The sequence below is a fragment of the Desertibaculum subflavum genome, assembly GCA_003576705.1.
In the GTDB taxonomy this organism is placed as follows: Bacteria; Pseudomonadota; Alphaproteobacteria; order Ferrovibrionales; family Ferrovibrionaceae; genus Desertibaculum; species Desertibaculum subflavum.
The window spans coordinates 1-55625 of sequence record QOZS01000027.1 but is presented as its reverse complement, the minus strand read 5'-3'; the positions used below and the strand labels follow the sequence as shown (position 1 = coordinate 55625).

The 55625-nt window shown below is 69.2% G+C and carries 55 protein-coding genes and 1 pseudogene (1 of these 56 running past the window's edge); 25 read left to right on the top strand and 31 right to left on the bottom strand.

Annotated elements, in window-relative coordinates; translation table 11 throughout:
* Positions 1-98, top strand: partial view of an isocitrate lyase/PEP mutase family protein gene (locus DT074_RS15465; protein WP_119420759.1) — the end only. The gene continues 766 nt to the left of window position 1, outside the view; the window shows 98 of its 864 coding nt (coding positions 767-864); its start codon lies beyond the left edge, outside the window; the stop codon is at positions 96-98.
* On the opposite strand, the gene DT074_RS15460 is transcribed toward DT074_RS15465, so the two are convergent.
* From DT074_RS15460 to DT074_RS15435, 6 genes are all read right to left on the bottom strand, one after another.
* On the bottom strand, positions 95-1081 hold the full coding sequence (locus tag DT074_RS15460; RefSeq protein ID WP_119420758.1) for a DUF697 domain-containing protein: 987 nt from the start codon (positions 1079-1081) through the stop codon (positions 95-97). The genes DT074_RS15465 and DT074_RS15460 overlap by 4 nt on opposite strands.
* Positions 1078-2508 (bottom strand): YcjX family protein, encoded by a 1431-nt coding sequence (locus tag DT074_RS15455; RefSeq protein ID WP_119420757.1) that lies wholly within the window; start codon positions 2506-2508, stop codon positions 1078-1080. Before DT074_RS15455 ends, DT074_RS15460 begins: the two co-directional genes overlap by 4 nt.
* Before the next feature lie 33 nt (positions 2509-2541).
* Entirely contained in the window at positions 2542-3498 is a 957-nt protein-coding gene (locus DT074_RS15450) for a prephenate/arogenate dehydrogenase family protein (RefSeq protein ID WP_119420756.1), read from the bottom strand.
* Entirely contained in the window at positions 3495-4631 is a 1137-nt protein-coding gene (hisC, locus tag DT074_RS15445) for a histidinol-phosphate transaminase (RefSeq protein ID WP_368744693.1), read from the bottom strand. The genes DT074_RS15450 and hisC overlap by 4 nt, the downstream gene beginning before the upstream one ends.
* Entirely contained in the window at positions 4609-5430 is an 822-nt protein-coding gene (locus tag DT074_RS15440) for a chorismate mutase (protein WP_162914931.1), read from the bottom strand. The genes hisC and DT074_RS15440 overlap by 23 nt, the downstream gene beginning before the upstream one ends.
* 144 nt (positions 5431-5574) lie before the next feature.
* Positions 5575-10203 carry a PAS domain S-box protein gene (locus DT074_RS15435; protein WP_162914930.1) on the bottom strand — a complete coding sequence of 1543 codons (4629 nt, stop codon included), beginning with the start codon at positions 10201-10203 and terminating at the stop codon, positions 5575-5577.
* A 199-nt stretch (positions 10204-10402) separates the two neighbouring features.
* On the opposite strand from DT074_RS15435, the gene DT074_RS15430 reads away from it, so the two are divergent.
* Positions 10403-11908, top strand: a complete 1506-nt coding sequence (locus DT074_RS15430; RefSeq protein WP_119420752.1) for a diguanylate cyclase domain-containing protein — start codon at positions 10403-10405, stop codon at positions 11906-11908.
* Positions 11909-11918: 10 nt separating this feature from the next.
* Here the strand turns inward: DT074_RS15430 and DT074_RS15425 are convergent, their stop codons facing one another.
* Genes DT074_RS15425 through gloB form a run of 3 tightly spaced genes read right to left on the bottom strand, consistent with a single transcriptional unit; the run spans position 11919 to position 13730 of the window.
* Complete coding sequence (locus tag DT074_RS15425) at positions 11919-12353, bottom strand: cupin domain-containing protein (protein WP_368744692.1); 435 nt, start codon at positions 12351-12353, stop codon at positions 11919-11921.
* Positions 12350-12940, bottom strand: a complete 591-nt coding sequence (locus tag DT074_RS15420; RefSeq protein ID WP_119420750.1) for a glutathione S-transferase family protein — start codon at positions 12938-12940, stop codon at positions 12350-12352. The genes DT074_RS15425 and DT074_RS15420 overlap by 4 nt, the downstream gene beginning before the upstream one ends.
* A 22-nt stretch (positions 12941-12962) precedes the next feature.
* On the bottom strand, positions 12963-13730 hold the full coding sequence (gene gloB, locus DT074_RS15415; RefSeq protein WP_119420749.1) for a hydroxyacylglutathione hydrolase: 768 nt from the start codon (positions 13728-13730) through the stop codon (positions 12963-12965).
* 107 nt (positions 13731-13837) lie between these two features.
* On the opposite strand from gloB, the gene DT074_RS15410 reads away from it, so the two are divergent.
* Positions 13838-14356, top strand: a complete 519-nt coding sequence (locus tag DT074_RS15410; RefSeq protein ID WP_119420748.1) for a nucleoside 2-deoxyribosyltransferase — start codon at positions 13838-13840, stop codon at positions 14354-14356.
* On the opposite strand, the gene purU is transcribed toward DT074_RS15410, so the two are convergent.
* Both purU and DT074_RS15400 read right to left on the bottom strand, forming a co-directional pair.
* Entirely contained in the window at positions 14349-15197 is an 849-nt protein-coding gene (gene purU, locus DT074_RS15405; RefSeq protein ID WP_119420747.1) for a formyltetrahydrofolate deformylase, read from the bottom strand. The two genes, DT074_RS15410 and purU, sit on opposite strands and share 8 nt — an antisense overlap.
* Positions 15194-16384, bottom strand: a complete 1191-nt coding sequence (locus tag DT074_RS15400; protein ID WP_119420746.1) for an NAD(P)/FAD-dependent oxidoreductase — start codon at positions 16382-16384, stop codon at positions 15194-15196. Before DT074_RS15400 ends, purU begins: the two co-directional genes overlap by 4 nt.
* A 63-nt stretch (positions 16385-16447) precedes the next feature.
* Between DT074_RS15400 and DT074_RS15395 the strand changes: the two genes are divergently transcribed.
* From DT074_RS15395 to DT074_RS15380, 4 genes are read left to right on the top strand one after another with little or no spacing between them, the layout of a single operon-like run.
* Complete coding sequence (locus tag DT074_RS15395) at positions 16448-16783, top strand: (2Fe-2S)-binding protein (RefSeq protein WP_119420745.1); 336 nt, start codon at positions 16448-16450, stop codon at positions 16781-16783.
* Positions 16776-18176: an FAD/NAD(P)-dependent oxidoreductase gene (locus DT074_RS15390; RefSeq protein WP_162914929.1), complete on the top strand. Its 1401-nt coding sequence runs from the start codon at positions 16776-16778 to the stop codon at positions 18174-18176. Before DT074_RS15395 ends, DT074_RS15390 begins: the two co-directional genes overlap by 8 nt.
* A complete protein-coding gene (locus DT074_RS15385) occupies positions 18173-18931 on the top strand; it encodes an aspartate/glutamate racemase family protein (protein WP_368744691.1) in 759 nt (252 codons plus the stop codon). The genes DT074_RS15390 and DT074_RS15385 overlap by 4 nt, the downstream gene beginning before the upstream one ends.
* Positions 18928-19683 (top strand): SDR family NAD(P)-dependent oxidoreductase, encoded by a 756-nt coding sequence (locus DT074_RS15380; RefSeq protein WP_438503683.1) that lies wholly within the window; start codon positions 18928-18930, stop codon positions 19681-19683. The genes DT074_RS15385 and DT074_RS15380 overlap by 4 nt, the downstream gene beginning before the upstream one ends.
* 9 nt (positions 19684-19692) lie before the next feature.
* On the opposite strand, the gene DT074_RS15375 is transcribed toward DT074_RS15380, so the two are convergent.
* Positions 19693-20550 (bottom strand): LysR family transcriptional regulator, encoded by an 858-nt coding sequence (locus DT074_RS15375; protein ID WP_119420742.1) that lies wholly within the window; start codon positions 20548-20550, stop codon positions 19693-19695.
* Positions 20551-20635: 85 nt separating this feature from the next.
* Here DT074_RS15375 and DT074_RS15370 point away from each other — a divergent pair, with 85 nt between their 5' ends.
* Positions 20636-21616: a bile acid:sodium symporter family protein gene (locus DT074_RS15370; RefSeq protein WP_119420741.1), complete on the top strand. Its 981-nt coding sequence runs from the start codon at positions 20636-20638 to the stop codon at positions 21614-21616.
* Positions 21617-21619: 3 nt separating this feature from the next.
* On the opposite strand, the gene DT074_RS15365 is transcribed toward DT074_RS15370, so the two are convergent.
* Entirely contained in the window at positions 21620-22423 is an 804-nt protein-coding gene (locus DT074_RS15365) for a helix-turn-helix domain-containing protein (protein ID WP_119420740.1), read from the bottom strand.
* Positions 22424-22541: 118 nt separating this feature from the next.
* Between DT074_RS15365 and DT074_RS15360 the strand changes: the two genes are divergently transcribed.
* Complete coding sequence (locus tag DT074_RS15360) at positions 22542-22988, top strand: hypothetical protein (protein WP_162914928.1); 447 nt, start codon at positions 22542-22544, stop codon at positions 22986-22988.
* 52 nt (positions 22989-23040) lie between these two features.
* On the opposite strand, the gene DT074_RS15355 is transcribed toward DT074_RS15360, so the two are convergent.
* On the bottom strand, positions 23041-23442 hold the full coding sequence (locus DT074_RS15355) for a translational machinery protein (RefSeq protein WP_119420738.1): 402 nt from the start codon (positions 23440-23442) through the stop codon (positions 23041-23043).
* Between the two features lie 145 nt (positions 23443-23587).
* Between DT074_RS15355 and DT074_RS15350 the strand changes: the two genes are divergently transcribed.
* Entirely contained in the window at positions 23588-23932 is a 345-nt protein-coding gene (locus DT074_RS15350; RefSeq protein ID WP_119420737.1) for a hypothetical protein, read from the top strand.
* Between the two features lie 89 nt (positions 23933-24021).
* Here the strand turns inward: DT074_RS15350 and DT074_RS15345 are convergent, their stop codons facing one another.
* Both DT074_RS15345 and DT074_RS15340 read right to left on the bottom strand, forming a co-directional pair.
* Positions 24022-24666: a PEP-CTERM sorting domain-containing protein gene (locus DT074_RS15345; RefSeq protein ID WP_119420736.1), complete on the bottom strand. Its 645-nt coding sequence runs from the start codon at positions 24664-24666 to the stop codon at positions 24022-24024.
* A 167-nt stretch (positions 24667-24833) separates the two neighbouring features.
* Complete coding sequence (locus tag DT074_RS15340) at positions 24834-25493, bottom strand: hypothetical protein (RefSeq protein WP_162914927.1); 660 nt, start codon at positions 25491-25493, stop codon at positions 24834-24836.
* A gap of 182 nt (positions 25494-25675) precedes the next feature.
* Here DT074_RS15340 and DT074_RS15335 point away from each other — a divergent pair, with 182 nt between their 5' ends.
* The 4 genes from DT074_RS15335 to DT074_RS15320 are packed head-to-tail and all read left to right on the top strand — an operon-like array spanning position 25676 to position 29626.
* On the top strand, positions 25676-26323 hold the full coding sequence (locus DT074_RS15335; RefSeq protein WP_119420734.1) for a tetratricopeptide repeat protein: 648 nt from the start codon (positions 25676-25678) through the stop codon (positions 26321-26323).
* A complete protein-coding gene (locus DT074_RS15330) occupies positions 26320-27654 on the top strand; it encodes a PQQ-like beta-propeller repeat protein (RefSeq protein ID WP_119420733.1) in 1335 nt (444 codons plus the stop codon). The genes DT074_RS15335 and DT074_RS15330 overlap by 4 nt, the downstream gene beginning before the upstream one ends.
* Positions 27651-29000, top strand: a complete 1350-nt coding sequence (der, locus tag DT074_RS15325) for a ribosome biogenesis GTPase Der (RefSeq protein ID WP_119420732.1) — start codon at positions 27651-27653, stop codon at positions 28998-29000. Before DT074_RS15330 ends, der begins: the two co-directional genes overlap by 4 nt.
* Complete coding sequence (locus DT074_RS15320) at positions 28997-29626, top strand: NUDIX hydrolase (RefSeq protein ID WP_119420731.1); 630 nt, start codon at positions 28997-28999, stop codon at positions 29624-29626. The genes der and DT074_RS15320 overlap by 4 nt, the downstream gene beginning before the upstream one ends.
* Before the next feature lie 4 nt (positions 29627-29630).
* On the opposite strand, the gene selD is transcribed toward DT074_RS15320, so the two are convergent.
* The 4 genes and pseudogenes from selD to DT074_RS15305 all read right to left on the bottom strand — a co-directional run bounded on the left by selD (position 29631) and on the right by DT074_RS15305 (position 33135).
* Positions 29631-30677, bottom strand: coding sequence for a selenide, water dikinase SelD (gene selD / locus DT074_RS28705; RefSeq protein WP_438503684.1), 1047 nt, complete (start codon positions 30675-30677; stop codon positions 29631-29633).
* A gap of 51 nt (positions 30678-30728) precedes the next feature.
* Positions 30729-31808: pseudogene (locus DT074_RS28700) on the bottom strand (FAD-dependent oxidoreductase); the annotation flags it as partial.
* A gap of 92 nt (positions 31809-31900) precedes the next feature.
* Positions 31901-32464 (bottom strand): TadE/TadG family type IV pilus assembly protein, encoded by a 564-nt coding sequence (locus tag DT074_RS15310; protein ID WP_119420729.1) that lies wholly within the window; start codon positions 32462-32464, stop codon positions 31901-31903.
* Complete coding sequence (locus DT074_RS15305) at positions 32461-33135, bottom strand: TadE/TadG family type IV pilus assembly protein (protein ID WP_119420728.1); 675 nt, start codon at positions 33133-33135, stop codon at positions 32461-32463. Before DT074_RS15305 ends, DT074_RS15310 begins: the two co-directional genes overlap by 4 nt.
* A 41-nt stretch (positions 33136-33176) precedes the next feature.
* On the opposite strand from DT074_RS15305, the gene DT074_RS15300 reads away from it, so the two are divergent.
* On the top strand, positions 33177-34022 hold the full coding sequence (locus DT074_RS15300) for a tetratricopeptide repeat protein (RefSeq protein WP_162914926.1): 846 nt from the start codon (positions 33177-33179) through the stop codon (positions 34020-34022).
* Positions 34023-34108: 86 nt separating this feature from the next.
* Here DT074_RS15300 and DT074_RS15295 read toward each other — a convergent pair whose 3' ends face one another.
* The 10 genes from DT074_RS15295 to pyrE all read right to left on the bottom strand — a co-directional run bounded on the left by DT074_RS15295 (position 34109) and on the right by pyrE (position 43820).
* Positions 34109-35083: a type II secretion system F family protein gene (locus tag DT074_RS15295; RefSeq protein ID WP_119420726.1), complete on the bottom strand. Its 975-nt coding sequence runs from the start codon at positions 35081-35083 to the stop codon at positions 34109-34111.
* Positions 35084-35086: 3 nt separating this feature from the next.
* Entirely contained in the window at positions 35087-36079 is a 993-nt protein-coding gene (locus DT074_RS15290; RefSeq protein ID WP_119420725.1) for a type II secretion system F family protein, read from the bottom strand.
* Positions 36079-37725, bottom strand: a complete 1647-nt coding sequence (locus tag DT074_RS15285; RefSeq protein ID WP_119420724.1) for a TadA family conjugal transfer-associated ATPase — start codon at positions 37723-37725, stop codon at positions 36079-36081. The genes DT074_RS15290 and DT074_RS15285 overlap by 1 nt, the downstream gene beginning before the upstream one ends.
* A 7-nt stretch (positions 37726-37732) precedes the next feature.
* Positions 37733-38944 (bottom strand): CpaE/TadZ family protein, encoded by a 1212-nt coding sequence (locus DT074_RS15280; protein WP_119420723.1) that lies wholly within the window; start codon positions 38942-38944, stop codon positions 37733-37735.
* 8 nt (positions 38945-38952) lie between these two features.
* Complete coding sequence (locus DT074_RS15275; protein WP_119420722.1) at positions 38953-39603, bottom strand: CpaD family pilus assembly lipoprotein; 651 nt, start codon at positions 39601-39603, stop codon at positions 38953-38955.
* Between the two features lie 9 nt (positions 39604-39612).
* Complete coding sequence (locus tag DT074_RS15270; RefSeq protein ID WP_119420721.1) at positions 39613-41055, bottom strand: type II and III secretion system protein family protein; 1443 nt, start codon at positions 41053-41055, stop codon at positions 39613-39615.
* Complete coding sequence (gene cpaB, locus DT074_RS15265) at positions 41055-42044, bottom strand: Flp pilus assembly protein CpaB (RefSeq protein WP_119420720.1); 990 nt, start codon at positions 42042-42044, stop codon at positions 41055-41057. The genes DT074_RS15270 and cpaB overlap by 1 nt, the downstream gene beginning before the upstream one ends.
* 10 nt (positions 42045-42054) lie before the next feature.
* A complete protein-coding gene (locus DT074_RS15260) occupies positions 42055-42549 on the bottom strand; it encodes an A24 family peptidase (RefSeq protein WP_119420719.1) in 495 nt (164 codons plus the stop codon).
* Positions 42550-42844: 295 nt separating this feature from the next.
* Positions 42845-43048, bottom strand: a complete 204-nt coding sequence (locus DT074_RS15255; protein WP_119420718.1) for a Flp family type IVb pilin — start codon at positions 43046-43048, stop codon at positions 42845-42847.
* A gap of 208 nt (positions 43049-43256) precedes the next feature.
* Positions 43257-43820: an orotate phosphoribosyltransferase gene (pyrE, locus tag DT074_RS15250; protein WP_119420717.1), complete on the bottom strand. Its 564-nt coding sequence runs from the start codon at positions 43818-43820 to the stop codon at positions 43257-43259.
* A gap of 219 nt (positions 43821-44039) precedes the next feature.
* On the opposite strand from pyrE, the gene DT074_RS15245 reads away from it, so the two are divergent.
* The 8 genes from DT074_RS15245 (at position 44040) to lpdA (ending at position 52587) form a co-directional block, all read left to right on the top strand.
* On the top strand, positions 44040-44888 hold the full coding sequence (locus tag DT074_RS15245; RefSeq protein ID WP_368744690.1) for a branched-chain amino acid ABC transporter permease: 849 nt from the start codon (positions 44040-44042) through the stop codon (positions 44886-44888).
* 10 nt (positions 44889-44898) lie between these two features.
* Positions 44899-45987, top strand: coding sequence for a branched-chain amino acid ABC transporter permease (locus tag DT074_RS15240; RefSeq protein ID WP_119420715.1), 1089 nt, complete (start codon positions 44899-44901; stop codon positions 45985-45987).
* Positions 45984-46742, top strand: a complete 759-nt coding sequence (locus DT074_RS15235; RefSeq protein WP_119420714.1) for an ABC transporter ATP-binding protein — start codon at positions 45984-45986, stop codon at positions 46740-46742. The genes DT074_RS15240 and DT074_RS15235 overlap by 4 nt, the downstream gene beginning before the upstream one ends.
* A gap of 58 nt (positions 46743-46800) precedes the next feature.
* Complete coding sequence (locus DT074_RS15230; RefSeq protein ID WP_119420774.1) at positions 46801-47520, top strand: ABC transporter ATP-binding protein; 720 nt, start codon at positions 46801-46803, stop codon at positions 47518-47520.
* 155 nt (positions 47521-47675) lie between these two features.
* Positions 47676-48908, top strand: a complete 1233-nt coding sequence (locus tag DT074_RS15225) for a 3-methyl-2-oxobutanoate dehydrogenase (2-methylpropanoyl-transferring) subunit alpha (protein ID WP_119420713.1) — start codon at positions 47676-47678, stop codon at positions 48906-48908.
* Positions 48909-48910: 2 nt separating this feature from the next.
* Positions 48911-49924 carry an alpha-ketoacid dehydrogenase subunit beta gene (locus DT074_RS15220; protein WP_119420712.1) on the top strand — a complete coding sequence of 338 codons (1014 nt, stop codon included), beginning with the start codon at positions 48911-48913 and terminating at the stop codon, positions 49922-49924.
* Between the two features lies 1 nt (position 49925).
* Positions 49926-51191, top strand: a complete 1266-nt coding sequence (locus DT074_RS15215) for a dihydrolipoamide acetyltransferase family protein (protein WP_119420711.1) — start codon at positions 49926-49928, stop codon at positions 51189-51191.
* Between the two features lies 1 nt (position 51192).
* Positions 51193-52587 carry a dihydrolipoyl dehydrogenase gene (lpdA, locus tag DT074_RS15210; RefSeq protein WP_119420710.1) on the top strand — a complete coding sequence of 465 codons (1395 nt, stop codon included), beginning with the start codon at positions 51193-51195 and terminating at the stop codon, positions 52585-52587.
* A gap of 60 nt (positions 52588-52647) precedes the next feature.
* Here lpdA and DT074_RS15205 read toward each other — a convergent pair whose 3' ends face one another.
* On the bottom strand, positions 52648-54081 hold the full coding sequence (locus DT074_RS15205; protein WP_119420709.1) for an NAD-dependent succinate-semialdehyde dehydrogenase: 1434 nt from the start codon (positions 54079-54081) through the stop codon (positions 52648-52650).
* Between the two features lie 290 nt (positions 54082-54371).
* Here DT074_RS15205 and DT074_RS15200 point away from each other — a divergent pair, with 290 nt between their 5' ends.
* Both DT074_RS15200 and DT074_RS15195 read left to right on the top strand, forming a co-directional pair.
* On the top strand, positions 54372-55046 hold the full coding sequence (locus DT074_RS15200) for a hypothetical protein (RefSeq protein ID WP_162914925.1): 675 nt from the start codon (positions 54372-54374) through the stop codon (positions 55044-55046).
* 123 nt (positions 55047-55169) lie between these two features.
* A partial coding sequence (locus tag DT074_RS15195) for a peptidoglycan-binding domain-containing protein (protein WP_162914924.1) occupies positions 55170-55625 on the top strand: 456 nt, incomplete at its 3' end.

Genomic DNA, 55625 nt, shown 5'->3' with positions numbered 1-55625 from the left:
CGTCCAAGCTTGCCGGCATCGCCCCGCCCGAGCTGATGAAGCAGGTCACTCGCGATGCCGACCACGCGCGCTGGCTCAAGGATTTCCTCGGCGGCTAACCTTTGACCAGGTCGCTCATCTTCGGCCGGCGATGCTCGGGCAGCGGCAGGGGGCGGGCCGATTCCATGGCGAGCAGGCCGAACCGGGCCATGCGCCAGGCGGCGACGGCGCCTTCCGAGGCGGCGGCCGAGACCTTCTCCAGCACGCTGCCGCCGAGCAGCGCGGCGGTCGCGTCGGCGGCGACGTCGGTCGCGGTGATCAGCCCGATATCGGCGAGGATGCGCCGCGCGAGGACGACGGTGGAGGCGCGCGACGGGCGATAGCCATAGGCCTCGCCGATCTCGCGCACCAGCTTCAGGCCGCGCCACACGAAGACCGCGATATCGACCGCGGCGCGCGGGCTGACCGTGACGATGCCGAACGTGTCGCGCGCGGCGCGGCGGATGGCGGCGATGGCGACCTTGTCGGCTTCGGCCAGCACCATTGCCTCGAAGGTGCGCAGCGCATCTTCCGGCGGCAGGTCGGCGCCGGCGCGGGCGCGCCAGCGGGCGATGCCGGGCGCGAGCGTCGGCGCATCGGCGAGCTCGCTTGCCAGCTCGACCAGCTGCGCGCGCTGCCGCGCGCGGTCGGTGGTGCGCTCGAACCGCTCGCGCAGGTGCTTCACCTCGCGCAGTCGCCCGATGGCGCGGGCCTCGTGCAGTGCCAGGTAGCCAGCGCCGCCCATGGTCAGGGCGAGGAAGCCGGTGCCGACCAGGCCGAGCCCGAAGCTCTGCTCGAACAGCGCCACCGCCCACCACAGCGCCGAGACGCCGGCCATGCCGGCAAGGCCGATGCCGGCGATGGCGAGCGCCTTGAGGCCGCGGCCGCTCGGCGGCGGGATGCGCTTCACCGGCACCAGCTCGCCCGACGACATGGCGATCGGGCCGATCTCGATCGGCCGCGTGTCGTCGGTCTCGATCACGCGGGGATGGATCAGCGGCTCGTCCGGCTCGGGCGGCCCGGGCTCCAGGATCACCCGCGGGCGGTCGCGCGGATCGCTCATCGGAGCAGGTCCCCGATCAGGAATTCCAGGGCGGCGTCCATGTTGATATGCGGAATACCATGCCCGGGCCGGGCATTGAAATGCGGCGGCCGGAACACCGGATAGCGCACCGTGCGGCCGTCCCAGAAGGCGCGCGGCGGCGGCTCCTTCGGGATGGTGCCGGCATAGACCTTGACCCGCCTGTCGCCCTCGACCGGCACGCCGACCACGACCTCCACCTCGCCGATCTCGATGGTCAGCTTCTCGTCGCGGGTGCAGCGCGCGGCGGCCAGCGCCATGGCGCGGGCATCGGCGCCGGCCATGCGGGCGGCGTTCTGCTCCGGCGCCACCATCGATTGCAGCAGCTGGCCGAGCCGGTCGCGCTGCGCCTCCGGAACGAAATCCGCCTTGGTGGCGGCGAACAGCACCTTGTCGAAGCGGCGCGGGAAGATCAGGCCGAGCGGGCCTTCGCGGCGACGGAGCAGCGCCTCCGCCACGGCATCCAGCGCCACCGCCGTGTCCTCGAAGGCATCGGGCCCGGCGTTCAGCGCGGCGATCAGGTCGATCAGCACGACCTGCCGGTTGGTCGCGTCGAAGGTCGTCTCGAAGAACGGTCGCACGATGTCGCGGAGATAGGAATCGTAGCGGCTGGCCAGCAGCTCGTGGTTCGAGCCGGGCGGCGGCGGCGCGTCGCTGCGCAGGTCGAGCGGCACGAATTGCAGCGCCGGCCGGTCACCCTTCTCGTCCGGCACGACGTGGCGGCCCGGTTGCAGGAAGGCGAGGCCGTGCTTGTCGCGGAGCGTCAGCAGCAGCTCGCGGTAGAGCCGGAGCGCGGCGCCGAGCTTCTCGGGATCGGCGCGCCCGGCGGCGTCGATGGATTCGACACAGTCGAGAAAATCGCGGGCGGCGGCACGCCGCGGCATGTTGCGCAGTCGCTCGATGGTCGTCGCCGACCACACGGCATAGCTCTGCGCCAGCATCGGCACGTCGAGCAGCCACTCGCCGGGATAGTCGACGATGCCGAGCGTCAGGGTGCCTTCGGTGCGCAGCCCCGCCCAGGCGAGCAGCCCTTGCGCGCGATAGCGGATCACCATTTCGGTGCGCGAAACCAGCCGCGTCGGTGCCGGCCAGTCGGGATGCTCGCCGGCCATCTGGGCGAGATAGTCCCGGGTCGGAAACACCGGCTGGCCGCGGCCGAGCGGCGGGTGCTCCTCCGCCGCGATGAGGCGGCCTTCCAACGCGGCATGCAGCGCAGGGAGCACCGCGGCATCCTGGGCGGCCGAGGTCAGGTTGTGGATCAGCGAGGTGATGAAGACGCTCTTGCCGGCGCGCCGGAGCCCGGTCACGGCGATGTCGGCGCGCAAATCGAGCCGCTGCGCCAGCAGGTCGAAGCCCTTCTCGGCCTCGCGCCTGAGCCGCCCGAACAGATCCCCGTCATCGCTCTGCATCGCCTGGAAGCCTAGCGATGTGAGCCGGGGCGTCTACTTCTTCCCAGGCTCGTTCGCCTTGCCGTTCTTGGGGGTCGCCTGGCGGCCGAAATCGGGCGCCGCGATGTCCTGGCCCTCGTCGATGATGGCGCGGCGGATCGCCCGGGTGCGGGTGAACAGGTTGAACAGCGTCTCGCCGTCGCCCCATCGGATGGCGCGCTGCAGCAAAGCCAGGTCTTCCGAGAAGCGGCCGAGCATCTCCAGCACCGCCTCGCGGTTGTTGAGGAAGATGTCGCGCCACATCGTCGGGTCGGAAGCGGCGATGCGGGTGAAGTCGCGGAAGCCGCCGGCCGAGTAATGGATCACCTCGCCCTTGGTGACGGTGGCGAGGTCGTCGGCGGTGCCGACGATGTTGTAGGCGATCAGATGCGGCAGGTGCGAGGTGATGGCCAGCACCAGATCGTGATGCCGCGCCTCCATCACCTCGACTTTGGACCCCGCCTTGGTCCAGAAGCGGATCAGCCGGTCGAGCGGCGCCTGCTCGCCGCCGGGGATCGGCGTCAGGATGCACCAGCGGCCCTTGAACAGCTCGGCGAAGCCGGCCTCCGGCCCGGAATGCTCGGTGCCGGCGACCGGATGGCCGGGGATGAAATGCACGTCCTCCGGCACCAGCGGGCCGACATCGCGCACCACGCAGGCCTTGACCGAGCCGACATCGGAGAGGATCGCCCCGGCCTGAAGATGCGGCGCGACCCGCTGCATCACTTCGGCATAGGCGCCGAGCGGCGTGCACAGGATCACGCAATCGGCGCCCTTCACCGCCTCGGCCGGATCGAGATGCGCTTCCGAGACGATGCCGAGCTGCAGCGCTTTCGTCCGTGTCTCTTCGCGCCGGGCCGCGCAGACGATGGTCTCGGCCAGCCCTTCGCGCGCGGCGATGCGCGCGATCGACGAGCCGATCAGGCCGATGCCGATCAGCGCCAGCCGGCGGAACGGGGTGAACTCGGTCACGCGGCGACGAAGTCCTTCAGCGCGGCGAGGAAGCGCAGGTTCTCTTCCTCCGTGCCGATGGTCAGCCGCAGCGAATCGCCGAGGCCGTAGGCCGTCATGCCGCGCAGGATCAGGCCGCGGCTGCGCAGGAAGGCATCGGCCGCCGCCGCATCCTTCGGCGCCTTGCCGAAGCGGACCAGGACGAAATTGCCGACGCTCTGCGTCGCGCCGAGGCCGAGCGCCCGCACGCCTTCGATCAGCTTGGGCAGCCAGATGTCGTTGTGGGTGCGCGCGGCATCGACATGCGCGACATCGGCCAGCGCCGCGATGGCAGCGACATGCGCCGCCGCGTTGACGTTGAATGGGCCGCGGGTGCGGTTGACGATGTCGACGATGTTGGCGGGTGCGTACAGCCAGCCGATGCGCAGCGCCGCCAGCCCGTAGATCTTGGAGAAGGTGCGCGTCATCACCGTGTTGTCGCTCGCCTCGACCAGCTCGACCCCGGCGGAATAGTCGTTGCGCGTCACGTATTCGGCATAGGCCGCGTCGATCACCAGCAGCACATGCGCCGGCAGCCCGGCGCGCAGCCGCTTCACCTCGGCGGTCGGCAGATAGGTGCCGGTCGGGTTGTTCGGATTGGCCAGGAACACGATCTTCGTCTTCGGCGTCACCGCGGCGAGCAGGGCGTCGACATCCGCCGTCAGTTCCTTCTCCGCCGCCACCACCGGCTTGGCGCCATGCGTCATGGCGGCGATCGGGTACATCAGGAAGCCGTGACGGCTGTACACGACCTCGTCACCCGGGCCGGCGAAGGCGGCGGTGAGCAGGCCGATCAGCTCGTCGGAGCCGTTGCCGCAGATGATGCGCTCCGGGTCCAGGCCATGATGCTTGCCGATCGCCTGGCGCAGCGCTTCGCTGGCGCCGTCCGGATAGCGGTGCAGCTCCTTGGCCAGCGCGGCATAGGCGGCGGCGGCCTTCGGGCTCGGCCCGAGCGGGCTCTCGTTGGAGGACAGCTTGCGCACATCGGCGACGCCGGGGACGGCGCCTTCGCCGCCCTTGTAGGGCGTGATGCCCAGAATGCCGGGTTGTGGTTGCGGCGCCGTCACGTGGATCCTCCGAAGATCAGGCAGGTCATTCGCCGATCGGCACGGCATAGGCGCCGAGCACGATCAGGCGTTCGATCAGATCCTCGCTCTCGGCCCTGAGGCGCTCCAGGCGCGGATCGCCGGGCTCGATGAAGCCTTCGATCTCGAGCAGCCGGTCCTCTGCCTCGCGCGGTTCTTCCGGGCGATGGGCGGCCAGGGTCTGCGCGGTGAGGCCGACGGCCGTGAGAAGGTCGTTCAGCCGGCCGCGGCTGGTCTCGATCTTGAGCGAGACGGCGATCAGGGTGCGGTCGCGGCCGGACGCCTCCGGCGGCACCCGGCTGATCACGAGGCCCTCCACCGGCTCCGATGTCCCCTCCGGCCGGGCCAGGAAAGGCAGCCGGGCGATGACCTGCGGCCGGTCGTCGGCACCGGTCGCCAGCACCGGCCACCAGGGCTCGCGCTCGCCCTCGGCCGGCAGCGGCAGGATGCCGATGGTGCCGTCATTGGCACTGGCGGCCCGGATCACCGCGTGCATGTTGCGGTGGAGCGAGACCGGCGAGACCGAGCCGTAATGCGACCGGGCCAGATCCCAATAGCTGGCCGAGCGCTCGCGGGCATAGAGCGCGATGCGGAGCGGCCCCTGCTGGCGGGTCACGGCGGAGATGATTTCCCGCCAGATGCGAGCAATCACCGAAGGCGGCAGGCTGCCCTGATGCCGCGTCAGGATCCGGCGCAGGATCATGGCCTCGCGACCGGGCCGCATCGCCGGGCCGCCATTCTTGGCCGTGCGCACGCGTTCGACCAGCGCCGCTCGCCGCATCAGGGCGTCGTGGATCTGGTCGTCGATGGCGTCGATTTCGCGACGCACCGCGTCGAGGGATTCTCCAGGCGCATCCATTGGATTTTTGGGGATCGGCCGCGGTCCGGGGGCCGGTATCTAGCGGTAAACGCCAGGGCAGCGCAACGGTCACGCAGGGATGGCGGGCATGCGGCGCGAGGCCGAACCCGTCCGCTATCCGGACCGGTCCGCAGCGCCGCCGAACGCCGCCTTCAGCGCCGCTGCCATGTCGGCGCGCTGGAACGGCTTGGGCAGATGCGGTCCGGACCAAGGCCGCTCGCCGGCTTCGGGTTCGGTCGGATCGGCATGGCCGCTCATGGTGATGATCTTGAGGCCGGGCCGGCGCGCCAGAGCAAGGCGGGCGAGCTTCCAGCCGTCGATCTCGCCCGGCAGGCCGATATCGGTGATCAGCCCATCGAACTGCTCCGGCCCGTCGAGCACGGCGAGCGCGGCCTCCGCATCGGCGGTGGCGACGACCTCGCAATCGAGCAGGCGCAGCATGGCCGCCAGGCTGCGGCGCAGGTCGTCGTAATCTTCGACCAGAAGGATCCGACGGTGCGGAGCCTCCGGCGCTTCTGCCGGGCCGGGCGCTTGCGCCCGAGGGGGCGCCGTGCTGCGTCGGAACAGCAGGCGGATCGTGGTGCCGGTCCCGGGCGGCTCGGTGCCGGTCTCGATCTGCAGCCAGCCGCCGGATTGCCGCACGAAGCCGTAGACCATGCTGAGCCCGAGGCCGGTGCCCTGGCCGGCGGGCTTGGTGGTGAAGAACGGATCCAGCACGCGATAGAGAATGTCCGGCGCAATGCCTTCGCCGGTGTCCTGGACGGAGATGACGGCATAGTCGCCGGCCGGTACCGGGTCGGGCCAATCGATCTCGTGCTCCTGGACGCAGGTCGCGGCGAGCGAGATGGTGAGGCGCCCCCCTTTCGACATCGCATCGCGTGCATTGAGCGCGAGGTTCAACAGCGCATTCTGCAACTGTGCCCCGTCGAGCTCGGCGGCGATCGGCTCTCCGCCGGCCCGGATCAGCACGGAGATCTGTTCCGGCATGATGCGCTGCAGCAGCCGCCCGAGCTCGTGCAGCTCCCCGCCCAGATCCAGTGGCCGCGGCATCAGCGGCTGGCGCCGCGCGATGGCGAGCAGCCGGCTGGTCAGCTCCGCGCCGCGCCCGGCCGCCTGCAGCGACAGCTCGATCATCTCCTTCAGCAGGCGATCGCTGGCGGCACGCGGCGCCGCGCTTTCCAGGTTGAGCGTGATGACCGCCAGCAGGTTGTTGAAATCGTGCGCGATGCCGCCGGTGAGCTGGCCCAGCGCCTGCAGCTTCTGTGCCTCGCGCAACTGCATGTCCAGCTGCTTGCGTTGCGTGATGTCGCGTACCGTTCCGATGAAGCGGCCGGTCCCGACCTCGCGCGGCAGTTCCGCCACCGCGAGATCGAGGTCGAACTCGCTGCCGTCCTTGCGCAGACCCTTCACCTCGCGGCCGGTGCCGATCACCTTGGCCTGCCGCGTGCGCAGATAGTCGACGAGATAGCGGTCGTGCTCAGAGCGATAGGGATCCGGCATCAGCACGTTGACGTTGCGGCCCACCAGCTCCGTCTCGGCGTAGCCGAACATATGCTCCGCCGACTTGTTGACCGTGACGATGGTTCCGTCCGCGCCGATCATGACGATGCCATCGACCGTTGCGTCCATCGCCGCCTTGAGTCGTGCCTCCGACGCGGCGAGTCGTTCCTCGGCAACAAGGCGATCGGTGACGTCGAACCTGAGCAGGATGCACCCGCCATCGCTCATGCGCCGCTCGTGCACCTCCATGGCGCGGCCGTTCGAGAGCCTGAGCACGAGGGGTGGCCCGGGATTTCTGTGCACGGCCATCCGCCAGGCGATCCAGCGCTCCGGCTCCGCGACCGCATCGACGAAAGCGCCGCGCGCCACCTGGCCACGCAGGGCCTCTTCGAACGACCGGCCCAGCAAGGGCTGCGCATCCTTCGCTTCGGGCATCTGGATCGCGGTGTTGCTGTTGGCCATCACGACCCGCTCATCGCGGTCAAATACGACGACGCCGGCCGGAATGCTCTCGATGGCTTCGAGAAGGCGGGCCTGCGCCACCTTGATGTCGCTGATATCGCGACCAACGCCGCGATAGCCGAGGAAGCCGTCGTCGCCCTCGAAATACGGCACGCCGCTGACCCGCAGCCAGCGCAGCCCCATCGGGCCATCGATCGGGAACTCGAAATCCTTGAACGGCAGGCGTGCTTCGATCAACCGCAGGAAGCCGGTTTCGGCTTCGGTCGCCTTCTGGCCGGGCCGCAATCCGATCCCACGCAGATCGCCGAATTCGCCCGACGCCTGGCCGAGTGTCTCCTCGAAATTGGACGAGGTCCAGGTGAAACGGAGCGAACCGTCGGTTTCCCACAGCCAGTCGGCGGAGGCGCTCATGAAATCCTGCAGGCGGCGCTCCGCCGCTGCCCGCGCGCTCACATCGCGTACCTGCGACATGACGCATTCGCGCCCGTCGATGGTGAGCAGGTCGTGACTGGTCTCGACCTCGAAGGTAGATCCGTCGCGACGGCGATGCCGCCAGCGCCCCTCTCGGGCCGGCTCGCCGCCCCAACCCTGATGCGCCGCGAGCAGCGCCGGTACCTCCTCGGGCGGCCGGATGTCCTTCAACGTCAGATGCCGGAACTCTTCGCGCGAGAAGCCGTAGGTCCTGACCGCCGCCTCGTTCACCTCCAGAAATGCCAGGGTCACGCGATCGAACACCCAGATGGGATCCGGGTTGCGCTGGAACAGCAGGCGATAGCGCGCCTCGGATTCGGCAAGGCGTCGTTCTGCCTCCAGCCGCGCCGTGATGTCGAAACGCAGCACGATGTAGCCGCCGTCGCGCAGGCGCCGCTCGTGTATCTCGAGCGTATGGCCGTCGGCATAGGTGATCGGGATCGGGTCCCCCGGATGGCGATGCGCTGCCAGCCGCTCGGCAATCCAGCGCTCCGGATCCTGGCGCGCGGCGGGGATCTCGCCGCGCTCGACCAGCGCCCGCAGGATATCCTCGAAGTGGCCGCGGGATTCGATGCCGGCATCGGCACGCGGCAGCATGGCGCGGTTGCGCGCGTTCTCCAGGACCACCCGATCTTCGGCATCGAGTATGCGGACGCCGGCCGGAATGCTCTCGAGGGCGTCGATCAGCCGCCCCTGGATCGTCTTCAGGTCGGTGATGTCCTGGCCGACGCCGCGATAGCCGAGGAAGATTCTGTCGGCATCGAAATACGGCACGCCGCTGGTGCGCACCCAGCGCGGGCCGGAAGGGGTTTCGCGCAGGTACTCGAAATCCTTGAAGGGCCGGCGCGCGGCAATCTCCGCCTGGTGCACCGCCAAGCCGGCCGGATTGGTGCCGGGGACGACGAAGTCCTCGCGCCGCTTGCCGTAATGCGAGGCGGGCGATACGCCGAGGATCTGCTCGACATTGGGGGACAGCCAGATCATGCGAAGGTCTGCATCCGTCTCCCACATCCAGTCCGCCGAGGCGGCGACGAAATCGGCCAGCCGGCGCTCGGCGGCGATGCGCGCACTGACATCGCGCGCCAGTGCCAGGCCGACGATGCGGCCGTCGAGATCGAACGAGTCGTGGCTGACCTCGACATCGAGGACCGAGCCGTCCTTCCGGCGATGCTGCCGCGCACCGCCGTCGCCGCCGGTCTGCGCACCGGCATCGCGCAGATCCGCCATGCTCATGCGGAGAAACTCGTCCCGGGCATAGCCATAGGCCGCGACTGCCGCGGCGTTGACGTCGAGGATGGCGCCGGAGCCCTGGTCGAACATCCACATCGGGTCCGGATTGCGCTCGAACAGCAGTCGGTAGCGGCCGGCATCGGCCTCGAGGCGTGTCTCGACGCTCTCACGGCGCCGCACGGCGCGGTATGCGACGCCGCCGAGCAGCCCCAGGAACACGATCAGGACGCCGACGCCGATCGCGCCCGTACGCATCGATTGCTGCCAGGACGCGGTAATGAAGGCCTCCGGCAGGGAGACCGCGACATAGAGCGGCTGGCCCGGCACCCGCCAGACCGCGGTAACTCTTTGCAGCCCATCCAGACGGCTGACATGCCGAACCACGCCGTCGCGCTCGACGATCAAGGTGGCGCGCGTTGCCGGGCCGTCGGCGACCGAGCTACCGACGGCGCCCGGCACCGCCGGCACGCGCAGCAGCACCACGGCATCGTCGCGTAGCAGCGTAATGGCGCCGCCCTCGCCCAGGCGAAGCGAACCGAACAGGCGGATGAAGTGGTCGGGATCGAGATCGCCCCCCGCCATGCCGGTCAGGCTGCCGTCCGCCGCGCGCAATGCGCGGACGATGCGCAGCGGCCGGTTATGCTCGGTGCCGAGCTGGGGCGGCCGGTCGAACACGAATTGCCCGCCGGCGCTGCGCCGCACCGCCTGCAGCGTGTCGGAAGCGGCGATCATGGCATCGGGCCGCGGCGCATGCGGCGCGGCGTGCAGGATCCGTCCTTCGGTATCGCCGAGGGCGAGGCTGAGGAGCATCGGCATGGTCGCCCGGATCTGCTCCAGCCGCTGCGGAATGCCGATGCCGGACGCCCTGGCATACTCGTCCAGGTGGTCGTCAAGTTGTGCGCCGAGCGTGACGTCGAGCGTCTGCATGGCTTGCGATGTCTGCACCGCAAGGGCGTGCGCCAGGTTGCCCATGTTGCGCTCGGCGTCGGCGAAGGCCTGCTCGCGCAGCAGGCGCGCCATGCCGAAGCCCATGGCGCTCACCGCGAGAACCGCCGCGGCGCCGAGCGCAAGGGCAAACAAACTGGCCCGTCCCGGCGCCGGAAGGCGTCTGGATCCCGCCGGCATCCGCCGGTTGCCGTCTGCCCTGGCGTGCATCGCCATCCCCGTTCGACCCGCGATACTAGGCCGCCGCCGCGGAATCGCCAGACGTCGCCGTCATCGGGGATTTACCAAATGTTGCGAATCCGCGCGCTAATACGCGCCTGAATCCGGGGACGGCATGCGCTCGACGACGCGACCGACATCGAAGAAGAAGCCCTTGCTGACGCGAGGCTTTCTTGCCCCGCTCCTCGCGGCGGCGGTGGCCCTGTCTGGCCTGGCGGTGTTTCTCCGGCTGCTCCGTCCCGATCTCGCCCTGCTGAACGATCCGATCGTGGTCGGCGGCGCCGCAACGGCGCTGCTGCTCGCCGCCGCGGCGGCCTTCGTGCTGGCGCGGCCCGCGCCGGGGGACCGGCAGGCACTGGACGACGCGCTCGCGCGCGCCGAGACGAGCGAGGCGGCGCTGGCGCATGCCGCCGACCTCGTGACTCACGTGCTCGATGCGGTGGAGGCGCCCGTCTTCATCAAGGATCGCGACCGCCGCTTCGTGCTGGTGAACAAGGCCTTCTGCGATTATGTCGGCCGCCCGCGCGAGGAGTTGCGCGGCCAGCGCCGTGACGACCTGTTCCTGGCCGACGGCGCAGCGCCCGGGCAGGAGATCGTCACCGGCCGCGACGGCACGCAGCATGCCGTGCTGGCCGAGAATGCGATCTTCGCCGGCGATGACGTGGTGGTCGGCCTGGTCACCGACATCACCGACCGCCGGCGCGGCGAAGACGCGCTGCAGCTCGCCGCCTCCGTGTTCGAGCACAGCGCGGAAGGCATCATGGTCACCGATGCGGCCAACCGCATCGTGCGGGTCAACCGCGCCTTCTGCGAGATCAGCGGCTATACGGCGGAAGAGCTGATCGGCCGCGGCCCGTCGATGCTGGCATCGGGCCAGCACGGGCCCGACTTCTATGGCGCCCTGTGGCGCCGGCTGGCGGAGGAGGGCCACTGGGAAGGCGAGGTGATCAATCGCCGCAAGGGCGGTGCCGCCGCCGCCGAGTGGCTGAGCATATCGGCGGTGGGCGACGACCGGGGCCGCGCCCATCGCTATGTCGCCATCTATGGCGAGATCACCGAGCGCAAGGCCGGCGAGGTGCGCACGCGCTATCTGGCCCAGCACGATGTTCTGACCGGCCTCGTCAACCGCAACCTGCTCGGCGACCGCCTGAACGGCGCCGTTCTGCAGGCACAGCGCGGCGGCCGGCGGGTCGCGCTGCTGACCATCGATCTCGACCGCTTCCGGCCGATCAACGACCGGCTCGGCCATCTCGCCGGCGATCACCTGCTGCGCGCGGTGGGGCGGCGTCTCGTCGGCGCGGTGCGCCGCATCGACACTGTCGCCCGCCTTGGCGGCGACCGCTTCGGCATCGTCCTGCTCGGCATCCATGGCGCCGCCGATGCGGCGCTGGTGGCCGACCGGCTGATCGGGCGCCTGGAGGCACCGTTCGAGCTGGACGGCCAGGCGGTGCAGCTCAGTGCCAGCGTCGGCATCACCCTGGATGACGAGAGCGGCAACGATGTCGAGGCGCTGCTGGCGGCTTCCGAAGCCGCCATGCGACGCGCCAAGCAGGCCGGCGGGATGGTCTATGCCTTCTCGGCCGCGAAATCCCCGGCCCTGGCGGAAGCGCCGGCCGCCTGAACCTTGCGTCTCACCGCGGCGACCAGCCGGGCGGCGCCATCTCGAAACGGTCGAACTCGAATCCCGGCGCCACCGTGCAGCCGACCAGCGCCCATTCGCCGATCGGCTCGGCCGCCTGCCAGGCGCCGGCCGGCACGACCGCCTGCGGCCGCTCGCCGGCGGCAAGGTCGGGGCCGAGCATCAGGGTGGCGACCGGCCGCTCCGGTTCGGCCACGTAAAGCGCCAGCGCGCCGCCGGCATAGTGATGCCACACCTCGGCCGCATCGACGCGGTGCCAGTGCGAGCGCTCGCCCCGGTGCAGCAGGTAGTAGATCGCCGTCGAATGCGCCCGGCGGCCGCGGCCGGCGGCATCGCGGAACGTCTCGCGGTAATGGCCGCCTTCGGGATGCGGCTCGAGCTGCAGCAGGCGGATGACGTCGCCGGGCGTAAGGCCTGGCGGGCTCACGCCGGGATGGTCGACTGATAGGACGGCCGCCTGGCGAATTCCTCGTGCCACTTGGCGAGCTTCGGCCGGCCCTGACGCCATTCGTCGCCGGGGAAACGGAAGTCGAGATAGCCGAGCGCCACGGCGGTGGCGATGGTGCCGATATTGACGCCGGCAAGCTGATCCGCCGTGCTCTCCCAGGCATCGCAGATCTGGCGGATCATCCGTTCGCGGCTGGCGAGGAATTCCTTCGACTGCCGCTCCGGCGCGCGCAAGGTCTCCTGGCGGCGCGGCACGGCGGCGTCGCACAGGCCGTCGGCCAGCGCCTGCAGCTTGAGCACGCGGAAGCGGGCCAGGCCCGAGGCGGGGAACAGCTTGTTGCCGCCGATCGAGTCCAGGTATTCGCAGATCACCCGGCTGTCGAACAGCACCAGGCCGTCATCCAGCTCCAGCGCCGGGATGCGGTGAATCGGATTGACCTTGCCATAGGCCTCCTCGGTCTGCGGCGAGGTGAGCCGGAGCTCGATCTTCGGCAGCAGGCCGAGCTCGTTGGCGCAGATGACGACCTTGCGGGCATAAGGCGATGCCGGCGACTGGTAGAGCTTCAACGTATCCTCCCCGATGCGATGTTCAGAACTTGTCCTTGCGCCGCCGCGTCTCGCCGAACACGGCCACGAGGTCGTTGGCGGGCAGGCCGAGCGTCTTCTGCAGCAGCGGCGAATCCGGCCGGAGGAACGGATTGGTCGCCTTCTCCTCGCCCAAGGTCGAGGGCACGGTCGGCTCGCCGCGGGCGCGCATCTCGTTGATCTTCGCCGCGCGGGCCGCCAGCGCCGCATTGTCCGGCTCCACCGTCACGGCGAAGCGCGCGTTCGACTGCGTGTATTCATGCGCGCAATAGACGCGCGTCGCATCGGGCAGGCGTCGCAGCTTGGCGAGCGAGGACCACATCTGCTCCATCGTGCCCTCGAACACCCGGCCGCAGCCGAGCGCGAACAAGGTGTCGCCGCAGAACAGCGCGTTGTCGTCGGCGAACCAGTAGGCGATATGACCGCTGGTGTGGCCCGGCACGTCGAAGACCTGTGCCTTGGCCTCGCCGAACATGTAGCTGTCGCCGTCGCCGACCTCGATCTCGATGCCGGGGATGCGGGCGCGATCGGCGCGCGGGCCGACGATCACGCAGCCGGTCGCCTGCTTGATCGTCAGGTTGCCGCCGACATGGTCGGCGTGGTGATGCGTGTTCAGGATATGGGTGATTTTCCAGCCGCGCGCCTTCGCCGCCTCCAGCGGCGCATCCGCCACCGCCGGATCGACCACCGCGACCGCGCCGCTCGCGCTCTCGCGCACGAGCCAGACGTAGTTGTCCTGCAGGACAGGAAGCCGAACGATTTCGAGTGCCATGAAGGAAGAATAGCAGCCGGCCGATCCGGTTGCAGCCTTCGATCACATGAGAGTGTTGGCTAGATTCCTGCATCGATTCGGCAAGCGACACGGATAGGGCGGTCACGATGCGCAAGATCTACCTGGCGGGGCCCGACATCTTCCTGCCCAACGGGCGGGAGATCGGCGATCTGAAGATCCGGCTCTGCGCCGAGTTCGGCTTCGAGGGGCTGTATCCGCTCGACAACGGCGCCGATCTGACCGACGCGCTCGACATCTTCAAGGGCGATGTCGCCCTGATGCGCTGGGCCGATATCGGCCTGTTCAACCTGACGCCGTTCCGCGGGCCGAGCGCCGATGCCGGCACCGTGTTCGAGCTCGGCTTCATGTACGCGCTGGGCAAGCAGGTCGCCGGCTATTCCGCCGTGCCGGGCCCGTATCACCTGCGGGTCGAAAGCCCGGATGGCGGCAGGCACGACCGCGACGGGCTGGAGATCGAGGATTTCGGCCGCTTCGACAACCTGATGATCGCCGACGCGATCGCGTCGACCGGCGGCGCCTTCATTGCCGACGACGAGCAGGGCAGGGCGACGCTCGCCGCGCTCGGTGCCTTCCGCCGCGCTTTGCAGTCGCTCGCCGCTATTTGAATACGACGGTCTTGCGGCCGTTGATGAAAATGCGGCGCTCCACATGCCAGGTGACGGCGCGGGCCAGCACCACGCTTTCGATATCGCGCCCGGCCGCGGCGAGCGCCTCCGGCCCCATGGTGTGATCGACGCGGGCGGTCTCCTGCTCGATGATCGGGCCTTCGTCCAGGTCGCCGGTGACGTAATGCGCCGTCGCGCCGATCAGCTTGACGCCGCGCTTATGCGCCTGCTGGTACGGCAGCGCGCCCTTGAAGCTCGGCAGGAAGGAATGGTGGATATTGATCGCCCGTCCGGTCAGGCCGCGCGCGAGCTCGGGCGACAGGATCTGCATGTAGCGGGCGAGCACCACGAGGTCGATCCGTTCGCTCTCGATCAGGGCGGTGAGCCTGGCTTCCGCCGCCCCTTTGGTCGCGGCGCTCACCGGGATGTGGTGATAGGGGATGCCCTGCGCCTCGGCGCGCTTCGCCCAGTCGGGGTGATTGGCGACGATGGCCGGGATCTCGATTCGTAGCGCGCCGGTATCCCACCGGTACAGCAGGTCGTTCAGGCAGTGGCCGAACTTCGACACCATGACGAGGACGCGCGGCCGCTCGGCCAGATCATGCATCTGCCATTCCATGGCGAAACGCGCCGCGACGCTTGCGAAGTCGCGCCGCACCGTGCCGACTTCGCGGCCGCCGCGCACATCCTCGAAGGCAACGCGCATGAAGAAGAGACCCGTCTCCGCGTCGCCGAACTGCGCCGATTCCCGAATGTTGAAACCGTTATCGGCCAGGAAAGTCGCTACGCCGGCGACGATGCCGGGGCGGTCCTTGCAGGCCAGCGTGAGGACCAGGCTCATGCCGCGCTCGCCAGCGCCGCGCCGAAGCGATCCGGCGTCAGCTCGTCGATCGCGACGGCCGGCGCGCGGGCTTGCACGAGATCGGCGACCAGCTCGCCGGTGACGACAGAGAGGCAGATGCCGTCGCCTTCGTGCCCGGTGGCCACGATCAGGTTCGGCACCCGCGCCGACCGGCCGATCACCGGCTTCTTGTCCGGCATATAGGGGCGCAGGCCGGCGAAAGTGCGCAGCACCGGCACCTTGGCGAGGGCCGGCAGGCGCCGGACCGCCTCGGTCACGATGGCGCGGATGCCCTCCGCCGTCACGCGCCGGTCGAACCCGGCGAAGCTGCGCGTCGAGCCCAGGATGTATTGGCCGAGCGCGTTCGGCTCCAGGCAGAAGCCGTGGCCCAGCCGCATCAACGGATCGTCGGAGCTTTCGGCGGCTTCGGGATTGGCCTTGGCGACGATATAGGTCGCCGACATCAGGTAATGCCGCGCCAGGCCCGGCGCGCGCGCCGTCACCACCAACTCGCCGCGCCGCGGCACGATCGGGATCTCGAGGCCGAGCCTGGCGGCGACCTCGCCGCTCCACACCCCGCCCGCCAGCACGAACTGTTCCGCGACGACGCGGCATTTCGCCGTCTCGACCGCGCGGAGGCGGTCGCCATCGCGCTCGAACCCCGTCACCGGCGCGTCCCACAGCGCGACGGCGCCGCGCTCGATCGCGCGCTCCACCATGCCGATGGTCATCAGATAGGGGTTGACGATCGCCTCGGCCGGGCAGTGAAAGGCGCCGTGCAGCGCCGGCGACAGGCGCGGCTCGCGCGCCAGCATCGCCGCGCGGTCGAGAAAGCGCATGTCGAAGCCGAAATCGCGCACGCCGGCGGCGCGCGCCTCGAGCTCGGGCAAGGTCGCGGGATCCTCCACCAGCAACAGGCCGCCGGCCGTGCGGTACTCGACGTCGCGGGCGAGATCGGCGACCACTTCCGGATAGAGCCGCTTGGAGCGCGCCGCCAGCGCCATCACCACGCCCGGCTTCTTCGACGAGATCGAGACATAGCCGTCGCAGGCGCCGGAGGTGCCGGCCGCCGGCTGGCGCGCGTCGACCACCGCGACCTTCAGGCCACGGCGCGTCAACCACCAGGCGCAGGCGGCCCCGATGATGCCGCCGCCGATGATGGCGATATCGACCCTCGTCTCCTGCATTGCCCCGTTCTCCACGGCGCTTAGGATCGGTGCCGCAGCGGCAGGGGTCAAGCAGAGCCGGGGATGAACAGCCAGATGGAGCAGGGCCCGCGCTTTCGCCACTTCGTATCGCCGGGCCCATCGGTGTCGGTGACGCTCGATGGGCAGGCGTTGGAGCTGCCGTTCGGCGTCATGCTGGCCGCCGCACTGCTCGACCGCGGCATTGCCACTTTCGGCGTCTCGGTGACGAAAGGGGAGCCGCGCGGTCCTCTCTGCCTGATGGGGACCTGCCTGCAATGCAACGTGCTGGTGGATGGCATACCGATGCGGGCCTGCCGCGTCGCCGTGCGCGACGGCCTCGTCATCGAGCGCCGGCTCGATCCGCTGCCGCCCTCGCCGCGGGAGGTGCCGCGTGGCTGACGCGGCGCGTATCGCGATCATCGGCGCCGGGCCGGCGGGGCTCGCCGCCGCCATCGCGCTGGCCGAGGCCGGCATCGCCTGCACCCTGATCGACGACAACCGCGAGGCGGGCGGCCAGATCTTCCGCGCCGGCGCCGCGCTGCCGCCCGACATTCCCGGCATCGACCGGCGCGGGCGCGAGTTGCGCCGCCGGCTGGCCGCTCTTGCCTCCCGGATCGACCATCGGCGCGGCACCGAAGTGGTGGCGATCGACGCGGAGAGAAAGCTCTGGCTCGCCGGCGAAGACGGCCGCCGCGGCGAGCTGCCGCCGGATGTGGTGATCCTTTGTCCCGGCGCCGTCGAGCTGTTCGCGCCCGTGCCGGGTTGGACTCTGCCGGGCGTGTTCGGCCTGGGCGGATTGCAGGTTCTGCTCAAGGCCGGTGCAGTGCCGGAAGGGCCGGTCGTGCTGGCCGGCGCCGGACCGTTGCTGCGTCTGCTGGCGGCCCAGTTGATCGCCTGCGGTGTCGAGCTGGCGGCGGTGGTCGATGCGTCGCCGCTGCCGGGCCCCGGCGCGGTTGCCGACATGACGCGCGAACCGGCCCTGCTGGCACGCGGCCTGGCGCTGGAAGCCGCCATCGTCAGGGCGCGCGTGCCGCTGCTGCGGCGGCATGCCGTCGTGGCGATCGAAGGCGCCGGCGCGGTCGAGTGTGTCGAGGTGGCGCCGGTCGACAGCGAATGGCGGCTCACCGGGCGCAGCCGGCGGCAGTTCCGCTGCACCGCGCTCGGCCTGGGCTATGGCCTCAGGCCGAATGTGGAGCTCACGCTGCTCGCCGGGGCCGAGCATGCCTTCGATCCGGCGCTCGGCGGCTGGCATGTGCGGCGCAGCCCCGATCTGGAATCGAGTGTGCGCAATATCTTCGTGGCGGGCGATGGCGCCGGCGTGCAGGGGGTGGAGGCGGCGCTGGCCGAGGGCGCCATCGTCGCCTATGCCGCCGCGGTAAGGACTGCGCATCCCAATGCCGCTTCGCTCTATCCCGCGGCGGCGCGGGCGCGCGAACGGCTGGCGCGGCTCGCACGTTTCCGGCGCGGCCTCGCCGCCTGGTCGGCGCCGCGCGCCGGGATCTTCGACGCCGCGCGGCCGGACACCTTCGTCTGCCGCTGCGAGGACGTGACGCGGCGCGAGATCGATGCGGCGCTCGCTGCCGGCTTCGGCGACATGCGCGCGCTGAAGCTGCGTACCCGCGCGGGCATGGGGCTTTGCCAGGGCCGCGTTTGCGCGCCGATCATCCAGCATCTGGCCGCGGCGGCGACCGGCCGCGCACCGGCCGAGGTTCCGCTCCCCACCGCACGTCCGCCGCTTCGGCCCGTCCCGGCCACGGCGCTGGCCGATCTGCCGATGGAGGCCGCGCCGTGAACGACCGCATCGCCCATGGCGGCAAGGCCGTGTACGGCGCGCGGCTCGGCATCCTGATGCTCGAAGCGCGCTTTCCGCGCATTCCCGGCGATATGGGCCATGCCGGCACCTGGCCGTTCCCGGTGCTGTACAAGGTGGTCGGCGGCGCGTCGCCCGACCGCGTGGTGCGCCAGGGCGCGGAAGGGCTGCTGCCGGCCTTCCTCGACGCGGCGGCGGAGCTGGTGCGCATCGGCGCCGACGGCATCACCACCAATTGCGGCTTTCTCAGCCTCTATCAGCGCGAGATCGCCGCGCATGTGGGCGTGCCGGTGGCGACTTCCAGCCTGATGCAGGTGCCGGCGATCCAGGCGCTGCTGCCGCCGGGCCGGCGCGTCGGCGTCCTGACCATCAGCGCCGAGAGCCTGACGTCGCGGCATCTGCAGGCGGTCGGCGTCGATCCCTCGGTGCCGGTGGCCGGCACCGAAGGCGGGCGCGAGTTCACCCGCGCCATCCTCGGCGACGAGCCGACGCTCGATGTCGCGGCGGCCGAAGCGGATCTGCTGGAGGCCGGCGCGCGGCTCATGCGCGACCACGACGGCATCGGCGCCGTGCTGCTCGAATGCACCAACATGGCGCCCTATGCTCGCGCATTGCGCGACCATCTGGGGGTGCCGGTGTTCGATATCGTCAGCTTCATGACCTGGTTCCATGCCGGCCTGGCCCCGCGCGATTTCGGCCCGCCCGGCAGCGCCCCGCGGCCCTGGCGGGAGCGTTGACGATGCCGCGCACCATCCTGATCACCGGCGCGGCCAGCGGCATCGGTGCCGCGCTCGCCCGTCGCCTCGCCGCCCCGGAAACTCGCCTGGTTCTGCATACCGGCAGCCGGCAGGCAGAGATCGATGCAGTTGCGGCCGATGCGCGGGCGCAAGGTGCGGCGGTGGCGACCGGCCTCGGCGCCATGGAAGATCCGGCGACGGCCGCCCGGCTGGTCGAGATCGCGCGGGAACGCTTCGGCGGGCTCGATGCCGTGGTGGCCAATGCCGGTTTCGCTAGGCGCGGCGCGATGGCCGATCTCGACAGCGCGACGCTGGAGACGTCGCTCTCTGTGATGATCGGCGGCCTGCACCGGCTGGCCCGTGCGGCGCTGCCCTTGCTGCGGCAATCTTCCTCGGGCCGCATCGTCGCGGTCAGCTCCTTCGTCGCCCATGTGTTCAAGCTGGGCGGCGACGGCTTCCCGGCCTCGGCGGCGGCGAAGGGCGGCATGGAGGCATTGGCGCGCTCGCTGGCGGCGGAGTTGGCGCCGGCCGGCATCACCGTCAATTGCGTGGTGCCGGGCTTCGTGCGCAAGGACGGCAGCACGGTCTCCAGCCTCACCCCGGAACGCTGGAAGGCCGCAATCGAACGCATTCCGATCGGCCGCCTGGGCGAACCGGCGGAAATCGCCGCGACGATCGCCTTCCTGCTCTCGCCGGAGGCCGCCTACATCACCGGCCAGTCGATCCATGTCGATGGCGGGCTCACGCTTTAACCAGGCCCTCTAGGCCGCCTGCAGGCGCCGGCCGCTCTGCATGATCAGATCGGCGAGCGCCGCCGCCGGCGGATCGAGCCGGCGCTGGCGGCTCGCGATCACGAACTCGATCTCGCCCGGATCGGGCAGCTTCAGGCTCGCGCGCGCCTTGACCAGCCCGGCCGGGACCATGCTTTCCGGCTGCACCATGAAGCCGAAGCCGGCGAGTGCGGCGGCATGCAGGCCGGCGAGGCTGCCGCAGGTGCAGACGATGCGCCAGGGCAGGCGCGCGCGGTCCAGCGCCTCGATCGCCATGGCGCGGCTGATGCTGGGCGGCGGGAAGGCGGCGAGCGGAACTGGCTCGCCTCGCTCGACGCGCATATCCTCGCGGGCGACCCAGACCATGCGCTCGCGCCAGACCGGCCGGCCGCGATCGCCGCCGACCCGGCGCTTGGCCAGTACAAGGTCGAGCGTGCCCGCCTCGAGCTGCTGGTAAAGGATGCCGCTCAGCGCGACCGTCAGCTCCAGCTCGACAGAGGGATGCAGGCGGTTGAATTCCCGCAGCAGGGCGGGCAGGCCGCTCCGCACGAAATCCTCCGACGCGCCGAACCGTACCTTGCCGGACAGCTCGGAGCCTTCGAAATAGCGCCAGGCCCGCTCGCTCGCCTCCAGCACGCCGCGGGCGAGCTCCACCATCGCCTCGCCATCCGCCGTCGGGGTGACGCTGTGCGTGTCGCGCACGAACAGGCGGCGGCCCGACTGCTCCTCCAGCTTGCGGATGTGCTGGCTGACCGTCGGCTGGCCAAGGCCGAGCCGGCGCGCCGCCTCGGAAAAGCTGCGGGTGCGGACGACGGTGGAAAAGGTCCTGAGCAGGGTTGGGTCGAACACGGCACTCGCCTATTACGAAATCGAATAACAAATATAGTACTTATTGGGCTTCCACGATGCGCCGCCAAGGGCGCATTTTGGCGCCATGCGATTTCCCCGGCCCGACAAGTTCTCGCTCTCGCTGATCGCCGCGGCGCTGATCGGCTCCGCCCTGCCGGCTTCGGGCTGGCCGAAGGACGTGCTCTCGGTGGTGACGCAGATCGGCGTCGGGCTGGTCTTCTTCCTGCACGGCGCCAACCTTTCGCGCGAGGCGGTCCTGGCCGGCCTGACGCGCTGGAAGCTGCATCTCCTCATTCTCGCCGTGACCTTCGTTGCCTTTCCCCTGGCGGGGCTCGGCATCGGCCTGCTGGCACCGGCCGTGATCACGCCGGCGCTCGCCGCCGGCGTGCTGTTCCTCTGCTGCGTCCCCTCGACGGTGCAGGCCTCGGTCGCGCTGACCGGGATGGCCGGCGGCAACGTGCCGGCGGCGGTGTGCAGTGCCTCGGCCTCCAACCTGATCGGCGTCGTGCTGACCCCGGCGCTGATCGCGGCTCTGATGCAGGCGCAGGGCTTTGCGCTCAATCTCGACATCGTGCGCGGCATCGTGCTGCAGCTGTTGCTGCCCTTCCTCGCCGGCCAGGTGCTGCGGCCGCGGATCGGCAGCTTCATCGCGCGCCACAAGAAGATGCTTCAGTTCACCGATCGCGGCTCGATCCTGCTGATCGTCTACGGCGCCTTCGGCGCGGCCATGCTGCAGGGCCTGTGGCGGCAGGTTTCGCCGATCGACCTGGCGGTCCTGTTCGCGGTCGTCGCCGTTCTGCTGGCCTCGGTCCTCGCCGGCGCGCGCTTCGCGGCACGCGCTTTCGGTTTCGACCGGGCGGACATGATCACCGCGACCTTCTGCGGCTCGACCAAAAGCCTCGCCACCGGCGTGCCGCTCGCCAACATCCTGTTCGCCGGCCAGGGCATCGGCATGATCGTGCTGCCGCTGATGCTGTACCACCAGCTTCAGCTGATCACCTGCTCCTATGTGGCGCAGCGCTATGCACAGGCCCGCGAAGCCCGGTCGCTGCCCGCCGCCGCCTGAGCCTCAGGCGCCCTGGAACCACGCCTCCGTCGCATCGTCGGCCGGGAAGAAGGTCTCGATGCGCAGGTCCTGCATGGTGACGTCGAGCGGCGTGCCGAGCGTCGCGATGGTGGAGAACAGCGAGAGCCGGATGCCGTCCTTCACAATGTTCATCGTCAGCACCGGCGGCAGGGTGCCGTCGTGCTTCGGCGTGTTGGCGAGCTTGGGCAGGCCGGGGAAGGCGAGCAGGCGGTCCATCTCGGCCATCGCCTCCGGCGTGCCCTCGATCACCGCCTCGGCCTGGGCGCGACGCAAGGTCCAGGTTGCCACCTCGTCCCAGTTCTCGATGATCTGGCGCATGCCCTGGGGCGCCAGCAGCGCGTCCTGCAGGTTGGTGCCGGGCGGCGGTTCGCCCCCGGCGATGAGGGTGAACAGCTTGACCGCGCCGGCATTGCCGCGCGTGTAGCGCCAGCGCCGGTCGATGATCAGCGCCGGATAGGGCTCCTGCTTGGCCAGCATCAGGCTCACCGCGCGGTCGATGGCGGTCAGTTCCGGCGTGCCGAGCGCGCGTTCGCGGAAGGCCGGCGCGAAGCCGGCGGCGAGCAGCAGGGCGTTCTGATGGCGTAGCGGCACGTCGAGCACTCCTGCCAAAGCGAGGACCATGCCGCGGCTCGGCCGGGCGCGGCCGGTTTCGAGGAAGCTCAGATGGCGCTGCGAGGTGCCGCAGCGCAGCGCGAGGTCGAGCTGGGAGAGGCCGCGGCGCATCCGCCAGGAGCGGAGCTCGGCGCCGAAGCCTCTGGTGGTTTCGCTGGCCGTGGTGATCTGCATGGCATGGAGATTGGCATGGTTCCGGAGCGCCTGCGATTACCACCCCGGTAATTGAGGGCGAGCGCCCTTGGCCCGAGCCTTGCCCCCGTCGATGAACAATCGAAACGGAGGTTCCGCCATGTCTACATCCGCATCCGCCGCCTTCCAGCCCTTGCGCCGCGCCTTCGCGGTCAACGCGGTGTTCTCCATCCTTGCCGGCCTGGTCATGCTGGCCGGCGCGAACCCGCTCGCCGCGGCGCTGCTCGACCTGCCGCAAGGCGTCCTCGGACTCTCCGCGCCCGTTCTGTTCGCTGTCGTCGGCGCCGGCACCGCGGCCTTCGGCGTGCTGGTCGCCGTCGAGGCGCGGCGGGAGGCGCCGCGGCTGTTCGGCGCCAGACTGATCCTGGCACTGGATGCCGCCTGGGTGATCGGCTCGCTGGTGCTGCTCGCGGCGGCGCCGCAGGCCTTCACCCTCTGGGGCCGGCTGATCGTCGCGGATATTGCCGCCGTGGTGGCGCTGATCGCGCTGGCCGAGGCCGCCGGCCTCGGCGCGCTTCGTCGTGCGCGGGCGCTCGCGGCCGCTTGAGCGAAACGGGCATCCCGCCGTCCGTTCGGGCGGCGGGATGCTTTCCGCCGATCTAAATGCCGGCGCGCTGCGGCGTCATGCGGTCCAGCGCCGCGAACTGCCGGCGCGCCAGGGCCACAAGCTCGCCGTCCGAGGGATGGTCGACCGTTTCCACACCGGCGACCTGCTTGGCCAGCGCGGGATGATGGCTGTCGATCTCTTCCTTCAGATGCGTCTTGGCGTCGGCAGGCCCGGTGATCAGCACCGCGCCGGCGCCGGCCAGTGCCTTGGCCACCTCGGCATAGAAAGCCTTGTCCTCCGGATTGCGCCGGCCGCTTTGCGCGCCGCCCTTGTGGTGCAGGCGGCGATCGGCGTGCTCGGCGCGAACCGTCTGCCGGTCGGCATCGTGCTCGTCGAAGGAAACGATGTGGGCTTCGCGATGGTCGATCCAGACGACGCAGTGGAAATGCTTCATGACCAGGTTCCTCAGGCTCCCGCGGGCCGGCGAATTCAGCCGTGGCGCCACTAGGCCAGTTCGGCGGCGGGTCCTCCTTGATCGGCATCAATGAAATCCGGCCGGTCGCGACGATCCTGGCGCCGATCCCCCAGGGAGCGCGCCGATGCCCAGCAAGAAGCCCGTGATGAAGCCGATCGCCGACAAGGCGGAGGTCTCCGTCGATTTCCCCGACAAGCTCTATTTCGGCGAGTTCGGCCGTCTCAGCCGCTTCGAAGCGCATGCGGAGCCGGACAGGATGACGATCAAGCTGCTGCGCCTGGGCGACGAGCGGCGCGAAGTGATGCTGCATCTGCATCACTTTCTCTTCGCCGGCATCCTGGACGATATCGCCGCGTCGCTGGAATCCGGGGCCACGGTTGATGCGGCCCATGCCGGCGCCGTTCGGGACGCGGCGGCGCGGCTGATGCGGGCCTTGCCCGCAGCCCCGCGGGGCACCGGGAAGTCGTAGCCAAAAAGAAGAACGGCCCCGTTGCCGGAGCCGTTCCTCGTCTCATCCCCGCCGCCCGGTGAAGCCGGGCGGTGCACAATGTCCCGCGCTCAGGCCGACTTGCGGCGGCGCAGCGCGCCCATGCCCAGCAGGCCGAGGCCGAACAGCGCCAGCGAGGCCGGCTCGGAAACTTCGCGCACTTCCGCGTCGAAGCTGGTGAGCTGGCCCGGCTCGCTATGGGTGATCGTGACCACCTGCTTGATAGTGTAGGGGCCGGCCAGAATCTCCTCGGCGAGCAGCTCGCTCACGCTGCCGGCATAGGGCGACGTGTCGAAATCCAGCGAGCTGACGAGAACGTCGCCGCTGCCGGTGTTGATGTACACGTCGTACTCGATGCCCTCGCCCGAGGTCGTGCCGCCGATCGTCGCCAGCAGCGAGGCCAGCGGGACCAGGTCGGTGAAGGTCTCCTCGGCGGTGATCGTCAGGGTGCCCACGCCCAGATTGACGGAGTTCAGATCCATCAGCACCGGCAGCGCGGTGAGGGGGTAGGAGATCGTGGTCGAGACGTTGACGCTGAAGGTGCCGATAGCGCCGGCCCACGAGATCGCATTCGCACCGGCGATCAGGTCGCTTGCGTCGCCGTCCGCGATGGTCACCGAGCTGGCGCCCTGTTCGAGGGTGAGCGTCAAGGCGTTCGCGCTCATCGACATCAGGGCCAGCGCGCCGCCGACACCCATTCCAATCCACTTGTTCATAGTTCCATCTCCAGGTTCCGCCCGGGAACTCGTCCCAGCCACGCCGATGGAGAGCAATGGCTGTGCCAAACACAGGAATCCCAGGGATTCCGCGGGTTAACTAATTGACTTTTATTAAGATTTCCGAGCGCCTGTAAGGAAATCTGACAGGGAGGCTGGCCAATCTATTAATTCGTCTTCTTGGCCGGTTGTTTACCATTACTTGCCGCAGCTGGCCTTGCAGCCGTCGAGCGTCCCTGCTGGCAGCTGCGGTGCAGTGCCGCCGCTTCCGGTTCGCCCTGCAGCCAGTGCAGATTGGTGGAGGTTACCACGCGGATCGTCTCGGCATCGGTCGGCAGGTTCGGCTGCGAGCGATCCGGCGTGCGGTGCACCACCGTGATGGCGCGATCGAGAATGCGCATTTCCATCCGCTCGCCGCCGGCGAATTCGCGGCTGGCGCAGATCGGGCCCAGCGCCTTGTCGAAACCGGCGACGCGCCGGTATTCCGGATGCGGATCGGCCCGGCCGCCATTGAGGTCCACCTGGTACTTGGCGAACTTGCTCTCGGCGCGCTCGATCCGGCCATAGGGGAAGTAGACTTGCAGGCCGGAATCCAGTTGGGCGTATTCGCCAATCTTGCCGTCGACGATGGGAAGGCCATGGATACGGTGCGCCGGGATGCGCGAGGCATCGTCGAGCAGCCGCAGCTGCTGCTGGTCGCCGCGGCTGGCGGCACGCTCCGATTCGAAGGGAATCAGCGGACCGCGGCCCTGCGCCCAGCTCTGGGTCGCAGCCGTAGCGAGCAACAGCAGCGCCGCGGCGCCGGCGCGCACAGGGATCCCCGTCATCCGCCCTACTCCTCAAATCGAATTAACGATTCGGCCGTTGACCATAAGTGAGGCAGCAATTTGGCTCAACTGTCCACATGCCATAGGCCGCTGACCCGTGGTTTGCTTGGCCGGTGGGCCGTCAGTATGGTACGCGCCCGCTTAACGAAGCCCTTTCGCGCCAGCTGCCGCCGAGGCCGGTTTTGACCGACATTTTCCAGGAAGTCGACGAGGAAATCCGGCGCGACCGGATGATGGTGCTGTGGCGCCGCTACGGTGCCTACATCGTCGCGATTGCAGTGCTGCTGATTGGCGCGGTGGCGGCTTACGAGGGCTGGCAGGCCTGGCAGCGCCGTCAGGCGGCGGCCGATGCCGCGAGCTTTGCCGCCGCCGAGCGCCTGGCGCGCGACAGCAAGCCGGCCGAAGCGGCCGCCGCCTTCCAGAAGCTGGCTGCCGAAGGCACGGTCGGCTATCGGGCCCTGGCCGGGCTGCGCGCTGCCGGCTCCTATGCCGAGGCGGGCGATCAGGCGCAGGCCGTCGCCCTGTATGAGCGGCTGGCCGGCGATTCCAGCGTGCCGGCCCGCTATCGCGAGCTGGCGAGCCTGATGGCCGCCTATCAGCGCATGGACGAAGCCGATCCGGCGGAGCTGCGTCGCCGGCTCGAGCCGCTGGCGGCGGATGGGCCCTGGCGCCACGTTGCCCGGGAGCTGCTGGCGCTGGCCGTGCTGCGCAGCGGCGATCGGGCTGGAGCGGAGAAGGCGCTGACCGAAGTGGCCGACGATCCAGCGGCGCCAGCCGGATCTCGCGCCCGTGCGGCCGAGCTTCTGGCCGCGCTCAAGGCCGGGCAATGACGCGCCGTCTGCGCGCGGCGGTGGCGCTGCTGGCGGCGGTCTCGGTCGCGGGCTGCGAGACGCTGGGCAGCCTGTTCGATTTCGACAAGCCGAAGGAGCGGCTGCAGGGCGAGCGCATCTCGGTGATGTCACTGGAAAGCTCGCTCGAGCCGGATCCGCGGCTGGCCGATCTGCAGGTGCGCCTGCCACGGCCCTACGAGAACGAGGAGTGGCCGCAAGTGGGCGGCTATCCGGGCCATGCCATGCACCACCTGGCGCTGGCGGAGCAGCCGCGCGTCGTGTGGCGCGCCGATATCGGCAGCGGCTCCGATCGCGACCAGCGCATCCCGGGCCAGCCGGTGGCGGGCGGCGGGCGGATCTATGCGATGGATGCCCGAAGCCGCGTCTCGGCCTACGACATGGCGTCCGGCAACCGCGTCTGGGGCGTCAACCTGACGCCGAAGGAAGAGGATTCCGGGGCCATCGGCGGCGGCATCGCCTTCGACCGCGGCCGGCTGTTCGCCGCCACCGCCTATGGCGAGGTGATCGCGCTCGACGCCGCCACCGGCAAGCCGCTGTGGCAGCAGAAGATGAACGCGCCGGCGCGCGTGCCGCCCACGGTCGACGGCAATCTCGTCTTCGTCGTCGGCCACGACAATCAGATCAGCGCGCTGGACGGCGACAGCGGGCGCACGGTCTGGTCCTACACCTCGGTGGCCGAGGGTGCCGGCATCGTCGGCGCCGGCAATCCGGCGGTCGAAGGCGGCGTGGTGGTGGCGCCGTTCTCGTCCGGCGACCTGGTGGCGCTGCGCGAGGATTCCGGCCGCGTCGCCTGGACCGATTCGCTGATCCGCGCGCAGCGGATCAGCTCGATCGCCACCATCAACGACATCGCCGGCTCGCCGGTGATCGATCGCGGCCGGGTCTACGCGATCAGCCATTCCGGCCGCATGGTGGCGCACGACCTGCGCAGCGGCGACCGCATCTGGGAACAGACGATCGGCGGCGTGCAGCCGCCCTGGGTCGCCGGCGACTTCCTGTTCGTCATCACGCTCGATGCCGATCTGGTCTGCCTGTCGCGGCGCGACGGACGCATCCGCTGGGTCCGCCCGCTGGAGCGCTGGGAGCGCCCGAAGGATCGCAAGGACCCGATCGTCTGGTACGGGCCGATCCTGGCGAGCGACCGGCTGGTCGTCGTCTCCAATCGCGGCCGCGCGCTGTCGGTCTCGCCCTATTCGGGCGAGATTCTGGGCGCGGTCGAGCTGCCGACCGGTGCCTCGCGCGCGCCGATCGTGGCCGGCGGCATGCTGTTCATCCTGACCGATGGCGCGAGCATCGTGGCGATGAAGTGACGCTGACGGTCGCCATCATCGGCCGACCCAATGTCGGCAAGTCCACGCTGTTCAATCGTCTGGTCGGTGGCCGCCGCGCCATCGTCGACGACACGCCCGGGGTGACGCGCGACTGGCAGGAAGCGGAAGCCAGCATCGGTCCGCTCCACTTCACGGCGATCGACACCGCAGGTCTCGAAGAGGCTGCGGCCGGCACGCTCGAGCGGCGCATGCGCGAGAGCACCGAGGCGGTGCTGCGTCGCGCCGATGTCGCGCTGTTCCTGATCGATGCGCGCACCGGGGTGACGCCGCTCGACCGCCACTTCGCCGACCTGCTGCGCCGCAGCGGCAAGCCGATCGTGCTGGTGGCCAACAAGTGCGAAGGCAAGGTGGCGAGCGCGAACCTGGCCGAGGCCTATGCGCTCGGCCTCGGCGAGCCGCTCGCGTTGTCGGCGGAGCACGGCGAAGGGCTCAGCGATCTGTACGACGCGCTCGCCGGCCATGCCGGCGCGGAGGCTGCGGTCGATGCGGAGGACGGCGACCGCGCGCCGCAAGGTCCGCTCAAGCTCGCCATCGTCGGCCGGCCGAATGTCGGCAAGTCGACTCTGGTCAACCGGCTGATCGGCAAGGAGCGGCTGCTCGTCGGTCCGGAGGCGGGCATCACCCGCGACGCGATCACGGTCGACTGGACCTGGGAGGGTCGCGCGATCAGGCTGGTCGACACTGCCGGCATGCGGCGCAAGTCACGCGTCGAGGCGAAGCTCGAGAAGCTCGCCGTCGCCGATACGCTGAGCACGATCCGCCTGGCCGAAGTGGTGGTCCTGATGCTCGACGGCACGCTCGGGCTGGAGAAGCAGGATCTGACCATCGCCGACCTGGTGGTGCAGGAAGGGCGCGCGCTCGTCATCGGCGTCAACAAATGGGACCTGGTCGAGGACCGCGCCAAGGCGTTGCGCGCCATCGAAGATCGCCTGGAGGCCGGGCTTGCGCAGGTGCGCGGCGTGCCCGTCGTCACCTTCTCCGCCGCCACCGGCCGGCATGTCGATCGATTGATGCCGGCGGTCGCGGCGCAGGTCGAGCGCTGGAACCGCCGCGTCAGGACGTCGGAGCTCAATCGCTGGCTCGAAGGAGCGCTCGAACGGCATCCGCCGCCGGCGGTGCGCGGCCGCCGGCTGAAGCTGCGCTACGCGACGCAGGTCTCGGCCCGGCCGCCGACCGTGGCACTGTTCTGCTCGCGCCCGATGTCGCTGCCCGAGGACTACATCCGCTATCTCGCCAACGGCTTTCGCGAGAGCTTCGACCTGGCCGGCGTGCCGATCCGCTTCGTCGTGCGCAAGCCCGACAATCCCTACCAGGACAACGAATGACCGGCGCACCCGCGATGGACGACAGGTTGCGCCGGGCGGTGGTCGCCAACCTGGCCGCCTTCGAGGTGCGCAGGCACCCGGTCGAAGGCCGTAAGCACGCGGCGGTCGCTGTAGCGATCGTCGCGGACGAGCACGGCGCGCCCTCGGTCATCATCACCAAGCGGACGCCGCGGCTGACCGCGCATGCCGGCCAATGGGCGCTGCCGGGCGGTCGCATCGATCCGGGCGAGACGGTGGAGCAGGCCGCGCTGCGCGAACTGCACGAGGAGGTCGGCCTCAGGCTCGATGCGGCCGATGTGCTTGGCCGCCTCGACGACTATCCGACCCGCTCCGGCTATGTCATCACGCCGGTGGTGGTATGGGCCGGCGGCACGGTCGAGCTCACGCCGAACGATGCCGAGGTCCACATCATCCACCGGGTCTCGTTCGCCGAGCTCGACCGCCCGGGCTCGCCCGAATTCGTGCGCATCCCGGAAAGCGACCGGCCGGTCGTGCGTCTCTTGATCTACGAGCACAAGATCCACGCGCCGACCGCCGCCGTCGTCTATCAGTTCCGCGAGGTCGCGGTGAAGGGCAATGCGACCCGGGTCGACCATCTGGAGCAGCCGGTTTTCGCCTGGCGCTGAGGCGTCAGCGCAGGCGGATCTGCGGGTCGTGGCCGCGTCGCGGCTCGACCTCGCCGATGATCGACGCGTCGCCGCCGATGGCGGCGCGCGCGGCCTCGGCCCGGCCGGGCGAGACCGCGAACAGCAGGCCGCCGGCGGTCTGCGGGTCGAACAGAAGGTCGCGCCGGACGCTGTTCAGCCCGGCCTGGCCCGCGACGAAACCTTCGGCGGCGGCCCGGTTGCCCGGCGCCGCCGTGCTCTCGATGCCGGCTGCAAGCGCGGCAAGCGCGGCGTCGTAGGCGGGCAGCGCCGCCAGATCGATTGCGGCATCGGCGCCGCTCGCGCGCAGCATCTCCAGCAAATGCCCGGCGAGGCCGAACCCGGTCACGTCGGTCGCCGCGATCGCTCCCTGCGCAGCCGCGGCCCGCGCCGCCGGGCCGAGCGATTGCTGCATGCCCTGCAGCACCGCGTCCATGTCCGGGCCACTGGCACGCTGGCGCATGGCAGCGGCGAAGCTTGCGCCGGTGCCGAGCGGCTTGCTCAGGATCAGGCGGTCGCCGGGCCTGAGCCCGGCCTTGCGCATCAGCTTGGCCGGATCGACGGCGCCGATCGCGGTGAGACCGAAGGCCAGCATGGCGCCTTCGCCGCTATGGCCGCCGGCGAGCGCCGCGCCGTCCGCCTCGATCGCCGAGCGCGCGCCGGCGATCAGGGCGGCAAGGTCGCGCGCCTGCAGGCGCGGATGCAGATAGGGCAGCACGGCGGTGGCGAGCGCCGCGACCGGCCGCGCGCCCATGGCATGCAGGTCGCCGAAGGCGTGCACCGCGGCGATGCGGGCGAACAGCCACGGATCGTCGATGAAGGCCGGGAAGAAATCGACGCTCTGCACCGTCGCCTCGCCCGGCGCGGTGGCGATCACCGCCGCATCGTCGGCCGCGTCGAGGCCGAGCAGGACGGCGGGATGCGGGCGGCTGCGCCCGGCCGCCAGCGCTTCGGCGAGCACGGTCGCGCCGACCTTGGCGGCGCAGCCGGCGCAGCGCGGCTCGCCTCCCGGCAGCGCCTCGACAGCCGGCATGCCGCCCGACATGCCGGGCATCGCGAAAGGCGGCTGGTACATCGACATCCAGCGGCGGTCGATCCGGTCCTTCAGGCCGAACAGCCAGCGCGCCTGCAATGCGAAGGGCCCCTTGCTCGCGATCGCCGCGCCGTCGCCGGTCGAGAGCAGGGCGAGGATGCTGCGTTGCGGCCGGAACGGGCGAAGCGGCTGGCCCTCGGCCGCGCGGCGCAGGTTCTCGGCCAGCGCCGGCCCGGCCCGGACGGCATAGACTCCGGCCTTGGGCAGCGGCCGCGGCCCGAAGGCGATCACATCGCCGGCGGCAAAGACGTCGTCGTGTCCTTCGACATTGAGCATCTCCGTCACGCGGACGAAGTCCTGCTCGTCCACCGGCAGCCCGCTCCGGCCCAGCCAGGCGGGGGCGGTGGCCTGTGTCGTCCACAGTGCGACATCGCAGCCGATCACATCGCCGCCGGCCAGGATGACGGCGCCGTCGCGCACGCTGGCGACGGCGCGGCCGAGATGCAGCGCGACGCCGCGGGCAAGCAGCGCTTCCTGCATCAGCCGGCGCGCGCGGGCACCATGCGTGGGGATGGGATCCGGCGCCGCATCGATCAGCGCCAGGTCGACACGCGCGCCATAGCGCGCGCGCAGCGCCAGGGTCAGCTCGCTGCCGCCGGCGCCGGCGCCGACCACAGCGATGCGATAGCGGTCATGCGCCTCCACCGCGCGGTCGAGCGCCGCCAGTCTCTGCAGAAAGCGGTCGATCGGCTTTACCGGAACGGCATGCTCCGATGCGCCCGGCGCGCCAACATTCGGGCTCGATCCGATGTCGATCGACAACAGGTCGAACGGAATCGGATCGCGGCCGGCCAGCGCGACGGTGCGCGCCGCCAGATCGAGCCCCTCCGCCTCCGCGCGCAGGAACCGGATGCCGGCTGCCATGCAGAGCGCACGCAGGTCGATATGGCTTTCCGCGACCGAATAGCGGCGCGCCACCATGCCGGGCAGCATGCCGGAATAGGGCGCCAGGCTGTCGCGGCTGACCAGGGTGAGCCGCAAGGGCGTGTCGCGGTCGCCGGCAAAGCGCCGGATCACCTCGACATGGGCATGGCCGCCACCGACCAGGACGAGATCGCGCGCGGCGCTCATCGGGCGCGGCGCGCTTGATCCAGCGCCGACAAGGGCCGAAAGGGGGAATCGATCCGGAGGGCCAGCATGCCGCCATATTAGCGGATGCCGGCCTAGTTGCCGCTGATGGCCACCTGGTTGCTCTTGCGCGGCCGGTAGAACGCGGTCCGGTAGATCCGGATCGGCGCGACGAAGGCCTGCAGCAGAACCGGCTCGAAGTCCATGATCGCCTCGGCCGCCACCATCCCCTCCTGGGTGACCAGGGTCATCCCGGTCGGCAGCGTGGCGGTGCCGCCCTGCGCGCCGAGATGGCTCGTCGTCGACAGCGTGCCGCCGCCCTGACGCTGCCAGACGATCTGGGCCGGCTGAGCGGCCGAGGGCTTGTAGACCGAGCTCACGATGACGATGCCGGAATCGAACGATACCGGGCTGGAGATGTTGGAAACCGCGCTGAACAGATCGTTCAGCTCGGCCTGGGTGATGCTCTGCGCCTGGCTGACATAGTCGGCCATGGCGACGGCGATGCGGTCCACCTTCTGGATCGCAATCATGTATCGCGTCACTTCGAACACGCCGATCAGCAACAGGGCGAGAATCGGCATCATGGCCGCGAACTCGATCGCGACCACGCCGCGTCGGCAGCGTAGCGCCGCCTTGAGCTGCGCGAACGGTTTCATGAGGAAGCCCACGGTTCGTTGCGGACGACGATACGTGTCGACAGGGTTAGCACCTGGACTCCGAACAAATCGTGCAACGCCGGCCCGATGAACGGAATCTGATAGGAAATCGTGTACAGGACGACCTGGCCGGACTGTCCCATGCCGGAGGTGCCGCCGTCGTACTGCCCGTTGGCGTTGGCATCCTGATACGGCTCCGTGGCGTCCCAGACGCCGTTCCCGTTGCTGTCGTCCAGCTGTTCGCCCGGGTCCCACTGCCCGTTTCCATTGGCGTCGGTGTAGGTCTCTCCGGCATCGCGGTAGCCGTCCCCGTTCAGATCGGTGAATTGCTCGTCGGTTCCTACCGACGCGAAGTTTGGATAGACCTTCGTGGTGACGTATCCCGTCTTGTTCGACACCAGGCCCAAAGTCCGTTCGGCGATGATCTGCAGAAGTTGCGCCTCCCGCGTCATGCCCTGGGGCATGCTGCCGGTGATGCCGTAACGGGCGGCGTCGCGCACGGCCGCCTCGATCGCCACATTGGTGAACATCACCATGGCGACCTCTATGGTGCCGATCATGAAGGCGAAGAAGATCGGCGACACCAGGGCCATCTCGACGGCGGTAACGCCGTCCCGGTTGCCGGCCAGCCGACGGAGCGATGCCAAAAGACCGTTCCTGCTCATCGTCATTCACCCTTCTGCAACCGTGCAAGGCGCAATCTCGTGCCGCCATGCGGAACCATATCTTTCTCTCGCCGAATCGCCGCCGCGCGGCGCTTCTCGCGACCATCGCCACCGTCCTCGTCGCCTGCGCCGAGGTGCGCGAAACGGGCACCTACCTTCCCGGTGCCAAGGAAGCCGGCGGTGAGCCGGCGGCCCTGATGCGCGTCGCCGACCGCACCCGGGCGGCCGGGGATGTCCAGACGGCAATCGGCCTCTATCGCCGCGTGCACGAGCTGCGCCCCGGCGAGGCCGAGCCCTTGCTCAAGCTCGGCAGCGCCTTGATCGAAGTCGGCGCTCACCAGGAGGCACTCGACGCCTTCCGCGTGGTGCTCAAGTTCGCGCCGGAGAACCAGGAGGCGCTGCGCGGCGTCGGCTCCGCCTATGTCGGCCTTCATCTGCCCCGCATGGCGATCGAGCCGCTGGAGCGCATCGCGGAGAAGCAGGTCGACGTCCGCGTCGAATCCGCCCTCGGCCTCGCCTACGACATGCTGGGGGACCACATGGTCGCCCGCAGCCGGTATCAGCGCGGCCTCAGCGAGAGCCCGAACCATCTCGGGCTGCGCAACAATCTCGGCCTCTCCTACGCTCTGGCAGGCGACATGCCGGCGGCGATCTCCACGCTGCGCGGCGTGGTCGACACGCCCGGCGCGACGGTTCGCCACCGCCAGAACCTGGCGCTTGTCTACGGCCTCGCCGGCGAGATCGAGAACGCGGCCGCCGTGGCCCGCCTGGATCTGAGCGAAAGCGCGGTCAAGGCGAACCTCGCCTACTACGCCGTGCTGCGCGCCCAGACGCCGGGCGAACGGCGCAACGCCATCTTCGGTGTCACCGCCGACCCGCGCACCCGCAAATAGACAGCTATCGGCAAGCCGCTCCGACGTTCTCGTCGGGGCGGATCGCCGGTCGAAACCGGCCGTGTCCTGCGATACGGCGCGCGGGCTCATTTCATCTTCGACAGGTTGTCGATCACGCTGAGGATGCCGGGCCCCAGCAGCACGATGAACAGCGCCGGCAGGATGAACATCACCATCGGCACGGTCAGGATCGCCGGCAGCTTGGCGGCCTTCTCCTCGGCTTTCAGCAGGCGCTCGGTGCGGAACTCGCCGGCCAGCACACGAAGCGATTCGGCGAGCGGCGTGCCGTAGCGCTCGGCCTGCATCAGCGTCGCCACGACGCTGCGGAGCGCCGACAGCTGGGTCCGCTGGGCCAGGCCGTCCAGCGCCTGCTTGCGGTCGGGCAGGAAGCCCAGCTCGATCGATGTAAGGCTGAACTCGTCCGAGAGCTCAGGGGCAGAGGGCCCCAGCTCGCGCGCCACCCGGATCAGCGCCGCATCCAGGCTGAGCCCTGCCTCGGCGCAGATGACGAGCAGGTCGAGGCCGTCGGGCAAGGACTTCTGCAATGCCTTCCGGCGCTTCTGCGCCAGGTTCTTGACGTAGAGCTCGGGCGCATAGGCGCCGAGCACGGTGGCGCCGAGGCTCAACGCCATCAGGGTCATCGGCTTGAGCTGCCAGACGCCGGTCAGCTTGACGAACAGGAAGACGCCGAGGCCGAAGACGAGGGGCAGGACGATCTTGCAGAACAGGAACACCACGATCGCGTCGCGCGAGCGGATGCCGGCCTGCATCAGAAGCGATTGCGACTTCTCGCCATGCTGGGTGCGGATCAGATTCAGCCGTTCGACCACGCGCGCGGCGAATGACTGTGCCGAGCCGAGACGCTGACGCTCCGGCTGCGCGAGCCTTTCGGCCTTCAGAACTGCGCGGCGCTGGGCCAGCAGCCGCTCGCGCCGGCGCGCCGGCTGCGGCGCCACCAGGCCATACCACACCGCCATGATGGTCGACGCCACGGCAATCCCGGCAGCGAGCATGATCAGCTCGTCGAGCGTCCATCCGGCGGGGAGATATTTTTCGAACATGGGTCAGTGCTCGAAGTTGACCATTTTCGCCATCACCAGCACGCCGACGGTGATGGAGAGCAGGCCCGCGCCGGTCATGATGATGCCGCGCGGGTCGGTGGTGAGCGCGGCCACGTAGGTCGGCGACAGGACGCGGAGGATCGCGTACATGACGAAGGGCAGAGAGCCGATGATCATGGCGGAGGCGCGTGCCTCGGCCGACATCGCCCGCACCTTCAGCTTCAGCTGGCGACGGCTGCGCAGCACGTTCGACAGGTTGCTGAGGGTTTCGATCAGATTGCCGCCGGTCTCGCGTTGGATCGACAGGCTGATGACGAAGAACTTGAACTCGGCGGTGTTCAGCCGTTTGGCGGCTTCCCAGAGGACCTGCTCCGGCGTCTGGCCGACCCGCAGGCCGTCGGCGATCTTCTGGAACTCGATGCCGACCGGATCCTCCATCTCGTTGGCCACGGTGCGGAACGATTCCGAAGGCGGCAGGCCCGACTTCAGGCCGCGCTGGATCAGGTCGATCGCATCCGGAAACAGATTGTTGAACCGGTTGATACGGCGCGAGCCGAGCTGCCCGACCGCCAGATAGGGCAGGCCGATGCCGGCGACGATCACGGCCGCCAGGGTCAGGATCAGCGGCGGGCTCATCATGGCATGCACGATCACGCCGCCGGCGATGCCGGAGAAGGCGCTGACGAGCAGGTAGCGGCCGAGCGAGATCGACCGGCCGGTGCGCGCCAGGCGCTCGCGCAGCTGCTCCTGGTTGGGCAGTACGCGCTGTGCCAGCTTTTCGGCGCCGCCCTTGGCCTCGCGGCGCACGATCGCCTGTGCTTGCTGGCCCTCGACGGTGGGCCGATGGCGCTCCAGCATGTCGGCGACGCGCCGCTTCGCCTTGCGGTCGCCGGCGACGACGGGGCGCATCGCCAGGAACAGCATCAGGAAGAATACGGCGATGCCGAGCGCCACGAACAGCAGGGTCGGGTCGAAATCGGCCGGCAGCAGGTTCATCACAAGGCCTCCAGCAGCACGCGATCGAGGCCGAAATACTGCGCCTTCTCGGTGAATTGCGGACGCAGGCCGGCGGACTTGAAGGTGCCGCGCAGCCGCCCATCCGCGCCTTCGCCTTCGTAGACGAAGGAGAACAGCTCCTGCGTGGTGATGATGTCGCCCTCCATGCCCACCACCTCGGTGATCGAGGTGATGCGCCGGATGCCGTCGCGCATGCGGCTGATCTGCACGATCATGTCGATCGCGGCGGCGATCTGGGTGCGCACCGCCTTGGCCGGCAGACCGATGCCGGACATGCCCACCATATTCTCCAGGCGCGTCAGCGCCTCGCGCGGCCGGTTGGCGTGGATCGTGCCCATCGATCCTTCGTGGCCGGTGTTCATCGCCTGCAGCATGTCCAGCGCCTCGCCGGCGCGAATTTCGCCGAGAATGATGCGGTCGGGCCGCATGCGCAGGGCGTTCTTCACCAGATCGCGCTGATTGATCTCGCCGGTGCCTTCCAGGTTGGAAGGGCGGGTCTCGAGACGAACGACATGCGGCTGCTGCAGCTGCAGCTCGGCCGCGTCCTCGATGGTGACCACGCGCTCGGTCGGGTCGATCATCTGCGACAGCGCGTTCAAAAGCGTCGTCTTGCCCGAGCCCGTGCCGCCCGAGATCAGGATGTTGAGGCGCGACCGGGCGCCGATGCGCATCACCGTCGCCATCGCCTCGGAGATGTTCTGCTGGCGGACCATGACATCCAGCGTGATCCGCTTCTTGGAGAACTTGCGGATCGAGATCGTCGGGCCATCGATGGCCAGCGGCGGGATGATGATGTTGACGCGGCTGCCGTCGGCGAGGCGCGCGTCGCAGAGCGGCGAGGTCTCGTCGACGCGGCGGCCGATCCGGCTGACGATACGCTGCGCGATGTTCATCACGTGCGAATTGTCGCGGAAGCGGACGCCGGTCAGCTCGAGCTTGCCGCGCCGCTCGACATAGACCTGTTTCGGCCCGTTGACCATGATGTCGTTGATGGTCTCGTCGGCGAGCAGCGGTTCGAGCGGCCCAAGCCCCAGCATCTCGTCGACCAGGACCGTCATCAGCGAGCGCTGCTCGCTCAGGTTCATCTGCAGCTTCTGCTCGCCGAGCAGCTCGCGCACGCCTTCGCCGATCTGTTGGGCCAGGTCGCTGCGCGACATCTTGGCGGCGGCCTGCACGTCGATGCGTTGCACCAGCAGGGGCAGGATGCGGTCGCGCGCGTCCTCGACGACGGAGGCCGTCTGCTCGCCGGGCGGTGCCGACGCCCCCTCCGCGGTCCCTTCCGCGCCCGGCATCATCTGCCCGCTGCCGCCGGGCGCGCCGGGGCGCGGCAGCAGCATGTTGAGGACGCGCGTCACCAGGTCGCGCTGATCGAGCAGGTCAAGCGACGAGCGGTCGGCGCCCAGCACTTCGATGGTGATCTCCGCGACCCGCTTGGCGATCTCGCCGCGCGGGGTGCGCGCCAGTTCCTCCGCCGGCAGGCGCGACCGCGCCACCTCGGACACCTTCTCCGCGATCACGGCGAGATCGGGCTTGGTCGCAACCTGGCCGTTCTCGCCGCGGCGGAACCGGGCGATCTGCGCAACGGAAGCTACGCGGCTCTGGGGCGGTCCGTCGGACGGGGGCATGGCGTCGCTACTTCTTCTTCAGCAGCCGCCACATCGACGCGCCGCCCTTCGCGGTCGGCGCGCCCACGACGGCGCGATCGATGGCGCGGAGCTGCTCGACCAGCCGGCTCTTCTTCGCGACCTCGGGCAGGGCGCGCCCGACGGTGGCCGCCTTGGCCATCAGCTGCGGCTCGTCGGGCAACAGGACATCGATCTTGGCATCGATCGCCTTTTCGAACTCCTGACGGCTCACGCCGGCTTGCGACTTGCTGTCGGCCCGGTTGGCGATCAGAAGGACCTTGGTCGCCGGCGCTGCGTCATGAAAGAAGGTGAGCAGCCGCAGCGTGTCGCGCATGGCGGGCAGGTTGAGCTCGGTGACCAGCAGGATGTGGCTGGCTTGCGCGACCAGCTGGCCGTGGCTGGGCGCCAGGTTGCGGGGCAGATCGATCCAGATCCACTCGTAGCTGCGCCGGAGCTCGCCGACGAGCGCCTCGACGGCGGCCGGGTTCCAGTCCGCGGCACGGTCGAGCGCTTCCTCGGCCGACAGGATCGACAGGTTCCGCCCCTCCTGCATCATGGCGGAGGCGACGAACAGCTGATCGATGCGATCCGGGTTGTGCAGCGCCTCGGCCAGGCCGCGGCTCGGCGCCAGGTTGAGCGCCAGCGACGAAGTGCCGAATTGCAGATCCAGATCGAGCAGAGCGGAGCGGCGATCGAGCTCCTCGGCCATGATCCAGGCGGCGTTGGTCGCCACCATGCTGGCGCCGGCACCGCCGCGGGCACCGATCACCAGGACGATGCGGCCGCCTTCCGGCAGCGTGGGTCCCGCCGAGGCGCGCGCCGCTCCCTCGCCCGCCGCGGCGAAGGCCGCCTTGAGCGTATCGGAGGACACCGGCTTCACCAGATAGTCGACGAAGCCGAGCCGGATGAGCCCGCGGTAGAGGGCGACGTCATTCGCCTGGCCGAGCGCGATCAGACGACTGCCGTCTCCCGCGGCATCCTTCAGCGCCGCCGCCTCGGCGAGGGGATCGTCGCGGCCCGACAGGTCGACCACGAGCAGCTTGGGAATAATGCCGCGCGCCAGCCAATCCATGGCCTCGCGGGGCCCGCCGGGGCGCACCATCGCGCCACTCTTGTCGGAAGCCGCGTCGGCCAGCGTCTGGCGCGTCACGTCATCGCCGACGAAGGCCGCGAGAGGCGTCGATTCGCCGCCGTCGAGAAGCTTGTGCAGAAGGCGCATGCCGATACTCACTTACCCGTGGTCAGGGTCGAATTGTCCTTCGGCAGCGCCGGAACCTTGTTCTCGCGGTAGCGGCGGATGCCGTGGTTCATCGCCTCGGCCTCGGCGTTGTCGAGCTCGCGGCCGACGACCAGGTCGGCCGGATCGGCCACCATCAGGCCGAGATTGGTCTCGTTGGCGCAGCCGATATTGGAGGAGGGCTGGTTCGCCGAATCGGTGCCCGAGGGCTTGCGCCAGTTGGGGCAGGACGGCGTCGACACGATGTAGCGGCCGATCACCACCATGGCGCTGCCGGCGGCCAGGCGGCCATCGGCGATCGGCGCGACGGTGATGGGGCGCCGCGGCGCCGCGCCGGCGACGATCTGGCGCAGATGATTGACGCGGCGATCGGTCAGCGCCCGGTCCGCATCGGGCGGCGGGCTCAGGGTTATCCGCTCGTCGCCCGTGCGCAGGCCCGCCACCAGGAAGCGGGCGAGCTTGGCGCGCTCGTCGGGTGCAAGCTCGGCGGCGCCGGCCGGGAAGGATGCGACGAAGGCCTCGGAGCGCCAGTCCACCTGCAGGCGATTCGGGGCCTCGACCGCGGTCCAGGCCGCTTCCTCGCGCGCGCAGGCGCCGAGCGACAGCAACAGGATGGCGAAGAAGATCTTGCCGCGCGTCATGTGGGGCTCCTAGTCGAGGACGAAGCCGGCGGGGCCGATCAGGCCGTTCGCGGTCGGTCCGGCGGCGCGCGACGGCCCGGGGCCGATCTGCTCGCGATAGACTTTGCCGCGGACGGCGCGGTCGACGTCGTTGGCCGGGATCAGGCCGTCCACCGGCGTGGAAAGCTTCGCGGTCGGCATCACCGGCCGCACCAGGTAGGGCGTGACGATGATGACGAGCTCGGTCTCGTTGCGGCGGAAGCCGTTCGAACGGAACAGCGCGCCGAGGATCGGAATGTCGCCGAGGCCCGGCACCTTCTGCGCATCGGTCCGCATGTTGTTCTGGATCAGGCCGGCGATTGCCAGGCTCTGGCCGCTCGCCAGCTCCACCGAGGTCTCGGCGCGGCGGGTGGTGAGCGAGGGAATGCTGAATCCGTCGAGCACGATGGCGCCGCTCTCGGAAAGCTGGCTCACCTCCGGCGCCACCTTCAGCGCGATCCGCCCGCCGGACAGGATGGTGGGGATGAAGTTGAGCGAGACGCCGAACTTCTTGAACTGGATCGTGATGGTGGTGTTGTCCTGCGGCACGGGAATCGGGAACTCGCCGCCGGCGAGGAAGCTCGCCGTCTCGCCGGATACGGCCGTCAGGTTGGGCTCGGCCAGGATGGTGGCCAGGCCCTCGGTCTCCATCGCATCGATGACGGTATTGAGGTCCACGCCGAGCACGCGGCCGGTGCCGACGATATTGTTGACGCCGGCAGTGCGCGTCGCGATGGCGGAGCCGGGGAAGGCGCCGACGGTGGTGGCGGCGCCGGTGGCGATGCCGAAGGCGAATTTACCGCTGGTCAGCGCATCGATGTTGAACCCGATGCGCTTCACCAGATCCCGGCTGACCTCGACGATGCGGACCCGAAGGTTGATCTGATTCGAATCGGTCAGCGTGATTCGGTTGATGATCTGCTCATCCTTGGCCAGGAAGCGTTGCGCGATCCGCTGCACGTCTTCGGCCTGGCCGGCATTCGGGACCAGCCCCTGCAGGACGATGCCGCCCTGCACCGACGTCGCGCTCACTTCCGCATCCGGAACGGTCTGGCGCAGCTGCTCGTTGAGGCGGGTCAGGTCGTGCGTCACCAGCAGGCGGAGGTCGAGCAGCACGCGCTCGCGCTCGTCCACCGCGTAGAGGGTGGTATCGCCCGCCTTCTTGCCGAACACGTAGACCAGGGTCGGCGACTTCACGCTCACCTCGGCCACGGCGGGATCGGCGACGAAAACCGCCGCCGCCGGACGATTGAGCTTGATCAGCTGCCCGCGGCTCACCTCGATGGCGAGCTTGTTGCCGCCGGAGGCCACCACCTCGATCGGCTGCGCCGGAGCGGCCTGCTCGGGGCGGACGACGGTCTGGGCGGCGGCGGCATGCGCGAGCACGAGGCCGGCGGTGATTCCGCCGAGCAGGCGGAGGAGGGGGGTCTTCATCAGTTGTCGTTCCTGCTTTCGACCGGGGCCTCGGCCTCGCCGCCGCCGGATGCCTGGGCGCCATCGTCCGCGGTGATCTGCTGCGTCTGCCAGCGCCCGCCTTTGCGTACGAACGGAACGTCCTTCGACTTGCCGCCCTGCACGACGCTGACCACGAATTCCGGCTCGCCCTTCGGCGTGGTCTTCAGCAGCCGGCTCACCTCGGTGTCGAGGGTGAAGGTGGTGCCGCGCAATCCCGGCTTCCGTTTGGTCGGGTCGTCGCCGTCGGCGCCGGCCTGCACCAGCTCGGCCGCCGGCTCGAGGCTGCGCAGCGCCAGCGACAGCCGGCCGAGCTCGGTAATCAGGGGGATGATCTCGGACTGCTTCGGCGTGACTTCCAGAGTGGCGGTGCGGCCGGGATCCGGCTTGTTGGCCTGGTCGTCGCTGCGCTGGTCGATTGCCAGGACGCGAACGTCGGCAAGCACGGTCTCCGCGCCCTTGCGCGCCGTCTTGGACGCCTTGTCGTAGTTGTGGGTCAGGATCAGGTCGACACGGTCGCCGGGGAAGACGAAGCCGGCGATGCCGGATGTCGCATTGATCGGCACGGTGACCGCGCGCATGCCGGGCTCCAGCACGGCGGCGAGGAAGCCGCGCTCGCCGGGGAACACCACGCGCGCGCCGGTGATCGGCTCGCCGCCGGCAATGCCCTGGCGCACGACGGCGCCGACGAAATCCTCGAGCTTCTTCTTGCCCTGCAGGACATAGGCGTCGGAGACGGTGTCATCGGGCCAGGCCTGCCAGCGCAGATGCGTCGGCTGCAGCAGCGTGCCTTGCGGCAGGTTCTGCTTCGCCACCAGCACCACGGTCGACGGCTTCGGCGCGGCCGGCTTCGGCGCCTGGACCTGGACCATGGAGCGGCGCTGCGCCTCCAGCCAGTTCTTGGCACCGAAGAAGGTGGCGCCGGCGGCGATCAGCGCAATCAGACCGAACAGCAGGGCGCGGATGTTCATGGGGGCAGCCTCAGATGTTCAGGAGCAGGCGGCCGGTCAGATAGGCGGCGCCGATGGCGATGGCGATCCCGTAGGGCACGGGGGCGGCGAGCAGGCCCCGGCGGGCCAGCACGGCGCCGTCGACCTGCGAGCGGCTCTGCAGCATGGCGTGGGCGAGGAAGATCAGGGCGAGCAGGCCGCCGCTCATCATGGTCAGCAGCAGCACCGGGAACACCAAATGCGGTCCCGCCCAGAGCGCTATGGCCGCCAGCAGCTTCACGTCGCCGCCGCCGATGATGCCGCGGCTGAAGGCGAAGAAGCCGGCGAAGAAGACGACCGCGCCGCAGATCAGGCCTGCCAGCCAGTCGACAGGCTGCGGGCTTGCGATGAGATGCGCGGGATAGAAGCCGATGACGAGCAGCACCAGACGGTTCGGGATGCGGAATGCCCGCAGGTCGCCGACCGCGGCCCAGGCGACGGCCATGAAGAAGCAGAGAACGACGAATTGGTGGATCGAAACGGACATGGTCGCGGAGACCCGAAAGCGGCGATTGAATGGGCGATTGCGTGTCGGTCTCAGCCTGCGCCCCTGCCGTTTAAAGAAGCGTGAATAGAGGCTTTAGTATTCGGACGTAGACTTTGAATAAATTTCGAGGTGATTTGAATATAGATCCTGCCAAATCGGCAGTTTGGCCTCGGCCATGCGGCCTGAATGGCGGGGCCGATGCCGTGGCCGGGCGATTTCCCGCGGTGCCCCCCACAACGAAACGGGGCGGCCTGCAAGCAGGCCGCCCCGCACCGTGTCGGAAACTGGAGGCTGATTAGCCGCCGGTGCCGGTTTGCTGGACACCAGAAGCCGCATCGTTCAGCTCGGTGCTGACGATGCCGAAAATGGTATCGAGCGAGCTACCCATGGCCTGCAGGGCCGTGATCGCGGCGACCGACACGAGCGCGGCGATCAGGCCGTACTCGATCGCGGTGGCGCCGGACTCGTCCTGCATCAGATTCTTGAACGTGCGCAACATATGACGATCTCCTGGATAGAGCGAAATCTGCTCGGCAGGTCCGACTATGGGACAGCCGTCTTAACGAATCATGAAATCGAGATGGAAAATTCGTCCGGACATAGTATTTATCCGGTCAATCAAAGTAATAATCGCGGCAAACTTACATAAAACTATCAGCAATTCCAATCAAGCCGCTTGCCGGCCGGCCCGGCGCTGCCGCCCGGCTTCAGATGCCGAAGTCCCGCGCGGTCAGGATTGGCAGCAGCCGCAGGCCTTCCCGCGCCAGATTGGCCTCCGCCCCTTCCAGGCGGTCGACCACCGTGATGACGGCGACAATGCGGGCGCCGGCCTCGCGCAAGGCGCCGATCGCCTTCATGGCCGACCCCGCGGTGGTGGTGACGTCCTCCAGCACCGCGACCGGACGCCCAGCCAGGCTCTCGCCTTCAATCAGGCCCTCGATCAGCCGGCGGCTGCCATGCTCCTTCACCTCCTTGCGGACGAAGAAGGTGCCGAGCCGGCGTGTGCCGCGGGCCCGCGACTTCATCCCGACCGCCACCGCGATCGGCACGGCACCCATTTCCAGCCCGCCGACATATTCGGCGCCGGTCTCCAGGACGGCATCCAGCACCAGGTCGCCGATCAGGTCGATGCCTTCCGGGTCGAACATGGTCCGCTTCATGTCGAAGTAGAAGGTGGTCGTGCCCCCGGAAGCCAGCTTCACCGCCGGCCCGAGGGAGAGCGAACGGGCGCGGATCACGTCGATCAGGCGGGCGCGGGCAGTCGTCGGCATCGGTTCGGCTTCCTGGTGAGTTTCTGGCGGGTTCCTGGGCCAACCGGTGTCAGATCGACCGGCCCTCCGTCAAGCCTCGGCGCGCCGCGTTGACGGCATCGCTGCCGCCTCGCTATAAGCGCTGGCCCCATATCACATGGGGGATGGCTTTCACGACGACGGCGTCAGACCGTCGCGCATTCTTGGGGACGGAAACTGGAGATCTTCCTTCAGCTGACGTTGAACGGCCTGGCGGTCGGCTGCATCTACGGCCTTGTCGCGCTGGGCTTCGTGCTCATCTACAAGGCGACGGAGCTGGTCAATTTCGCCCAGGGCGACCTGCTCATGCTCGGCGCCTTCATCGCCTATATGGCGGTGGTGCTGTGGGGGCTCGATTACTGGGTCGGCCTGGTCATCGCTGTGCTGGTGATGGCCGTGTTCGGCGCCTTGCTCGATGCCGTCATTCTCCGGCGCGTGATCGGCCAGCCGCAATTCGCCGTGGTCATGCTGACCATCGGCCTCGGCGCCATGTTCCGCACCTTCGCCAGCGTCACCTGGGGCTCGGAGATCTACACGCTGCCCACGCCGTTCTCCGCCAAGGTCACCACGCTTGGCGGCGTGACCATCAGTCACGAATATGTGTCGATCATCGTCGGCACGATGATCCTCTGCGCCGTGCTCTACACGTTCTTCACCCATACGCGGCTCGGCGTCGCCATGCAGGCGGCCTCGCAGAACCAGCTCGCCGCCTACTACATGGGCATTCCGGTCAAGCTGATCTTCTCGCTGATCTGGGCGATCTCGGCCGGCGTCGCCGCGGTGGCCGGCATCCTGCTGGCGCCCGTCTCGCTGATCGACATCAATATCGGCTTCATCGGCCTGAAAGCCTTCGCGGCCGCGGTGCTCGGCGGATTCGGGTCGATCCCGGGCGCCCTGACCGGCGGCATCATCATCGGCCTGATCGAGCTCTATTCCGGCGCCTGGCTGCCGGAAGGCTTCAAGGACGTGTCGGCCTATGTCGTGCTGCTGCTCATGCTGGCCGTCCGGCCGCAAGGGCTGTTCGGCGCGCTCGGCCGCAAGAAAGTGTAGGCGGCAGGCCATGCGCTTCTTCTTCAAGACCGACTACGTCCAGGACATCCGCCTGTTCCGCGACAAGGTGGACACGTTCTGGTACGCGCTGCTCGGCCTTGCCGTGATCGCCCTGCCGCTGGTTCTGATCGCGCTCGAAGAGGACTACTTCATCGGCGAGATCACCTGGGTGTTCATTTACGGCATCTGCGGCCTGTCGCTGATGGTGCTGGTCGGGTTCACCGGCCTGGTCAGCCTCGGGCATGCCGCCTTCCTCGGCATCGGCGCTTACGCGCACGCCTATTTCATCCAGCACGGCGTGCCGTTCTCCGGCGCCATCGTGCTCGCCATCATCATCACCACGCTGGCCGGCATCCTGGTCGGGCTGCCGGCTCTGCGCATGACGGGCATCTATCTCGCCATCGCCACGCTCGCCTTCGCCATCATCATCCAGGAAGTGTTCTCGCGCTGGGAATCGGTGACGCACGGCTTCGCCGGCATGCCGGTGGAAAAGGCCACCGTTCTCGGCTTCTCGTTCGAGGACGATACGGCCTTCTACTATCTCTGCCTGTTCTTCCTGGTGCTGGCGCTCTGGCTCACCAAGAACCTGCTGCGCTCGCCCACGGGCCGCGCCTGGATCGCCATCCGCGACAGCGAGATCGCGGCGCAGTCGATGGGCGTCAACCTCGCCCTCTACAAGACCATGGCCTTTGCCTACTCGGCCGGGCTGATGGGCATGGCGGGCGCGCTCTTCGCCCACAAGATCGCCTATCTCGCGCCCGACATCTTCACGGTCATCCTGTCGATCCAGCTGCTGCTGCTGGTCATCGTCGGCGGTCTCGGCTCGCTGCACGGGGCGATCTTCGGCGCCATCTTCGTCGCCCTGCTGCCGCCCACCATCGCCATCCTGCGTGACTACCTGCCGGAGGCGATCTCCCGCCAACCCGGCCTCGAAGCCGGCATCTTCGGCCTGATCCTGGTGCTGGTGATCCTGTTCGAGCCGCTCGGGATCTACGGCCGCTGGATGAAGATCAAGCTCTATTTCTCGATGTTCCCGATGTACAAGCGCGCCACCTTCAAGCGGCAGAAGAGCTACATGAAGTCGGAGCGACTGCGGTGACCTTCTTCAAGGCCGATGGGCTCGCGATCAACTTCGGCGGCATCAAGGCCGTCGACGGCGTCACCTTCGAAGTGAAGAAGGGCGAGATCTTCACCATCATCGGCCCGAACGGCGCCGGCAAGACGACGATCTTCAACCTGGTCAGCCGGATCTACGAAGCCTCCGAAGGCAAGCTGGTCTTCGAGGACCGGGACATCACGCGGACGCCGCCGCATCAGATCGCCAAGCTCGGCATCGCCCGGACCTTCCAGAACATCGAGCTGTTCGAGCACGCGACCCTGCTGCAGAACCTGCTGCTGGCGCGGCACGCGCACAAGAAGTCGGGGTTCTTCGGCGAGCTCCTGTTCACGCCGGGCGTGCGCAAGATGGAGCTCGAGCATCGCGAGGCGGTCGAGAAGGTGATCGACTTCCTCGATATCCAGCAATACCGCGACACCTATATCGTCAACCTCCCCTATGGCGTGCGCAAGGTGACCGAGCTCGCCCGCGCGCTCTGCACCGATCCGAAGCTCCTGCTGCTCGACGAGCCCTCCTCCGGCCTCAACGTGGAGGAGACCGCGGACATGGCGTTCTGGATCCAGGACATCAAGAACCTGCTCGGCGTCACCGTCCTGATGGTGGAGCACGACATGAGCCTGGTCTCCGCCGTCTCCGACCGGGTGCTGGCGCTGAATTACGGCCGCATGCTGGCGCAAGGCACGGCGCAGGAGGTGCAGACGCATCCCGAAGTCGTTCGCGCCTATCTCGGAGGGTGAGCCGTTGAGCGAGCCGATCCTCAAGGTCAGCAATATCGAGACCTATTACGGGCCGATCATGGCGATCCGCGGCGTCTCCTTCGAGGTCGCCGAAGGCTCGATCGTCACCATCCTCGGCGCCAACGGCGCCGGCAAGACAACGGTGCTGAAGACCGTCTCCGGCGTGATGGATCCGCAGAAGGGCACCGTCGTGTTCCAGGGCCGCGAGATCCAGCGCATGGATCCGGACAAGGTGATGCGGCTCGGCATGAGCCACGTGCCGGAGGGGCGCGAGGTGTTCCCGTTCCTCAGCGTGCGCGAGAACCTGCGCATGGGCGCCTATATCCGGAAGGACCCGGACGGCGTGGCGCAGGATCTGGAGGCCGTGTTCGGCTACTTCCCGGTGCTGAAGGAGCGGGCCGACCAGCGCGCGGGCTCGCTCTCCGGCGGCGAGCAGCAGATGCTCTCGATCAGCCGCGCGCTGATGGCGCGGCCGAAGATGATGCTGCTGGACGAGCCCTCGCTCGGCCTCTCGCCCAAGCTAGTGAAGGACATCTTCGACATCATCGTCCGCATCAACCGCGAGCGCGGCGTCACCATCCTGCTGGTCGAGCAGAACGCCAACATGGCGCTCAACACCGCCGATTACGGCTACGTCCTCGAAGTCGGCCGCATCGTGATGGCCGATACCTGCGCGCGGCTCCGCGAGAAGGAGGACATCAAGGAATTCTACCTCGGCATCAAGGAAGAGGGTGCCCGCGGCACCCGGCGCTGGAAGAAGAAGAAGACCTGGCGTTAGCTTCGTGCGTCCGGCGGGGCGATCCCCGGCGTTTTCTTGCTCCGACCAAGTGCCGCTGAACCGAAACGTTGCTTTCTGCGTTGGCCCGTCTGCGGCCATTTGACCGCGGCTTCGCGCGGGGTTGAGATGGGTGGCCGGCTGCGCAGGAGTCGCCGATGCCCGAACGCAAGCCACTGTCGTTCCATGTGCCGGAGCCGGCGGTCCGGCCCGGCGGCACGCCGGATTTCAGCGACGTCACCGTTCCGCGCGCCGGCAGCGTGCGCCGGCCCGAGGTCGAGGCCGATCCCGAGAGCATCCGCGACCTCGCCTATTCCATCATCCGCGTCCTGAACCGCGAGAGCGAGGCGGTGGGCCCCTGGGCCGGGCTGCTCACCGACGACGAGCTGCAGCAGGGCCTGCGCGACATGATGACCCTGCGCGCCTTCGATGCGCGCATGCAGATGGCGCAGCGCCAGGGCAAGACCTCGTTCTACATGCAGCACACGGGCGAGGAGGCGGTCAGCTGCGCCTTCCAGCGCGCGCTGGACCCGGGCGACATGAACTTCCCGACCTATCGCCAGGCCGGCCTGCTGATCGCCAGCGGCTATCCGATGGTCGACATGATGTGCCAGATCTATTCCAACGAGCGCGACCCGCTGAAGGGCCGCCAGCTGCCGATCATGTATTCCTCGCGCGAGCACGGCTTCTTCTCGATTTCCGGCAATCTGGCGACGCAGTTCATCCAGGCGGTCGGCTGGGCCATGGCCTCGGCGATCAAGCGCGACACCCGCATCGCCGCCGGCTGGATCGGCGACGGCTCCACGGCGGAATCGGATTTCCACGCGGCTTTGGTCTTCGCCTCCACCTACAAGGCGCCTGTCGTACTCAACATCGTCAACAATCAATGGGCCATCTCGACCTTCCAGGGCATCGCCCGCGGCGGCTCCGGCACCTTCGCGGCGCGCGGCCACGGCTTCGGCATCCCCTCGCTCCGGGTCGACGGCAACGATTATCTGGCCGTGCATGCGGTCGCCAAATGGGCGGTGGAGCGCGCCCATCGCGGCCTCGGGCCGACCCTCGTCGAATACGTCACCTACCGCGTCGGCGCGCATTCGACCTCGGACGATCCCTCCGGCTATCGCCCGAAGGACGAATCCGATGCCTGGCCGCTCGGCGATCCGGTGATCCGCCTGAAGAACCACCTGATCCAGCGCGGCGTCTGGAGCGAGGCGCGCCATGCCCAGCGCGAGGCCGAGATCATGGCCGAGGTGATCGCGGCGCAGAAACAGGCCGAGACGCACGGCACGCTGCATTCCGGACCGAAACCGTCGGCGCGCGACATGTTCGAGGGCGTCTATGCGGTGATGCCGCCGCATCTCCGGCGCCAGCGCCAACAGGCGGGGTATTGACGATGGCCCGCAAGAGCATGGTCGAGGCGATCCGCGACGCGCTCGACGTGTCGATGGGGCGGGACCCGAACGTCGTCGTGTTCGGCGAGGACGTCGGCTATTTCGGCGGCGTGTTCCGTTGCACCCAGGGCCTGCAGCAGAAATACGGCACCAGCCGCTGTTTCGACACGCCGATCAGCGAATCCGGCATCGTCGGCGCCGCCATCGGCATGGCGGCCTACGGGCTCAGGCCCTGCATCGAGATCCAGTTCGCCGACTACGTCTATCCCGCCTACGACCAGATCGTGTCGGAGGCGGCGAGGCTCCGCTATCGCTCCAACGGTCAGTTCACCGTGCCCATGGTGGTGCGCATGCCGACCGGCGGCGGCATCTTCGGCGGCCAGACCCACAGCCAGAGCCCGGAAGCCCTGTTCACCCATGTCTCCGGCCTGAAGACGGTGGTGCCGTCCAATCCCTATGACGCCAAGGGCCTGCTGATCGCCGCCATCGAGGACGACGACCCGGTGATCTTCCTGGAGCCGAAGCGGCTCTATAACGGCCCCTTCGACGGCCATCCCGAACGGCCGGTGACGCCATGGTCCAAGGACCCGCGCGGCGAGGTGCCGGACGGGCACTATGTGGAGCCGCTCGGCAAGGCGGCCATCCGCCGCGAGGGCAAGGCGGTGACCGTGCTCGCCTACGGCACCATGGTGCATGTCGCCGAGGCGGCCGCGGCCGAGACCGGGATCGACGCGGAGGTGATCGACCTCCGCACCCTGCTGCCGCTCGATCTGCCGGTGATCGAGGCCTCGGTGAAGAAGACCGGCCGCTGCGTCGTGGTGCACGAGGCGACCTTGACCTCGGGCTATGGTGCCGAGCTCGCCGCACTGGTGCAGGAGCATTGCTTCTATCACCTGGAGGCGCCGGTCCTGCGCGTGACCGGCTGGGACACGCCCTATCCGCATGCGCAGGAATGGGACTACTTCCCCGGCGCGGCGCGGGTCGGCCGCGCCCTCCAGGCGGTGATGGAGGCCTGACATGGGCTTGCGCAGCATCAGGCTGCCCGATGTCGGCGAAGGCGTCGCCGAGGCGGAAGTGGTCGAGTGGCATGTCAAGGTCGGCGACCATGTGCGCGAGGACCAGACGCTGGCCGCCGTGATGACCGACAAGGCGACGGTGGAGATCCCGGCGCCGTTCGACGGCACGGTGGTGGCGCTCGGCGCCGAGGTCGGCGGCATGCTCTCGGTCGGTGCCGAGCTGCTCCGCCTCGAAGTGGCGGGAGAGGGCGATGCGGAGGCGGCGCCCGCGCCGAAACCTCAACCCAGGGCCGAGAGCAAAGCCGAAGCACCCCGTTCCCATCCGGCCGAACCGGAAGACGAGCCGCCGCCGCCGATGCGGACACCATCTCGGCTTGGCCCGCCGCGCCCGGCCGGCGAGAAGCCGATCGCCTCGCCGGCTTTGCGCCGCCGTGCCCGCGAGGCGGGCGTCGATCTGCGCCAGGTGCGCGGCACCGGTCCGGCCGGCCGCATCGAACATGCCGATCTCGACGCCTTCCTGCGCGGCGGTGCCGCCGCGCCGGCCGGCGCGCGCCGGATCGCCAACACGACGGTCGAGGAGATCAAGGTGATCGGGCTCCGCCGGCGCATCGCGCAGAAGATGGCGGAGTCGAAGCGGCGCGCCGCGCATTTCTCCTACGTCGAGGAGATCGACGTCACGTCGCTCGAGGATCTGCGCGCGCATCTGAACGCGCAAGCCGCGGACGGCAAGCCGAAACTGACCCTGTTGCCCTTCCTGATGCAGGCGCTGGTGCGCACGGTCGCCGATTTCCCGCAGATGAACGCGCTCTACGACGACGATGCCGAGATCGTGCATCGCCATGGCGGCGTGCATATCGGCATCGCGACGCAGACGGCGTCGGGCCTGATGGTACCGGTGGTGCGCCATGCCGAGGCGCGCGACCTCTGGGATTGCGCGGCCGAAATGCAGCGGCTGGCGGAGGCGGCGCGCGCCGGCCAGGCCGGACGCGAGGAGCTCTCGGGCTCCACCATCACCATCACCAGCCTCGGCCCCCTCGGCGGCATCGTGACCACGCCGGTGCTGAACCGGCCCGAGGTCGCCATCATCGGCGTCAACCGGCAGGTGGTTCGCCCGCACTGGACCGGCGCGCAGTTCGTGCCGCGCAAGATGATGAACCTGTCTTCGTCCTTCGATCATCGCGTGGTCGATGGCTATGACGCCGCGCAATTCGTGCAGCGCATCAAGTCGCTTCTCGAAGCACCGGCGACGATCTTCATCGAGGTGTGAGATGCCGGAGATCCGGACCAAGGTGCTGATCATCGGCGGCGGGCCCGGCGGCTACGTGACCGCGATCCGTCTCGGCCAGCTCGGCATCGCGACCATGCTGGTGGAGCGCGCCTGGCTCGGCGGCACCTGCCTCAATGTCGGCTGCATTCCCTCCAAGGCGCTGATCCACGCCGCGGAGGCCTTCGAACAGGCTGTGCATCAGGCCGGCACCGATCGCTACGGCATCCGGGTCGAGCGCCCGTCGATCGATTTCGGCCGCACCATGGAATGGAAGGACGGCATCGTCGGCCGGCTCAAGGGCGGCGTCGCCGCGCTGCTGAAGAAGCATGGCGTGAAGACGCTAGCGGGCCACGCCACGATGCTCGACGGCAAGACGGCCCGCGTCGAATCCGATACCGGGCCGCAAGTGATCAAGGCCGAGCATGTGGTGCTCGCCACCGGCTCGGTGCCGGCGCCGCTCACCGCGCTGCCCTTCGGTGGCCGGGTAATCTCGTCGAGCGAGGCGCTATCGCTCTCGGACGTGCCGCAGCGCCTGGTCGTGGTGGGCGCCGGCTATATCGGGCTCGAGCTCGGCACCGCCTTCGCCAAGCTCGGGTCCAAGGTGACGGTGGTGGAAGCTGAGGATCGCATCCTGCCGGCTTATGACACCGAGCTGACGCGACCGGTGGCCCGTCGGCTCGGCGCGCTCGGCGTCGAGATGCTGGCGGCCACGCGCGCACGTGGACTCTCGCCCGATGGCGAGGCTCTCGTGGTCGAATTCGCGGGTGGCACCGAGCGCCGCCTGCCGGCCGACAAGATCCTGGTCGCAATCGGCCGCCGCCCTTGCACCGAGGGCCTCGGCCTCGATCAGCTCGATCTCGGCATGGACGGCGCCTTCATCCGCATCGACGAGCGCTGCGCCACCTCGATGCGCAATGTCTGGGCGATCGGCGATCTGACCGGCGAGCCGATGCTGGCGCATCGCGCCATGGCGCAGGGCGAGATGGTGGCCGAGATCATCGCCGGCCAGCGCCGCGCCTTCGACAAGGTCGCTATACCGGCGATCTGCTTTACAGATCCGGAAGTGGTCACCGTCGGCCTGTCGCCGGAGAAGGCGCGCAAGGCGGGCCACGAGATCCGCGTTGCGTCATTCCCCTTCCAGGCCAACGGCCGGGCGCTGACGCTCGGCGCGGAGGAAGGCTTCGTGCGCGTCACCGCGCGCGCCGACAACCATCTCATCCTTGGCATCGATGCGGTCGGCCAGGGCATTGCGGAGCTCAGCGCCGCCTTCGGCCTCGCGCTGGAAATGGGCGCCCGCCTGGAAGACATCGCCGGCACCATCCATGCCCACCCGACCCTGGGCGAGGCCTTCCACGAGGCGAGCCTGCGCACCCTCGGCGAAGCGCTGCATATCTGAGGCCGGCAATGAAAAAGCCCCGGCGGTTTCCCGCCGGGGCTTGTTCGCCTCGTGGGCCGCCTACAGCCCGACCTGCGTCACGAACTTGGTGACGAGATAGGGCTCGATCGCCTCCATGCCGCCTTCCGAGCCGTAGCCCGAATCCTTGACGCCGCCGAACGGCACTTCCGGCAAAGCGAGGCCGTGGTGGTTGATCGACACCATGCCGCTCTCGATCGCGTTGCCGATCGCTGTCGCCGTCTTGACCGACTTCGTATAGGCGTAGGCGGCGAGGCCGTAGGGCAGGCGGTTCGCCTCCTCCACCACGCTGTCGAAATCCTTGAACGGCACGATCGGCGCCAGCGGGCCGAACGGCTCCTCGTTCATGATCTTCGCGTCCGGCGAGACGTTGGTCATGACCGTGGGCTCGAAGAAATAGCCCTTGTTGGCGACGCGCTTGCCGCCGGTCTCGATCTTCGCGCCCTTGGCGATCGCGTCGGCGACGAAGCTCTCCATCACGTCGATGCGCCGCGCATGGGCGAGCGGGCCCATCCGGGTCGCCGGGTCCATGCCGTCGCCCACCTTCACCGCCTTGGCCGCGGCGACGAAGCCCTCGACGAACTTCTTGTACACGCCCTCCTGCACCAGGAAGCGGGTCGGCGACACGCAGACCTGGCCGGCATTGCGGTACTTGTTGGCGGAGAGGATCTTCACCGCGGCGTCCACATCGGCGTCGTCGAACACGATGGCCGGCGCGTGCCCGCCGAGCTCCATGGTGGCGCGCTTCATATGCCGGCCGGCCAGCGCGGCGAGCTGCTTGCCGACGGCGGTCGAGCCGGTGAAGGTGATCTTGCGGATGATCGGGTGCGGGATCAGGTATTCCGAGATCTCGGCCGGCACGCCGTAGACCAGGTTGATCACGCCGGCCGGCAGGCCGGCATCGACGAAGGCGCGGACCAGCTCGGCGCAGGCGGCCGGCGTCTCCTCCGGGCCCTTGACGATGATCGAATTTCCGGTGGCGATCGCGGCCGATGCCTTGCGCACCACCTGGTTGATCGGGAAGTTCCACGGCGTGAAGGCGGCGACCGGACCGACCGGCTCTTTGATCACCAGCTGCGCCACGCCGTCCATGCGGCCCGGCACGATGCGGCCATAGGCGCGGCGGCCTTCCTCGGCCATCCAGTCGATGATGTCGGCGCCCAGCAGGGTCTCGCCCTTGGCCTCGACCAGCGGCTTGCCGTTTTCCGCCGTCATCAGCTTGGCGATGTCGTCGGCGCGGCTGCGCAGGAGGTCGGCCGCCTTGCGCATCAGCTTGTAGCGATCGAAGGCCGAAACCTTGCGCCAGGCCTTGAAGCCCTTGTCGGCGGCGGCCAGCGCGCGGTCGAGATCGGCCTTGTCGGCATGGGCGACGGTGCCGATCTGCTCCTCGGTCGCGGGATTCAGCACCGGGATGGTGCGGCCGGTGGCGCCCTTCACCCAGGCGCCGTCGATATGCAGCGATACGTCGGAATACATGCTTCTCTCCCCAGCACGGCGATGGCGGCGGATAGTAGAGGGATATCTGTCCGGGTTGAAGCTGGCCGGCCGAGCCAGGCGCGGCCGGCCACAATTCTGCCGCATCCTTTTCCGGCCTCCTACGTTACCGCCATGTCTTCCGCGGCGCCGTCTCCGCGCGTTCGCCAGGTGGCTATTGGCATGGGGGCACAGCACCGCGAGCGCGAGAGGGATGCATGTTTCGGTTGGATCTGAACGGAGGCGAGACGGAGCGCATTCTGGCCTTCACGGCCGCCTTGCTGGTTCTTTCGATGGCATCGCGGGCCTGCTACGCCCTGCCGCCTGCCCTGGACATCGAGTCGATCGGCGCACCAGCCCGCATCTTGGTGAAGGGCGGCGGTGTCGATGTCGGCATCGCGCCGGCCGCCGGCCCCAATACCGGCGACTGGATCAGGGTGCCGCCCGCCGTCCAGGCGACCCCGACCCGGCCGGCGGCGCGGATTCGCCTGCCTTTGGAGGAGCCGCCGGCCGGCTTGTCGCGGGCCGCAGATACCGATCGCGTCATCGAAGCCGGCGGCGCAGGCCTGCATTCCACGCCTCCGTTCCGGATGCCCCTGCCGAAACCGGAGCCGCCGGAAGCGGTCGTCGAACCGGCGGCGGTGTCGCTGCCCGCCTCCCCGGCGCCGGGACCGGCCGGCGACGAGCCCGCTGCGGCAGCAGCGCCGCCGTCAGCGGTTGTCGGCAGCCGGATTTTGCTGAGCGATATGCCGGAGACATTGCCGCGCCGCTATGGCGGCCGAACGGCGGTCGATCTCCTGCTGCTGCTGGTCCAAGTGTTTTGCGTGATCGCCGCGATCATGGGCCTATACTGGGCCGTTGCCTCGCTGCGCGACCACCTGGCCTGGCGGCGCGAACAGCTGAGGGCCGCGAGGATCCAGGCGACGCAGCGCCGTATCGCGACGGCGCGACGGATCGCCGGGGTCTGATCGTTCCAGCGAACGGGCGTGACAAATCGAAGGGGAGCGCGGCGCATGCGGAAGGTTTCACTATTGGCTTCGCTGGCTTCGGCCGTTCTGCTCACGGCCTGCAGCGGCGGTGCCAATGCGCCCATGTCGGACCGGTATACGACGGCCCCGCCGCCCGGCAGCAGCGTGGCGCGGCCCGACCCGGCCGTGCCCGTGGTGCTGACCGACGAGGATGGCGTGCGCATGGTGCGGCAGCGGCTGGCCGAGCTCAACTTCCGCGCCGGGCCGGCCAGCACGATCTGGGAAAGCGATGCGCAGACGGCGGTGGAAGCGTTCCAGCGGAGCCGCGGCCTGCCGGCAGGGCCGCTCAACCGCGCGACCCTGAACGCCATGGGGCTGGAGACGGTGCCGCTTACATGGACCGGGCCCGTCGTCGGCACCAGCGGCCTGGCCGGCCTGCCTAACGATGCCGATGCGGCGCCCGGCCGGGTGCAGGTCGGCGCCGTGGTCGATGGCGGCCGCGGGGCGGCCGGCGCGCTGCCGCCGGTGCCGGGCGCGACGGTTGGCGTTGCTGGCGGGTCGCTGGCGCCTGGCTCGCTC

What these genes read in the sequence shown, in the direction of transcription:
- DT074_RS15460 (WP_119420758.1), bottom strand. Translation starts at nt 1,081, where the DNA reads ATGAGCGATCCGCGCGACCGCCCGCGGGTGATCCTGGAGCCCGGGCCG.
- DT074_RS15455 (WP_119420757.1), bottom strand. Translation starts at nt 2,508, where the DNA reads ATGCAGAGCGATGACGGGGATCTGTTCGGGCGGCTCAGGCGCGAGGCC.
- hisC (WP_368744693.1), bottom strand. Translation starts at nt 4,631, where the DNA reads ATGCCGTGCCGATCGGCGAATGACCTGCCTGATCTTCGGAGGATCCAC.
- DT074_RS15430 (WP_119420752.1), top strand. Translation starts at nt 10,403, where the DNA reads ATGCGCTCGACGACGCGACCGACATCGAAGAAGAAGCCCTTGCTGACG.
- gloB (WP_119420749.1), bottom strand. Translation starts at nt 13,730, where the DNA reads ATGGCACTCGAAATCGTTCGGCTTCCTGTCCTGCAGGACAACTACGTC.
- DT074_RS15410 (WP_119420748.1), top strand. Translation starts at nt 13,838, where the DNA reads ATGCGCAAGATCTACCTGGCGGGGCCCGACATCTTCCTGCCCAACGGG.
- purU (WP_119420747.1), bottom strand. Translation starts at nt 15,197, where the DNA reads ATGAGCCTGGTCCTCACGCTGGCCTGCAAGGACCGCCCCGGCATCGTC.
- DT074_RS15400 (WP_119420746.1), bottom strand. Translation starts at nt 16,384, where the DNA reads ATGCAGGAGACGAGGGTCGATATCGCCATCATCGGCGGCGGCATCATC.
- DT074_RS15395 (WP_119420745.1), top strand. Translation starts at nt 16,448, where the DNA reads ATGAACAGCCAGATGGAGCAGGGCCCGCGCTTTCGCCACTTCGTATCG.
- DT074_RS15370 (WP_119420741.1), top strand. Translation starts at nt 20,636, where the DNA reads ATGCGATTTCCCCGGCCCGACAAGTTCTCGCTCTCGCTGATCGCCGCG.
- DT074_RS15365 (WP_119420740.1), bottom strand. Translation starts at nt 22,423, where the DNA reads ATGCAGATCACCACGGCCAGCGAAACCACCAGAGGCTTCGGCGCCGAG.
- DT074_RS15360 (WP_162914928.1), top strand. Translation starts at nt 22,542, where the DNA reads ATGTCTACATCCGCATCCGCCGCCTTCCAGCCCTTGCGCCGCGCCTTC.
- DT074_RS15355 (WP_119420738.1), bottom strand. Translation starts at nt 23,442, where the DNA reads ATGAAGCATTTCCACTGCGTCGTCTGGATCGACCATCGCGAAGCCCAC.
- DT074_RS15350 (WP_119420737.1), top strand. Translation starts at nt 23,588, where the DNA reads ATGCCCAGCAAGAAGCCCGTGATGAAGCCGATCGCCGACAAGGCGGAG.
- DT074_RS15345 (WP_119420736.1), bottom strand. Translation starts at nt 24,666, where the DNA reads ATGAACAAGTGGATTGGAATGGGTGTCGGCGGCGCGCTGGCCCTGATG.
- DT074_RS15340 (WP_162914927.1), bottom strand. Translation starts at nt 25,493, where the DNA reads ATGACGGGGATCCCTGTGCGCGCCGGCGCCGCGGCGCTGCTGTTGCTC.
- DT074_RS15330 (WP_119420733.1), top strand. Translation starts at nt 26,320, where the DNA reads ATGACGCGCCGTCTGCGCGCGGCGGTGGCGCTGCTGGCGGCGGTCTCG.
- DT074_RS15320 (WP_119420731.1), top strand. Translation starts at nt 28,997, where the DNA reads ATGACCGGCGCACCCGCGATGGACGACAGGTTGCGCCGGGCGGTGGTC.
- selD (WP_438503684.1), bottom strand. Translation starts at nt 30,677, where the DNA reads ATGCCGGCTGTCGAGGCGCTGCCGGGAGGCGAGCCGCGCTGCGCCGGC.
- DT074_RS15310 (WP_119420729.1), bottom strand. Translation starts at nt 32,464, where the DNA reads ATGAAACCGTTCGCGCAGCTCAAGGCGGCGCTACGCTGCCGACGCGGC.
- DT074_RS15305 (WP_119420728.1), bottom strand. Translation starts at nt 33,135, where the DNA reads ATGACGATGAGCAGGAACGGTCTTTTGGCATCGCTCCGTCGGCTGGCC.
- DT074_RS15300 (WP_162914926.1), top strand. Translation starts at nt 33,177, where the DNA reads ATGCGGAACCATATCTTTCTCTCGCCGAATCGCCGCCGCGCGGCGCTT.
- DT074_RS15295 (WP_119420726.1), bottom strand. Translation starts at nt 35,083, where the DNA reads ATGTTCGAAAAATATCTCCCCGCCGGATGGACGCTCGACGAGCTGATC.
- DT074_RS15290 (WP_119420725.1), bottom strand. Translation starts at nt 36,079, where the DNA reads ATGAACCTGCTGCCGGCCGATTTCGACCCGACCCTGCTGTTCGTGGCG.
- DT074_RS15285 (WP_119420724.1), bottom strand. Translation starts at nt 37,725, where the DNA reads ATGCCCCCGTCCGACGGACCGCCCCAGAGCCGCGTAGCTTCCGTTGCG.
- DT074_RS15280 (WP_119420723.1), bottom strand. Translation starts at nt 38,944, where the DNA reads ATGCGCCTTCTGCACAAGCTTCTCGACGGCGGCGAATCGACGCCTCTC.
- DT074_RS15275 (WP_119420722.1), bottom strand. Translation starts at nt 39,603, where the DNA reads ATGACGCGCGGCAAGATCTTCTTCGCCATCCTGTTGCTGTCGCTCGGC.
- DT074_RS15270 (WP_119420721.1), bottom strand. Translation starts at nt 41,055, where the DNA reads ATGAAGACCCCCCTCCTCCGCCTGCTCGGCGGAATCACCGCCGGCCTC.
- cpaB (WP_119420720.1), bottom strand. Translation starts at nt 42,044, where the DNA reads ATGAACATCCGCGCCCTGCTGTTCGGTCTGATTGCGCTGATCGCCGCC.
- DT074_RS15260 (WP_119420719.1), bottom strand. Translation starts at nt 42,549, where the DNA reads ATGTCCGTTTCGATCCACCAATTCGTCGTTCTCTGCTTCTTCATGGCC.
- DT074_RS15255 (WP_119420718.1), bottom strand. Translation starts at nt 43,048, where the DNA reads ATGTTGCGCACGTTCAAGAATCTGATGCAGGACGAGTCCGGCGCCACC.
- pyrE (WP_119420717.1), bottom strand. Translation starts at nt 43,820, where the DNA reads ATGCCGACGACTGCCCGCGCCCGCCTGATCGACGTGATCCGCGCCCGT.
- DT074_RS15240 (WP_119420715.1), top strand. Translation starts at nt 44,899, where the DNA reads ATGCGCTTCTTCTTCAAGACCGACTACGTCCAGGACATCCGCCTGTTC.
- DT074_RS15230 (WP_119420774.1), top strand. Translation starts at nt 46,801, where the DNA reads ATGGCGATCCGCGGCGTCTCCTTCGAGGTCGCCGAAGGCTCGATCGTC.
- DT074_RS15225 (WP_119420713.1), top strand. Translation starts at nt 47,676, where the DNA reads ATGCCCGAACGCAAGCCACTGTCGTTCCATGTGCCGGAGCCGGCGGTC.
- DT074_RS15220 (WP_119420712.1), top strand. Translation starts at nt 48,911, where the DNA reads ATGGCCCGCAAGAGCATGGTCGAGGCGATCCGCGACGCGCTCGACGTG.
- DT074_RS15215 (WP_119420711.1), top strand. Translation starts at nt 49,926, where the DNA reads ATGGGCTTGCGCAGCATCAGGCTGCCCGATGTCGGCGAAGGCGTCGCC.
- lpdA (WP_119420710.1), top strand. Translation starts at nt 51,193, where the DNA reads ATGCCGGAGATCCGGACCAAGGTGCTGATCATCGGCGGCGGGCCCGGC.
- DT074_RS15205 (WP_119420709.1), bottom strand. Translation starts at nt 54,081, where the DNA reads ATGTATTCCGACGTATCGCTGCATATCGACGGCGCCTGGGTGAAGGGC.
- DT074_RS15200 (WP_162914925.1), top strand. Translation starts at nt 54,372, where the DNA reads ATGGCATCGCGGGCCTGCTACGCCCTGCCGCCTGCCCTGGACATCGAG.